The sequence below is a fragment of the Acinetobacter guerrae genome (genome assembly GCF_009372255.1).
GTDB lineage: Bacteria > Pseudomonadota > Gammaproteobacteria > Pseudomonadales > Moraxellaceae > Acinetobacter > Acinetobacter guerrae.
Map to the genome: position 1 here is coordinate 403,699 of NZ_LXGN01000001.1, position 57,671 is coordinate 461,369.

53 protein-coding genes and 2 tRNA genes (2 of these 55 only partly in view) are annotated in these 57,671 nt (G+C 38.8%); 29 read left to right on the forward strand and 26 right to left on the reverse strand.

What is annotated here, in order from left to right; translation table 11 throughout:
- Window positions 1-456, forward strand: partial view of a hypothetical protein gene (locus A7A69_RS01850; RefSeq protein ID WP_152876083.1) — the 3' portion only. It extends 912 nt beyond the left edge of the window; 456 of the gene's 1,368 nt are visible here — the last part of the coding sequence; its start codon lies beyond the left edge, outside the window; it ends in the stop codon at window positions 454-456.
- 101 nt (window positions 457-557) lie between these two features.
- Here A7A69_RS01850 and sohB read toward each other — a convergent pair whose 3' ends face one another.
- From sohB to A7A69_RS01885, 7 genes are all read right to left on the reverse strand, one after another.
- The gene (gene sohB, locus A7A69_RS01855) at window positions 558-1,520 is read right to left on the reverse strand and encodes a protease SohB (protein ID WP_120369622.1); all 963 of its coding nucleotides are present in this window, start codon (window positions 1,518-1,520) and stop codon (window positions 558-560) included.
- 146 nt (window positions 1,521-1,666) lie between these two features.
- Window positions 1,667-2,581, reverse strand: a complete 915-nt coding sequence (gene pstB, locus A7A69_RS01860) for a phosphate ABC transporter ATP-binding protein PstB (protein WP_373867813.1) — start codon at window positions 2,579-2,581, stop codon at window positions 1,667-1,669.
- An 11-nt stretch (window positions 2,582-2,592) separates the two neighbouring features.
- Complete coding sequence (gene pstA, locus A7A69_RS01865; RefSeq protein ID WP_152876084.1) at window positions 2,593-3,990, reverse strand: phosphate ABC transporter permease PstA; 1,398 nt, start codon at window positions 3,988-3,990, stop codon at window positions 2,593-2,595.
- The gene (pstC, locus tag A7A69_RS01870) at window positions 3,987-5,366 is read right to left on the reverse strand and encodes a phosphate ABC transporter permease subunit PstC (RefSeq protein ID WP_152876085.1); all 1,380 of its coding nucleotides are present in this window, start codon (window positions 5,364-5,366) and stop codon (window positions 3,987-3,989) included. Before pstC ends, pstA begins: the two co-directional genes overlap by 4 nt.
- A 114-nt stretch (window positions 5,367-5,480) precedes the next feature.
- The gene (locus A7A69_RS01875) at window positions 5,481-6,512 is read right to left on the reverse strand and encodes a substrate-binding domain-containing protein (RefSeq protein ID WP_120369618.1); all 1,032 of its coding nucleotides are present in this window, start codon (window positions 6,510-6,512) and stop codon (window positions 5,481-5,483) included.
- 290 nt (window positions 6,513-6,802) lie between these two features.
- Window positions 6,803-8,335, reverse strand: coding sequence for a pyridoxal phosphate-dependent decarboxylase family protein (locus A7A69_RS01880; RefSeq protein WP_152876086.1), 1,533 nt, complete (start codon window positions 8,333-8,335; stop codon window positions 6,803-6,805).
- 4 nt (window positions 8,336-8,339) lie between these two features.
- A complete protein-coding gene (locus A7A69_RS01885) occupies window positions 8,340-9,710 on the reverse strand; it encodes a diaminobutyrate--2-oxoglutarate transaminase (RefSeq protein WP_004988376.1) in 1,371 nt (456 codons plus the stop codon).
- Window positions 9,711-10,183: 473 nt separating this feature from the next.
- Here A7A69_RS01885 and A7A69_RS01890 point away from each other — a divergent pair, with 473 nt between their 5' ends.
- Window positions 10,184-10,888 carry an SIMPL domain-containing protein gene (locus tag A7A69_RS01890; protein WP_152876087.1) on the forward strand — a complete coding sequence of 235 codons (705 nt, stop codon included), beginning with the start codon at window positions 10,184-10,186 and terminating at the stop codon, window positions 10,886-10,888.
- Between the two features lie 62 nt (window positions 10,889-10,950).
- On the opposite strand, the gene A7A69_RS01895 is transcribed toward A7A69_RS01890, so the two are convergent.
- Window positions 10,951-12,045, reverse strand: coding sequence for a fatty acid desaturase family protein (locus A7A69_RS01895; RefSeq protein WP_152876088.1), 1,095 nt, complete (start codon window positions 12,043-12,045; stop codon window positions 10,951-10,953).
- Window positions 12,046-12,058: 13 nt separating this feature from the next.
- Window positions 12,059-13,120 carry a ferredoxin reductase gene (locus A7A69_RS01900; RefSeq protein WP_152876089.1) on the reverse strand — a complete coding sequence of 354 codons (1,062 nt, stop codon included), beginning with the start codon at window positions 13,118-13,120 and terminating at the stop codon, window positions 12,059-12,061.
- A gap of 138 nt (window positions 13,121-13,258) precedes the next feature.
- On the opposite strand from A7A69_RS01900, the gene fabR reads away from it, so the two are divergent.
- Complete coding sequence (gene fabR / locus A7A69_RS01905; RefSeq protein ID WP_120369612.1) at window positions 13,259-13,951, forward strand: HTH-type transcriptional repressor FabR; 693 nt, start codon at window positions 13,259-13,261, stop codon at window positions 13,949-13,951.
- A 167-nt stretch (window positions 13,952-14,118) separates the two neighbouring features.
- A complete protein-coding gene (gene dps / locus A7A69_RS01910; RefSeq protein ID WP_120369611.1) occupies window positions 14,119-14,625 on the forward strand; it encodes a DNA starvation/stationary phase protection protein Dps in 507 nt (168 codons plus the stop codon).
- A 79-nt stretch (window positions 14,626-14,704) separates the two neighbouring features.
- On the opposite strand, the gene rapA is transcribed toward dps, so the two are convergent.
- The 6 genes from rapA to A7A69_RS01940 form a co-directional block, all read right to left on the reverse strand.
- Window positions 14,705-17,542, reverse strand: coding sequence for an RNA polymerase-associated protein RapA (gene rapA / locus A7A69_RS01915; protein ID WP_187349145.1), 2,838 nt, complete (start codon window positions 17,540-17,542; stop codon window positions 14,705-14,707).
- 143 nt (window positions 17,543-17,685) lie between these two features.
- On the reverse strand, window positions 17,686-18,327 hold the full coding sequence (locus A7A69_RS01920) for an RluA family pseudouridine synthase (protein WP_152876091.1): 642 nt from the start codon (window positions 18,325-18,327) through the stop codon (window positions 17,686-17,688).
- A gap of 153 nt (window positions 18,328-18,480) precedes the next feature.
- Window positions 18,481-18,897, reverse strand: a complete 417-nt coding sequence (locus tag A7A69_RS01925) for a GlcG/HbpS family heme-binding protein (protein WP_120369608.1) — start codon at window positions 18,895-18,897, stop codon at window positions 18,481-18,483.
- 45 nt (window positions 18,898-18,942) lie between these two features.
- Window positions 18,943-20,241, reverse strand: coding sequence for a glutamate-1-semialdehyde 2,1-aminomutase (gene hemL, locus A7A69_RS01930; protein ID WP_152876092.1), 1,299 nt, complete (start codon window positions 20,239-20,241; stop codon window positions 18,943-18,945).
- Window positions 20,242-20,312: 71 nt separating this feature from the next.
- Window positions 20,313-20,948, reverse strand: a complete 636-nt coding sequence (gene thiE, locus A7A69_RS01935; protein ID WP_152876183.1) for a thiamine phosphate synthase — start codon at window positions 20,946-20,948, stop codon at window positions 20,313-20,315.
- Between the two features lie 86 nt (window positions 20,949-21,034).
- Window positions 21,035-22,735, reverse strand: a complete 1,701-nt coding sequence (locus tag A7A69_RS01940) for a M61 family metallopeptidase (protein ID WP_152876093.1) — start codon at window positions 22,733-22,735, stop codon at window positions 21,035-21,037.
- Between the two features lie 169 nt (window positions 22,736-22,904).
- Between A7A69_RS01940 and A7A69_RS01945 the strand changes: the two genes are divergently transcribed.
- From A7A69_RS01945 to A7A69_RS01955, 3 genes are all read left to right on the forward strand, one after another.
- On the forward strand, window positions 22,905-24,215 hold the full coding sequence (locus A7A69_RS01945; protein WP_187349146.1) for a D-alanyl-D-alanine carboxypeptidase PBP6B: 1,311 nt from the start codon (window positions 22,905-22,907) through the stop codon (window positions 24,213-24,215).
- A 243-nt stretch (window positions 24,216-24,458) separates the two neighbouring features.
- Window positions 24,459-24,941 carry an FKBP-type peptidyl-prolyl cis-trans isomerase gene (locus A7A69_RS01950; protein ID WP_120369603.1) on the forward strand — a complete coding sequence of 161 codons (483 nt, stop codon included), beginning with the start codon at window positions 24,459-24,461 and terminating at the stop codon, window positions 24,939-24,941.
- A gap of 505 nt (window positions 24,942-25,446) precedes the next feature.
- Window positions 25,447-25,890 carry a universal stress protein gene (locus A7A69_RS01955; RefSeq protein WP_120369602.1) on the forward strand — a complete coding sequence of 148 codons (444 nt, stop codon included), beginning with the start codon at window positions 25,447-25,449 and terminating at the stop codon, window positions 25,888-25,890.
- Between the two features lie 226 nt (window positions 25,891-26,116).
- Here A7A69_RS01955 and A7A69_RS01960 read toward each other — a convergent pair whose 3' ends face one another.
- Window positions 26,117-26,305 (reverse strand): hypothetical protein, encoded by a 189-nt coding sequence (locus A7A69_RS01960; RefSeq protein ID WP_152876094.1) that lies wholly within the window; start codon window positions 26,303-26,305, stop codon window positions 26,117-26,119.
- Window positions 26,306-26,630: 325 nt separating this feature from the next.
- Here A7A69_RS01960 and A7A69_RS01965 point away from each other — a divergent pair, with 325 nt between their 5' ends.
- The 5 genes from A7A69_RS01965 to A7A69_RS01985 all read left to right on the forward strand — a co-directional run bounded on the left by A7A69_RS01965 (window position 26,631) and on the right by A7A69_RS01985 (window position 32,099).
- Complete coding sequence (locus tag A7A69_RS01965) at window positions 26,631-27,068, forward strand: META domain-containing protein (protein WP_152876095.1); 438 nt, start codon at window positions 26,631-26,633, stop codon at window positions 27,066-27,068.
- A 370-nt stretch (window positions 27,069-27,438) separates the two neighbouring features.
- Complete coding sequence (locus A7A69_RS01970; protein ID WP_152876096.1) at window positions 27,439-27,933, forward strand: rhodanese-like domain-containing protein; 495 nt, start codon at window positions 27,439-27,441, stop codon at window positions 27,931-27,933.
- A gap of 74 nt (window positions 27,934-28,007) precedes the next feature.
- Window positions 28,008-28,946 (forward strand): serine O-acetyltransferase EpsC, encoded by a 939-nt coding sequence (gene epsC, locus A7A69_RS01975; RefSeq protein WP_187349147.1) that lies wholly within the window; start codon window positions 28,008-28,010, stop codon window positions 28,944-28,946.
- 278 nt (window positions 28,947-29,224) lie between these two features.
- Entirely contained in the window at window positions 29,225-30,157 is a 933-nt protein-coding gene (locus tag A7A69_RS01980; protein WP_120369597.1) for a family 2A encapsulin nanocompartment shell protein, read from the forward strand.
- On the forward strand, window positions 30,132-32,099 hold the full coding sequence (locus tag A7A69_RS01985) for a family 2A encapsulin nanocompartment cargo protein cysteine desulfurase (RefSeq protein WP_152876097.1): 1,968 nt from the start codon (window positions 30,132-30,134) through the stop codon (window positions 32,097-32,099). The genes A7A69_RS01980 and A7A69_RS01985 overlap by 26 nt, the downstream gene beginning before the upstream one ends.
- 348 nt (window positions 32,100-32,447) lie before the next feature.
- Here the strand turns inward: A7A69_RS01985 and A7A69_RS01990 are convergent.
- A tRNA-Arg gene (locus A7A69_RS01990) sits at window positions 32,448-32,523 on the reverse strand.
- A gap of 240 nt (window positions 32,524-32,763) precedes the next feature.
- Between A7A69_RS01990 and A7A69_RS01995 the strand changes: the two genes are divergently transcribed.
- The 8 genes from A7A69_RS01995 to A7A69_RS02030 all read left to right on the forward strand — a co-directional run bounded on the left by A7A69_RS01995 (window position 32,764) and on the right by A7A69_RS02030 (window position 40,068).
- Entirely contained in the window at window positions 32,764-33,702 is a 939-nt protein-coding gene (locus A7A69_RS01995) for an ABC transporter ATP-binding protein (protein WP_152876098.1), read from the forward strand.
- The gene (locus A7A69_RS02000; RefSeq protein WP_120369594.1) at window positions 33,699-34,472 is read left to right on the forward strand and encodes an ABC transporter permease; all 774 of its coding nucleotides are present in this window, start codon (window positions 33,699-33,701) and stop codon (window positions 34,470-34,472) included. Before A7A69_RS01995 ends, A7A69_RS02000 begins: the two co-directional genes overlap by 4 nt.
- Window positions 34,469-35,284: an NADPH-dependent 7-cyano-7-deazaguanine reductase QueF gene (queF, locus tag A7A69_RS02005; protein WP_120369593.1), complete on the forward strand. Its 816-nt coding sequence runs from the start codon at window positions 34,469-34,471 to the stop codon at window positions 35,282-35,284. The genes A7A69_RS02000 and queF overlap by 4 nt, the downstream gene beginning before the upstream one ends.
- A 22-nt stretch (window positions 35,285-35,306) precedes the next feature.
- Window positions 35,307-35,957: a hypothetical protein gene (locus A7A69_RS02010; protein WP_120369592.1), complete on the forward strand. Its 651-nt coding sequence runs from the start codon at window positions 35,307-35,309 to the stop codon at window positions 35,955-35,957.
- A 137-nt stretch (window positions 35,958-36,094) separates the two neighbouring features.
- Window positions 36,095-37,237: a rod shape-determining protein RodA gene (gene rodA / locus A7A69_RS02015; protein WP_151980512.1), complete on the forward strand. Its 1,143-nt coding sequence runs from the start codon at window positions 36,095-36,097 to the stop codon at window positions 37,235-37,237.
- A gap of 33 nt (window positions 37,238-37,270) precedes the next feature.
- Window positions 37,271-38,272 carry a lytic murein transglycosylase B gene (mltB, locus tag A7A69_RS02020; RefSeq protein WP_152876099.1) on the forward strand — a complete coding sequence of 334 codons (1,002 nt, stop codon included), beginning with the start codon at window positions 37,271-37,273 and terminating at the stop codon, window positions 38,270-38,272.
- 293 nt (window positions 38,273-38,565) lie between these two features.
- Complete coding sequence (locus tag A7A69_RS02025; RefSeq protein WP_120369589.1) at window positions 38,566-39,177, forward strand: septal ring lytic transglycosylase RlpA family protein; 612 nt, start codon at window positions 38,566-38,568, stop codon at window positions 39,175-39,177.
- A gap of 438 nt (window positions 39,178-39,615) precedes the next feature.
- Complete coding sequence (locus tag A7A69_RS02030; protein WP_152876100.1) at window positions 39,616-40,068, forward strand: Mpo1 family 2-hydroxy fatty acid dioxygenase; 453 nt, start codon at window positions 39,616-39,618, stop codon at window positions 40,066-40,068.
- 25 nt (window positions 40,069-40,093) lie between these two features.
- Here the strand turns inward: A7A69_RS02030 and A7A69_RS02035 are convergent, their stop codons facing one another.
- The 6 genes from A7A69_RS02035 to rpsB form a co-directional block, all read right to left on the reverse strand.
- Window positions 40,094-40,426, reverse strand: coding sequence for an AzlD domain-containing protein (locus A7A69_RS02035; RefSeq protein WP_152876101.1), 333 nt, complete (start codon window positions 40,424-40,426; stop codon window positions 40,094-40,096).
- Window positions 40,423-41,127 carry an AzlC family ABC transporter permease gene (locus A7A69_RS02040; RefSeq protein ID WP_152876102.1) on the reverse strand — a complete coding sequence of 235 codons (705 nt, stop codon included), beginning with the start codon at window positions 41,125-41,127 and terminating at the stop codon, window positions 40,423-40,425. Before A7A69_RS02040 ends, A7A69_RS02035 begins: the two co-directional genes overlap by 4 nt.
- 99 nt (window positions 41,128-41,226) lie before the next feature.
- Entirely contained in the window at window positions 41,227-42,054 is an 828-nt protein-coding gene (locus A7A69_RS02045; RefSeq protein WP_120369585.1) for an AraC family transcriptional regulator, read from the reverse strand.
- Between the two features lie 127 nt (window positions 42,055-42,181).
- Window positions 42,182-42,688, reverse strand: a complete 507-nt coding sequence (locus tag A7A69_RS02050; protein WP_152876103.1) for a DUF3465 domain-containing protein — start codon at window positions 42,686-42,688, stop codon at window positions 42,182-42,184.
- A 68-nt stretch (window positions 42,689-42,756) separates the two neighbouring features.
- The gene (tsf, locus tag A7A69_RS02055; protein ID WP_151982379.1) at window positions 42,757-43,632 is read right to left on the reverse strand and encodes a translation elongation factor Ts; all 876 of its coding nucleotides are present in this window, start codon (window positions 43,630-43,632) and stop codon (window positions 42,757-42,759) included.
- Between the two features lie 137 nt (window positions 43,633-43,769).
- Entirely contained in the window at window positions 43,770-44,525 is a 756-nt protein-coding gene (gene rpsB / locus A7A69_RS02060) for a 30S ribosomal protein S2 (RefSeq protein WP_120369582.1), read from the reverse strand.
- 207 nt (window positions 44,526-44,732) lie between these two features.
- On the opposite strand from rpsB, the gene map reads away from it, so the two are divergent.
- The 5 genes from map to A7A69_RS02080 all read left to right on the forward strand — a co-directional run bounded on the left by map (window position 44,733) and on the right by A7A69_RS02080 (window position 49,503).
- Entirely contained in the window at window positions 44,733-45,560 is an 828-nt protein-coding gene (gene map / locus A7A69_RS02065; protein ID WP_152876104.1) for a type I methionyl aminopeptidase, read from the forward strand.
- A 214-nt stretch (window positions 45,561-45,774) separates the two neighbouring features.
- Window positions 45,775-46,914, forward strand: a complete 1,140-nt coding sequence (locus A7A69_RS02070; RefSeq protein ID WP_120369579.1) for an OmpW/AlkL family protein — start codon at window positions 45,775-45,777, stop codon at window positions 46,912-46,914.
- Between the two features lie 135 nt (window positions 46,915-47,049).
- Entirely contained in the window at window positions 47,050-48,264 is a 1,215-nt protein-coding gene (locus A7A69_RS02075; RefSeq protein ID WP_152876105.1) for an MFS transporter, read from the forward strand.
- The gene (locus A7A69_RS16940) at window positions 48,257-48,388 is read left to right on the forward strand and encodes a hypothetical protein (RefSeq protein ID WP_277752915.1); all 132 of its coding nucleotides are present in this window, start codon (window positions 48,257-48,259) and stop codon (window positions 48,386-48,388) included. The genes A7A69_RS02075 and A7A69_RS16940 overlap by 8 nt, the downstream gene beginning before the upstream one ends.
- A 158-nt stretch (window positions 48,389-48,546) precedes the next feature.
- Complete coding sequence (locus A7A69_RS02080; RefSeq protein WP_152876106.1) at window positions 48,547-49,503, forward strand: TauD/TfdA dioxygenase family protein; 957 nt, start codon at window positions 48,547-48,549, stop codon at window positions 49,501-49,503.
- A gap of 149 nt (window positions 49,504-49,652) precedes the next feature.
- On the opposite strand, the gene sthA is transcribed toward A7A69_RS02080, so the two are convergent.
- Window positions 49,653-51,068, reverse strand: coding sequence for a Si-specific NAD(P)(+) transhydrogenase (sthA, locus tag A7A69_RS02085; RefSeq protein ID WP_120369576.1), 1,416 nt, complete (start codon window positions 51,066-51,068; stop codon window positions 49,653-49,655).
- A gap of 199 nt (window positions 51,069-51,267) precedes the next feature.
- On the opposite strand from sthA, the gene lipA reads away from it, so the two are divergent.
- The 3 genes from lipA to A7A69_RS02100 all read left to right on the forward strand — a co-directional run bounded on the left by lipA (window position 51,268) and on the right by A7A69_RS02100 (window position 54,662).
- Entirely contained in the window at window positions 51,268-52,281 is a 1,014-nt protein-coding gene (gene lipA / locus A7A69_RS02090; RefSeq protein ID WP_152876185.1) for a lipoyl synthase, read from the forward strand.
- Between the two features lie 282 nt (window positions 52,282-52,563).
- Window positions 52,564-54,567, forward strand: a complete 2,004-nt coding sequence (locus A7A69_RS02095; RefSeq protein ID WP_152876107.1) for a transglutaminase TgpA family protein — start codon at window positions 52,564-52,566, stop codon at window positions 54,565-54,567.
- Between the two features lie 18 nt (window positions 54,568-54,585).
- Window positions 54,586-54,662, forward strand: a tRNA-Val gene (locus tag A7A69_RS02100).
- Window positions 54,663-54,996: 334 nt separating this feature from the next.
- Here A7A69_RS02100 and A7A69_RS02105 read toward each other — a convergent pair.
- Window positions 54,997-56,052 carry an NAD(P)-dependent alcohol dehydrogenase gene (locus A7A69_RS02105; protein ID WP_152876108.1) on the reverse strand — a complete coding sequence of 352 codons (1,056 nt, stop codon included), beginning with the start codon at window positions 56,050-56,052 and terminating at the stop codon, window positions 54,997-54,999.
- Window positions 56,053-56,150: 98 nt separating this feature from the next.
- Window positions 56,151-57,002 (reverse strand): aldo/keto reductase, encoded by an 852-nt coding sequence (locus A7A69_RS02110; RefSeq protein ID WP_152876109.1) that lies wholly within the window; start codon window positions 57,000-57,002, stop codon window positions 56,151-56,153.
- Between the two features lie 383 nt (window positions 57,003-57,385).
- On the opposite strand from A7A69_RS02110, the gene A7A69_RS02115 reads away from it, so the two are divergent.
- On the forward strand, window positions 57,386-57,671 hold the beginning of the coding sequence (locus A7A69_RS02115) for an AraC family transcriptional regulator (protein ID WP_152876110.1). 602 nt of this gene lie beyond the right edge of the window; only the first 286 of its 888 coding nucleotides appear in the window; it begins with the start codon at window positions 57,386-57,388; its stop codon lies off the right edge, out of view.

Below are 57,671 nucleotides of genomic sequence, written 5' to 3' on the forward strand. Positions count from 1 at the left end.
TTGCCAAAAATTGCTTCAACTCAAAATAACGAAGCCGTTTTAGGCTCTGGCGATCTTCGTTATATGTCGATCTGTACCAATGAAATTACATCTACAGCGACCAATTATTGCTTATATGATGGCGATTTAAGTAAAAATCTTGATGCTGAAGGTAAATATAAAATTATTGTTTCTTTACCAGAAGATCGACCAAAAAATGCTACAGAAGAATGTGGCTATAAGTTCTTGGCATTATCGCCACGCGGCAGTGGCCTTAAGAGTCCTGAGGGTGAGGATTATGGTCATGAAGACTTTGGTTTGTTAATTATGAGAAACTTATTGCCGTACCCTGGTTTTAACCAAGCTGTTCAAAATACGGTTACTTGGGGTGATGAAAAATCTGTGATGGGTGATTATCTACCGACAATTCAATATTTAGATCAAAATGCTATCGATAATCTAGAATGTAAACGCTAATTTTATCGTAATAAGAAAAACCTATCCCCATTGATTGAGATAGGTTTTTCTTTGCATTTTGTAAATGTAATTTAATAACTAGTGACTCAAAACCAGAATCATTAAAGCTTTGGATCACGTACCTGAACTAAATTACTATTCGCTTTACTCAAACTTTCCATTACTTTATTCATAACGGTTGGAATTAAATGATCAGCTAGTTGTGCTGCTTGCAGTCCAAGCTTTTCGCCTAAAGTAGGACGTTTGCGAGTAGTAATTACATAGACATCATGTTGAGGTAATAAACCCAAAATGTATTCATCAGACGTTTGTAATTTATCAACCAGATTTAAATCCAAAGCATCTTGACCGTACCAATGCTCTCCTGTTGCTACTTTTTCAACATTCAACTGTGGACGATACTTTTCTACAAAATGCTTAAATAGCGCATGTGTTTGTTGTAATTCTTCCTCAAATTTGGCTTTTCCCTCTGGCGTGTTTTCACCAAACATGGTCACGGTACGTTTATATTCCCCTGCCGTGTAAAGCTCAAAATCTACATTATATTGCTTCAGTAATCGATTAAAATTTGGAACCTGAGCCACAACACCAATAGAGCCTAAAATTGCAAAAGGTGCTGAAACAATTTCACTGCCAATACATGCCATCATATAACCGCCGCTAGCCGCGACTTTATCTACAATAATCGTGACATGAAAACCTGCATCACGTAAGCGAACCAGTTGTGCAGCGGCTAGACCATAACCATGTACCATACCGCCTGGACTTTCTAGACGTAAAACAACACGGTCTTTTCCAGCTTTCGCAGTTGCCAAAATCAACGTAATTTCTTCACGAAGTTGCTCAACAGCAGATGCCTGAATATCACCTTTGAAATCTAACACATAGACTTTTTGGTTATTTTTTTTACGGATGCGAGCTTCCTTTGCTAACTGTTGCGTCAGTTGCAATAACTCAAATTTAGATGCCGTAGTTTGTGCAATTTTTTTGCGCTGCTCATTCACCCTCGCATTTAAATGACTAACACGAAGTTCAGCAGGTAATTTTGGTAAATGAAATAGCATAAGCTGTATTTTCTCTAAAGTTCCTATTTATGCTTAAAAGATGAGGGCTAAATATTAAAAATTCAATATGACTTTTGAAAACAAGGCGATATATAATTTATTTATGCAATAAAAAAGCGCCCGAAGGCGCTTTAACTTGCAAATACTTAACCAAAACGACCTGTAATATACGCTTCTGTAAGTTGATGATCAGGTTGAGTAAATACTTTTTCAGTCGAGTTCACTTCAATCAAATCACCTAAATGGAAGTATGCAGTACGGTCAGATACACGTGCTGCCTGTTGCATTGAGTGAGTTACAATTGCAATGGTGTACTGTGTAGATAACTCAGAAATCAGTTCCTCTACTTTTGCCGTTGCGATTGGGTCAAGTGCAGAACAGGGCTCATCCATCAAGATTACTTCTGGGCTGACTGCAATGGTACGTGCAATACATAAACGCTGCTGTTGACCGCCTGACAGTCCAGTACCCGGTTGATTTAAACGGTCTTTCACTTCTTCCCAAAGACCCGCTTTGCGCAAACTATTTTCAACAATCTCTTCTAAATCATACTTATCACGTGCCAAGCCATGTAACTTAGGGCCATAAGCGACATTGTCAAAAATAGATTTTGGAAATGGGTTTGGTTTTTGGAATACCATACCAACTTGAGCACGCAACAACACTACATCCAGATTAGGATCATAGATGTCATGATTGTCTAAAAGTACCTTCCCTGTCACACGGCAACTATCAATCGTATCATTCATACGGTTCAGGGTACGTAAGAACGTCGATTTACCACAACCAGATGGTCCAATAAAAGCAATAACTTCATTTTCATAAATGCTGATATCAATGCCTTTAATCGCTTCGCTATCACCATAATAAACATGCACATCATTGGCACTTAACTTTACTTTATGCTTTGTTTCTTTTTTAGGATTCGTTTGAGTATCAAACTGCGAAACAAATGATGTCTGACGTTTTTGCTCAGTGTCTGCACCTGTAAATTGCATTTGATCAGAAGTCACAGTTTTATCCTTTTCTAAGGCGTTTGTTGTATCAATAGTATTCATCATCTCACCCTCTATTACCAACGCACTTCGAATTTTTTACGTAACCAAATTGCGAGGCTGTTTAAACCAATCATCATTGCCAGTAGCACAATAATGGCTGCTGCGGTACGCCCTTCAAAGAAATTGCGTAGTTCATTGCCCTGCCACAAGAAAATTTGTACAGGTAGGGCTGTTGATTGATCCAGTGGACTGGTAGGAATACTTGCGACGAAAGCACTCATACCAATTAAAAGTAGTGGTGCAGTTTCACCTAATGCCTGAGCCACACCAATAATCGCACCTGTTAAAATACCCGGCAATGCCAGTGGCAACACATGATGAAATACCACCTGCACCCGTGAAGCGCCTAAACCAAGAGCAGCTTGACGAATCGATGGTGGAACAGCTTTCAGTGCAGCACGAGTCGTAATAATCACTGTTGGAAGCGTCATCAAACTGAGTACCAGACCACCAACTAATGGGGCAGATAAAGGTAAATGCATCCAGTTAATAAAGATCGCAGCACCCAATAAACCAAAGACAATCGATGGGACAGCAGCCAGATTATTAATATTGACTTCAATCACATCGGTAATCACGTTTTGTTTTGCGAACTCTTCCAGATATACAGCACTGGCAACACCAATTGGGATCGAGATAAAAATCACGATCATCATCATAAACAGCGACCCCATAAATGCACCTGCTAAACCACTGGTTGCGGGTGAACTACGAGAGTCTGGATTGGTGAAAATATTGGTATTAAATGAATGTGTAAGTACGCCATTTTTATCTAGTTGATCTGCCAACTGACGCACTTCTGGACTAAGTTGTTGTTGATCATCTGGCAAACTGCGGTCAATTTTACCTGTTAACCAGACATCGACATTGGCATCTGCAAGAAACTTAATATCTTCACGCTTACCAATCAATGATGGATCTTTAAATACCATATCACGTAAGCGATAAGCCTCAGAACTGGTATAAAGACTGCTTAAATCGTCACGCTTTGAAGCTAAAGATGGATCTTTGGCAATCAAACCATTTACGATTAATGCATCCCAATCTACCATACCCATTTTGGTTTGCCATTCAATATAGCGTTCCTGAAAATGGGCTGGTGTTTCCCCTGACGCTTGAACAGGTTTAGGGCCTGCATCAATGAGCGTCGGATCGAAATAAACTGGAACTGTCATACTGGTTTGCCAAAAAGCAGGTAAGCCTTTTGCCAAGATGCTACCAAATAATAATGCGACAAATAACAGACCAATGACGACCGCAGAAAACCCAAATATCCGAAACGTTGTTTCTTTACGATGACGTTTTGCCAAGGACTTTTGAATGGTATTTTTACGTTTTTCGCGTAATTCCGCGGCAACTCGTGGATCAAAACCATTTTGATCCAAAGGTGTAGAAGTATTTGATGTACTCATTCGTATTGCTCGCGATATTTACGCACAATATAAAGTGCAACAATGTTAAGACCTAAAGTAATTACAAACAGCGTCAAACCTAGAGCAAATGCAACCAATGCCTGAGGACTTGCGAAATCTGTATCACCTGTTAATTGGTTGACAATCGTGACTGTCACGGTAGAAACAGCTTCTAATGGATTGACATGAAGCAAAGGACTATTACCAGCAGCCAAGACCACAATCATGGTTTCGCCAATTGCGCGCGATGCAGCCAATAAGAATGCGCCAATAATGCCGGGCAATGCTGCTGGAATCACCACCTGACGAATCGTTTCAGATTTGGTCGCTCCAAGTCCAAGTGAACCATCGCGTAGTGCACGTGGCACCTGAGTAATGATGTCATCTGAAAGTGAAGATACAAATGGGATAATCATGATACCCATTACAAAACCTGCGGTCAGTGCACTGGTTGCATTAATATTAATGCCAACCAATTCACCCGCCATTTTGAAAAATGGACCAATAATCATCAAGGCAAATACACCATAAACAATGGTTGGAATCCCTGCCAGAATTTCAATGGCTGGTTTCGCCCAAGAACGAAGCATTGGTGAGGCGTATTCGGCCAGATAAATTGCGATCATCAAACCAATGGGCACTGAAACGAGGAGAGCGATTCCACTTACCATCAGTGTGCCCCAGAGCAATGGCAGCAAACCATAGCTTCCTTCTGCACTACCCGATGTACTAAAACCAGGATTCCATTCAGTTCCAAAGAAAAAGTCTAGTGGACTCACGAAAGAGAAGAATCTCAATGCTTCACTAAACATTGACATGACAATACCAAGCGTAGTCAGAATCGCAACGCCAGAGCATAGTGCAAGACTAATATTAATAATGCGTTCAACTTTATTACGAGCACGAAAATTTTGCGCGACACGTTTTTTCGCTAAAACTAAGCCCACAATTGCGACACAAAGCACAACTGCAAGTTTGGCATATGAGCCAATCATCTGGACTTTAGCAAGCTGTGCTGCCGCTGCAAGCTCATAAGCTGCTGGCTGATCCGTCACGCCAAAACCAGAAGCAATCGCTTTTACACGATTCATTAATACTTCAATACTGGCCTGATCCATTCCTGCCAAAGTTGCGGCTGGAACCTGATCTAGAATGACATGTTTTAAAATATTTGGCTCAACCAAATTCCAAACAATCAAAATTAAAAAAGCAGGGATACCACACCATAACGCGACCAAAGCACCATAATAGCCTGGTCGTGAATGTAATAATGCAGAGTTATTTCCCTTACCTGCTAGGCTGCGGCTTTTGCTCAACCCAATTTGATAAGCTATGGCGATGAGTGCCAATAGCACGCCAATCAATAGCAGATTCATGTAATCTCCACCGTTTTCTCAATTTTCATTCTTTGAAAAAACCCAGTTAAACATCTTGCTAGACAAAAAGCTGATGAAGGTATCACACCCACATCAGCTCTCATTTTCAATCTATTATTTAACAGATTTACCTGCTTTAAAGTCTGCCAGTACTTTTGCGCGTTCTGAATCAGACATTGAAATCAAGCCCGCTTTCTCAAGTTTAGAACCTTTACCTGAAGTCTTTTTATTCAGGAAGAATTCTACATATTGAGGTAAGCCTTTAATTGATTTTACGTGTTCGCCTTTCACATAAAAGAATAAAGGACGAGATACAGGATAGCTACCGTTCAAAATCGTTTTTTCAGAAGGTGCTACGTTGTTTACAGTTGCAACACGAAGCTTGTCACGGTTTTGGTCATAGAAACCTAAACCAAATACACCAACTGCACTCGGAGAGGTTTTTAAACGTGCCAAAGTTTCCGTATAATCACCCGCGATTTCGATTACGCGACCATCCTTACGAAAAGCTGAACAGGCTTTTTTCTGTTCTTCTTTGTCCATTTTTTTGAAGTAATCGTAAGCTTCACAACCTGCTTCTACCATTTTTTCTTGGAATACTTCACGAGTACCGTGGTTAGAAGCTGGAATAACTAAAGTAATTGGCTCATTCGGAAGTGACTTATCAATCTGGTTCCAACGCGTATATGGGTTTGCGACCAATTGACCATTTGATGGTAATTTCTCAGCAAGCGCAGCAAAAACAAATGCTGGTTTTAATTTATATGCTGCTTTTGTTGAGTTTGATGCGAATACAATACCGTCATAACCAATCTTGATTTCTTGTACTTGATTCACACCAGCTTTTTTACAAGCAGCTAATTCTGTATCTTTAACTTTACGTGAAGCGTTTGCAATATCAATCGTATTATCGCCAACACCCTGACAGAACTGTTTTAGACCACCAGATGTACCACCAGAACCAACCACTGGAGTTTTAAACTGTGGGAAAGTATTACCAAACTCTTCTGCAACAATACTTGCATATGGTAAAACAGTTGATGAACCAGCGATCTGAATCGTGTCACGGGCTGCATTCGCAGTCGTCGCTACAGCGGCCCCAGAAACTGCAAGTACAATGGCAAGTTGACGTGGATTTAAGCGCATGCTTTTCTCTCTTTATTTAGCGTAATGTGCGTACATCACTTTATGAATGAGTGTTTGTACTTTGGATAACAGCATTTTGATTTTAAAATGTGACAATTAGGTGACAAGTTAATGACGCTTTTATGATAATTCACCCCTAAACTTTGATTTTTATAAAATTCTTTTAATTTCAAGATGTAACTTCAATTTTCAATATGAGTTTTTTATTTTTATTTACGGTTTAAAATGTAATATTTCATTTTTTTGTCATAAAAAAGGCCACCGAAGTGACCTTTTCATGATCATAAGACTTAATCAATTGCAGGTGTATAAGTTCCTGCAACGATGTCATCTTTAATACGATCACTTTCAGCAAGCACCAGTGCCAATAAGCTTTTCACATTATCCAGTGTCGCAACTGGGCTAAGTGTCGTCATTTTTAAAGACTGAACTTGCCCTACTTTCGTCACACCAATATTGGCATCGCCGCGCGCAAATAATTCATCTGCAACGTTTTGATTCAGACTATCGATAAATTCAGCAGGATAATCTTGAGGCACAACACGGAACAATACTGAAGCAAATTGTGGATCAACCAATAATTCAAGCCCATCTGTTGCTTTAATATAGTCAGCCACTTCACGGGTTAATTTCACACCATGATCGATCATTGAACCATACAGTTCTTCACCCAATGCTTCCACAGTCATCCAAAGCTTTAAGGCATCAAAACGACGCGTCGTTTGTAATGATTTAGAAACCAGATTTGGTACACCATGTTCTTCATCGTAAGCAGAGTTCAAATATTCTGCTTCATAATGCATAAAGCGATAATTGGCTTCGTCTTTCAATAAGAAAGCACCACAGCTAATGCTTTGGAAATAATGCTTATGGAAGTCTAAAGTGATCGAATCGGAGAGTTCAATACCATCTAGCATATCACGGTGTGCATTAGATAAAATCAATGCACCACCCCAAGCAGCATCAATATGCATCCATGCACCATATTTATTGGTGATTTCACGGATTTTCTTGAGTGGATCAATCGCACCTGCATCGGTTGTACCCGCAGTTGCAACCACGCACGCAACGATTTTGCCTTCAGCTTGTAAATGCGCCATGGTTTTTTCAAGCGCATCCACATCCATTTGTGCATTTTCGTTTACAGGAACAGTCACAACAGACTGAAAGCCCATGCCCATCATCGCCATGTTCTTTTGCACAGAGAAATGTGCATTTTCAGAACAAATGACTTTGACATTTTTCATGGCTTCCGCAGGAATACCATCCTGCTGTACAGACCACGGTTGACCGTTTTCATTTTTCCAATTTTTGGAAATGCACCAGTCACGTGCCAACAGAACGCCCATCAAATTTGACTGCGTACCACCTGAGGTAAACACGCCTGCTTGACCAGACCCGTAACCAACCTTTTGACGTAACCAGTCAATCAATTGCACTTCCATTAATGAACCCGCAGGGCTTTGATCCCACGAATCCATCGATTGGTTAGTCGCATTGATCAGCACTTCCGCAATTTGGCTAGTCACCATCGTTGGACAATGCAAATGTGCAAGAGAATATGGATGGTGTACCTTTAAGCTTTTGTTGAGAAATAACTCAACCATACGACTTAAAGACTGGTGTAGCCCTATCCCTTCTTTTGAAGGATTAAAAGAAATCGCCGAGCGCAATTCCTTGATGCTACCACCCGTGTACATTTTGTCATTTTGCAACCATGCAGCAACGGCTTTCACCGCTTCATCCATTGCTGACTGATAGTCAGCAATAGAACCAGCATCATTGCAGAGTAACGCTTTACGATGTTCTGCAAAATCAACCATGCGATTAGCCTCGAACTGCTTTAAGTGCTTCACCCATTGCTTTTTTGAAACGCGCAAGCACTTCAACACATTCATCCTGAGAGATGATAAGTGGGCAAAGTAAACGAATCACTGTACCGTTACGACCACCTTTTTCAAGCAATAGTTTATTGTTGAAACAAGCCGTTTGAATTGCAGCAGCCAATTGTGCATCAGCAGGACGTGAACCAATACGATCTACTGGTTTACGTTCATCTACGATTTCAACACCAATCATCAGACCGCGACCACGCACGTTACCAATACATGGAAATTCCTGAGCCAATTTTTTCAATTCAGCTTGCAGATAATCACCACGCTCTTGTGCATTTTTGGCTAGGTTTTGTTCTTTAATGGTATTTAAGACCACTAAACCTGTACCCATTGCCAATTGGTTCCCACGGAAAGTACCCGTATGACCCGCAGGTTGCCATGCATCAAACTTACGTTTAATACCTAATACAGCAAGTGGTAAACCACCACCCACAGCTTTTGACATCACCACAACATCAGGTTCAATACCCGCATGTTCAAAAGCAAACATTTTGCCTGAACGTGCAAAACCAGCTTGAACTTCGTCAAGAATTAAAACGATATTGTGCTTTTCAGTCACTTCACGGATTTTTTGCAACCATTTCACTGGCGCAGTCACTACACCACCTTCACCTTGAATCGCTTCAAGAATCACAGCAGCAGGTTTAGTTACACCGCTTTCAACATCTTCAATTAAATTTTCAAAATAATAAGTTAAGGCATCAACACCCGCTTCACCGCCAAGTCCTAATGGACAACGGTATTCATGCGGATATGGCATAAACTGTACGCCCGGCATTAAATTATTCACAGCATTTTTAGCGCTTAGGTTACCTGTCATTGCAAGAGAACCATGCGTCATACCATGATAACCGCCAGAGAAACTAATCACTGAGCTACGCCCAGTATAAGTTTTGGCAAGTTTAATCGCTGCCTCGGTCGCATCTGCACCAGATGGACCACAGAACTGTAAGCAATATTCTTCCTGACCGCCAGGCAAGTAAGAGAGTAATGCTTCAGTAAATGCATCTTTCAAAGGAGTTGTTAAATCTAAAGTATGTAAAGGCAGACCGCTTGCTAAAGTGTCTTGAATACTTTGAATCACCGCAGGATGATTGTGGCCTAAAGCCAGTGTCCCCGCCCCCGCTAGACAGTCAAGGTATTGTGTACCTTCAACGTCTGTAACCCAACAGCCTTGCGCTTTTGCAATGGCTAACGGTAATTTACGCGGATAACTACGAACATTCGATTCCATCTGACTTTGGCGAGTCAAGTAGTATTCGTTAGTTGAATGGGTGGCAGGATTTACAGAATTAACGCTCATATCGAATTACCATCTCTGATATGGGTTGAAAGAAATAAGTCTGGTGACTTGCGGTCCTTTGACTCGGTGCTTGTAGGATCTAGTTAGGCAACATTTGCTTTCTTATCACTAGGAGGGCGATGATACCCTTTTTTGTATAAAAATAAAGACCTTTTGGTCTATAATTTCATGCAGATAGATCAAAAAAAATAAATGCCTAACTCCTTGAACAATTTATAATCATACTATGTGACAAGCGAAAGAAAATACGCTTTTTTTATTCAGTTTTTTGTTTTTGCTACATTTCTGCATTGGTTTAAAGCTAAAAATTACTAACCATCTGATTTTAAATGTTTTACCTGTCAATATATAGATTCTAATTGCATCTAAACTATTACAAACTCTCCACAAAAGATTTTTAAGTTCTACATCACTGATCATTAAGATAGATTGAGATAAAAAAGAAGTTTTTATTTTATTTTTAGGAAAATTTTATGCGTCATTTTATTTTAAGTAGTGTATTGCTCACCGCAACTTTCAGCCCCGTGGCTTTTGCAGCAGAAAATGAGTCACTTAACTATAATGTGGTAAATGTTCAAGCAGAAGCATCTCGTCAGGTGTCCAATGATGAAATGCATGCCACACTTTATATTGAAAAAAGTAATAAGCAACCAGCTGCTTTGGCGACACAGATCAATCAGCTTATGAACGAGGCGATGTCCGTATCTCGTAAATATCCACAAGTTAAAGTTGAAACAGGCGCGCAAAGCACTTATCCAGTTTATGACAATGACAGCAGTAAGTTTAAAGAATGGCGTGGACGCGCTGAAATCCGTGTAGAAAGTAAAGACTTTAAGGCTGCAAGCCAATTGATTAGTGAATTACAACAAAACTTCCAAACCCAATCGATTAATTTTACTGTTTCCGATGAACAACGTAAAAAAGTTGAAAACGAATTAATGGTTGAAGCATCCAAGAACTTCCAGCAACGTGCGCAAGTGATTACACAAGCTTGGAATAAAGGCAGTTATAATTTGGTTAATCTCAATTTAAATACCAATAATTATTTCCCACAACCCATTATGATGCGCGCCAGTATGGCAAAATTTGCTACGGCTGAAGCTGCCCCTGCACAGGATGTTGCAGCAGGTGAATCTAAAATTACAGTCAGTGCGAATGGTACGATTCAGTTTAAATAATTACCTAGTTACGAAAAAATAGAGAGTATTAGACTCTCTATTTTTTATTCATGATTTAAACACTATTTCTTAAACGGAAATGCATATTTCACAATACGACCAATGACTTGCCCATACTGCTTAACCAAACTAGCATTGTTATAGTTAATGCCATATTTTTTGCAAACTGCCTCAACTTTGGGTGCCATTTTTCGATAACGACGTGCAGGTACATCTGGAAATAAATGATGTTCAATTTGGTGACTCAAGTGTCCTGTCAAAATATGAAAAACTTCTGAACCTGTCAGGTTTGAGGAACCGCGAATTTGACGCATATACCAATGACCACGACTTTCATTTTGTAAAACTGTTTTTGGGAAAACCTCAACGTCTTTAGTAAAGTGTCCACAGAAAATAATACTAAATGTCCAGATATTGCGAATCCCATTTGCGACAAGATTACCTGTAAATACAGGCAAAGCCGCAGGCCCTGCAATCAATGGAAAAAAGACATAGTCCTTAAATAACAACTTGCCCATTTTTTTCTGTGCAGGTTTCCAATCCGCCATAAACTGTTTCCATGTTCTGCGCTTATAGATCAGTTTTCCAATTTCCAGATTTTGAATCGCAACCCCCCATTGGAATAGCAAACAAAATGGAATGCTATAAATAGGTTGCAACAAGAATCCTGGTTTCCAACGTTGTTCTGGGAATAATCGTAATAGACCATAACCAATATCATCATCCATACCTTTAATATTGGTATAGGTATGATGTTTAAAATTATGCGTTTGACGCCAGTTGTCGGCAGTTCCTACTGTATCCCATTCATAGGTTTGTCCATTGAATTTGGGATCATTCATCCAGTCGTATTGCCCATGCATGACATTGTGACCCATTTCCATATTTTCCAGAATTTTGGAAACACCTAATAGACCTGTCCCCAAAACCCATGCTGGTGGAAACCAACCTGCAAATAAACATGCTCGTCCCAAGAAGTTTGTATAACGAATGGCACTATAAACACGGCGAATATACGCAGCATCTTTTTCGCCAATATCATCCAACACTTCCTGTTTGATGTAATCTAGCTCTTTGGCAAATTGATCTAACTCAGCTTGGGTCAACTCTCTATTTTTAGGATTTTTAAAATATTCAACTTTGACAGGCATATTCATGGGAGTTCTCTCTTTAAAGGTCGATCACGAGATCAGACTTGGCTGAACTAACACAGATTTTGATGAGGTTTTTCGGTTCGCTATTTTCACTGGCATTCAGCAAATCTTTGGTGGTGCCTTGTGTTTTCTGGCAGACGCACTTATGACAAACCCCCATACGGCAACCGTAAGTGGGTTTTACATTGGCCTGTTCCAATCCAGCCAAAATGGACTGCCCTTTTGGAATAGCAACTGTTTTGTTAGAACGGCTTAAAGTGACATTGATAAAACCTGTGTCATCATCATTGATCTGAGTCAAACTAAATGCTTCACTCATAAAGACTTGAGCATGACCAAATAACTCTTTTGCGGTTTGCACAAAACCTGAAGGTCCACAAGCATAGACGGTCGTATTTTCCAGATTTTCGATTGCAGCCAAATGAGTCACATTTAAACGATCATCATGTTGTGTATCTTGCGTACTAAAAACTTGGTACTCAAATGGTGGATATTGAGATGCAATTTGTTCAAATTCAGAGACAAAAGCAGCTTCATCACGATGTTTGACCCAATATAAAAGTTTGACCTGCGCCTGAGTAAATTGTTGATTGCGCTTGAGTTGTTCAATCAGGCTATACATTGGGGTAATACCACTCCCCGCAGCCAGCAAAATAATATTCTGTTGATTGCTCAGTTGCATATCACCAAATGGCTGTCCAATTTCAACAATGTCACCCACTCGAATCTGTTCATGCAGCCAAGTACTGACTTTGCCATCTGCAATTTTTTTTACTGTTAAAACGAGATGGCCATCACGTTCAGTTAAGCTATAACTGCGTTCATATAAACGACCCTCGATTTTTACTTTAACAGGGTGGTGCTGCCCTGCCTGTCCTAATTTCACATGACGATTGGTGTGCAAAGTTAAACTGATTGTGTCTTTTGCAATTTGTTTTTTTTCTATAATTTGTGCCAAAGCGCGTGATGTTGACCACACTGGATTAATTTTTTGTAGCCAAAAATCAGCTGCATGCGGATCGAACACTGATTGTGTCAATGTACGAAAGAGTGATGGGCTCTTTTGGACTGCTTGCATAGTAATGCCACTCTAAGTTGCTTTCTAATTATTATACACATGTATATAAATTTGTATATACACTTGTACTTTTGTTTACATTTCACAACTGCCTAGACTGTGGTTATAATGACTGATACTTACAATGTATTGAAAAATATGACTGCTTCCTCTCTTTCTTCAACGCTTGCTTCTCATTCTGATTTGTCTGAATTTAATCGGAAAACACCAAGCCGTACTGTAGGTCGTAAAGCAACGATTACTAAAGAGGAATTATTTGAGGCAGCCTTAAACCTGATTGGACCAGAAAAAAGTATTGCATCTTTAAGTTTACGTGAAGTTGCACGCGAAGCTGGCATTGCTCCTAATAGTTTTTATCGGCATTTTAAAGACATTGATGAACTTGCAATTGCACTGATTGATCGTTCAGGGATTGTATTGCGTCAAATTATTCGCGAATCTCGATTACAAGCGTCTAAACAAAACAGCATTATTCGCAGTTCAGTCGAAGTATTTATTCAGCAACTCGATACCGATGAAGGCAATTTAAGCTTATTACTGCGTGAAGGTTTTACAGGTTCCAAATCGTATAAAGAAGCCGTAGAACGCCAACTCATTTTCTTTCAACAAGAATTGCAAGAAGATTTAATTCGTTTAGAACGCTTAAACCGAAGCAAACTTTTTCATCCCGATTTAGTAGCCAAAGCCATTACTCAACTTGTCTTTAATATGGGGGCAAAAGTTATTGATTTGCCAAATGAAGAACGTGAAGAAGTGGCTGAACAAACCATGATTATGATTCGTATGATCTTAGAAGGCGCACGCCATCTGGATGAATCCAAAATACGCTAATTCTTTGACTTTACATATAAAAGACATTTAAAAGAAAAACAAAAAACTTCTCATACAAAACTTGAAAAATAAAAACAATTCTCAATTACATATTGTGATAGCTTAAAAACACAACATTAAGTCAGACCAGTTTTAATTGGTTTATATCATCTCAATACGGGGTTATCATGAGTAAAGCGACTTCAAAAGTATTAAAAGTATATACACGAAATAATTTAGATGCATCTGTGAAAGAAGCAACAGTTCAAATCTTAAATCAGATTTTGGCAAATCTGATTGATTTATCACTTCTTACTAAACAAGCACATTGGAACATGCGCGGCAGTAATTTTATTGCAGTACATGAAATGTTAGATACCTTCAGAACTTCATTGATCACTCATTTAGATAATGTTGCTGAGCGTGCTGTTCAAATTGGTGGTACTGCGTTAGGTACTACTCAAGCGGTAAGCAACACTTCACATTTAAAAGCTTATCCAGTTGAAATTCATGATGTGCAGGATCATTTAAAAGAACTCGCAGATCGTTACGCGATCGTGGCAAATCATCTACGTGATACGATTGAAAAAATTGAAGATCCTATCTCGGAAGATATTATTCATGCGGCTTTAGAAGATCTGGATCAATATTTATGGTTCCTTGAAGCCAATATCGATCAGGATAAAACGGCTTAATTGCAGTTTTGAGTGAATAAATTCTTATCAAACAAAAAGGAGGAATATAATTCCTCCTTTTTTTAATAAAATAAAAGATTTATGGTTTAACCACAACCATCACCTGAATCGCTTCAGGGCTGACAGACAAACCATCTAGTAAAGTTAAACCTTCTTTTTGCAATTTTTGCAGACGCTCAATTTCATCTGGACGAATACTTGGATTGAACTGTTTTAAATAACTTAAACGTTCAATTTCATATTGCCACTTTTGACCATAATGCTGTTTAGCTTGTTCAATCAATGTCGGTAAAGATGTTTTAGCGATATCAAGTGCCTGAGTATAACGTTGCTCAATGACTTCGCGACGTGCCTTAACTACTTGACGGCAACTGTTACCATCCAAATGATGTAAATATGGTTTTAAAATAGATGGATCGATCTTTTCTGATAAATCCTGACCATTTTCACTCAGCAATACACGAATCAATTGCTTAGGCAAGCTTGATGGTAAATTCAATGCTTTAGGTGCAATGACATCCACCTTAAACCAGATTTCCAATAATACCGAACCTTGTTTAAGTGCATTAGATTTTAATACCGCGACATTGGTGCTACCAAAAGCTTGGGTATTAATCATTTCCATCACGCTTTCAACAAAAGGATGTTCCAATGTCAGGTATTGTGCATCTTCACGAATTTGCGCCTGATCACGATAAAAAGTCGCAGTCATGCCCTCTTCATCTAACGTTAAACCTTGCACCTGCATTTGATCGGTTGGTTTGATAATGACCGTACCATTACTTTGTTCATCAAAGTCGATATTGGTCGATGACATAAATCGCTTCATAAACATCGGTAGCGTGGTATTGTCATCATAATCTTCAAGCGCTTCTACAATCTGTTGTGCAACTACAGGGCGACAAGAGTTGTATTCAAGTAAACGATCACGACCCGCTTGTAATTCGGCTTCCAATGCCTGACGCTGAACATTCACTTCTTCGAGTAAATCTTCAAAACGCTGTCCAAGATCAGCCAGTAAGCATTCTTTTAGATCGACAATAAAGTTTTCCTGTAACGTTTGCGCAGTTGGCGAAATGCTACCAAAAATGTTCAATGCTTCGTTGTACCAACGGAACATACGTTCTTGTGCAGTTCCAATTAAATAAGGCACATGAATCTGAATACGATTTTCCTGACCAATTCGATCGAGACGTCCAATACGTTGCTCTAACACATCGGGATTTGCGGGTAGATCGAATAAAATCAAATCACTGGCGAACTGGAAATTGCGACCTTCAGAACCAATTTCAGAACACAATAAAATTTGTGCCCCATAACTATCTTCCGCAAAGTATGCGGCAGCCTGATCACGCTCCAACAAACTCATACCTTCGTGGAACATCGCTGTACGAATACCCGCGTGTAAACGCAATGCATTTTCCAGTGCTTCTACCACTGGCCCACTACGCGCAATCAGTAATACTTTTTTGTGTTTTAAATCTTTACGCAAAATTTCCATGAGCCACGCGACACGTGGATCTGTTTCCATCCACGAACCATCAAGCTGACCTTCTTCGGGCCACATTTGCTCACGCAGTTTACCATCCATTGACCAATCGGCTGGCGCAGCTAAAGCTGCGGGCTGACAATCACGCCCTGGGAAACCCTGAATCGCTTCACGGGTATTACGGAACAAGATACGACCAGTTCCATGACGATCCAATAATTCTTGAATGGCTTGATAACGTTGTTCAGGTTGATCATCAATACGATGACCCAATAAACCCTCTAAAGCATCAATATGTTCATCGGTTAATGCTTCATCTGACATGAGTACTTCAGCAACTTTCGCAGTTTGCTGATATTGTTGTTCTTCGTCCAAAAAACGATCCAGACTACTAAAGCGTTGCGGATCGAGTAAACGTAAACGGGCAAAATGACTTTCTACACCAAGTTGTTCTGGAGTTGCAGTGAGTAGCAGCACACCCGCAGTTTGCTGAGCAAATTCTTCAACCAGATCGTAACGGTCATTACCACCTTCTTCTTCGCTCCACATCAAATGATGTGCTTCATCGACCACAAGCAAGTCAAAACCTGCTTCAAGCGCCTGCTCACGCAAATCTTCATGGTCAATCATCAAGTCAACGCTAGCAATAATACATTGTTCAGTCGAAAATGGATTTAGGTCTGGATCATGTTCTTTCATCGACGCAGTCCGCGTCAAATCAAATAAAGAAAAATGCAGATTGAAACGGCGACGCATTTCAATCATCCATTGATACTGTAAAGAATCAGGAACTAAAATCAGAATGCGTTCTGAACGACCCGTTTTAAGTTGCTGATGAATGATCAAGCCTGCTTCGATGGTTTTACCCAGACCGACCTCATCTGCAAGCAGCACACGCGGTGCAAAACGTTGGCCGACTTCATGAGCGATATAAAGCTGATGCGGAATTAAGCCAACACGCGCACCAATTAAACCACGCAAAGGACTGGTTTGCATTTGTGCCTGCATGATCAACGCTTCTATGCGTAAATCGTACCATTCCTTATAATCGACTTGACTCGCAAGCAAGCGATCTACAGGTTTAGATAACTGAATTTGAGCGCCAATACGGGTTTCATTCAGTGCTTTGCGCTCTTGTTCACCACTTTCTAGGGTACGTACGACATTGTAACGCAACACCCCATGACGATCTTCGATGGATTCAACCAGCCACTTGCTGCCTTCTTGATCCTGCACTTCATCATTGATATTAAAAATAATACGCGATAAAGGTGCATTGTTGCGTGCATAGACACGAGTTTCATCACTTTTTGGGAATAAAATGCTGATTGAACGTTCATCAACATCAATTAAAACACCCAAGCCGAGTTCAGTTTCCGTATCTGATAACCAACGTTGACCAATAGCAAACTGCTGCAATTTTTCCACCTTTATCTCAAATTTGCACCACACATTTTACGCTGTTCATTTGATTAAATGTCAGTCATTTTGTGTAGTCTTTAAGCACATATTTTGACACAAAGCTCATTAAAAAAAATGAGCTTTTCACGATTGTTAAAAAAGTTTTGACACTAAAACGGAACAGGACAATGAAATGTCAGTAGCTCTCCCGTTTTAGGATGATGAAAACTCAAGCTCATCGCATGTAAGCACAAGCGAGGCATAAGTTGCTGATATTTTTCATCTGCATATAAAGTATCACCAACAATCGGATGACCTAAATATTGCATATGTACACGCAATTGATGCGAACGACCTGTCACAGGTGTCAGTTGTACTCGCGTTACAACTTGCCCTTGCCATTCGAGGTTTTCAATTACTTTCCAGTGCGTTAATGCAGGTTTATGATGTGCTGGATCCACAATATGTAAAGGTGGTCGAGCAGGATCGTAAATTACTGGAATATCAACCGAACCTTCACCTGTCAAATTGCCCGCGACCACTGCCTGATAGATTTTATCAGTTTCACGCGCCTGAAACTGCTTTGAAATATGAGTTTGAGCGGCTTTAGATAAAGCAAATACCAAAATGCCAGAAGTATCACGATCCAAACGATGAATCAGTAAGGTACGTGGCTCCTCGGCGACTAATCGCGTTAAGACACTATCATGTAAATCGCCTTTTCCTGGAACACTAAGTATGCCTGCTGGTTTATGAACGACTATAAAATCGTCATCACGATGAATCAGGTGATCGCTTAGAAAATTACTCAAAATCTATTCCGGAAGTGATTTTTAAATCAGCGGGCAATAATAAAAATCTTAAGGCAGAAATACAATGCAAAAACAGCATTTTTCCTAAAGTTTTTATTCGAGCTTAGTGTCAGCATTGAGTTTTCATACAATAAAGACAGTTATATTCAGTATTTATGAAATTTGCTGAAAGAAATCATTGATTGCTGTCTGTGCGATTTCAGCATCTTCAAAAGATTTAGCACCAGAAACACCAATTGCCCCGATCAATTGCCCTTCATAAATAATCGGCTCCCCCCCTTCAAGCATACCCGTTACACTTTCAAGCGTTAAAAAGCCCATTTGACCATTACGAATAATGTCTTCATAAAATTTGGATGGACGGCGACTCATGGCTGAACATTTCGCTTTTTCCAAACTTAAATTCGCAGTTAATGGTGTTGCGCCATCCATGCGTTTCATGATCAACAAAGCACCTGCTTCATCAACAATCGAAATGCTCATATTAAAACTGCGCTCAATCGATAACTCAACAGCACGATTCATTAAAATTTCAGCATCAGCCAGTGTAAGATAGTGTTTGGTTTTCATGGTTATGCTCCATTAAAAAAGCCCGTCAAACGGGCTTTAGTGTCTTTATTTCATCGATTGAAATGTGTCTTTTGCAGCTTGAATCGTAAATTCTATATCTTCATCACTATGCGCAGCCGAAATAAATCCTGCTTCAAAAGCTGAAGGTGCAAAATTTACTCCACGATCTAACATACCATGAAAAAACTTTTTGAAAGCTTCGGTGTCACACGCAAGCATAGAATCGAAACTGGTAATGTCTTCTTGATTGGTAAAATACAAACCAAACATTGCACCCGCCTGTTGGGTCTTAAATGGAATCCCTGCTTCGTCCGCAGCTGCCTGAAAACCTGCAAGCAGTTTTTCAAGTTTCATATTCAGGTTCGTATAGAAATCTGGCTGGCGTAAATGTTTGAACATTTCAATACCTGCGCGCATCGCCAAAGGATTTCCTGACAAAGTTCCTGCCTGATACACGCCACCTAAGGGTGCGATGCACTCCATAATTTCACGTTTACCGCCAAATGCACCGACAGGAAGACCTGCACCAATAATTTTACCTAAAGTGGTCAAATCTGGTTTGACGTTATAATGCGCCTGCGCGCCGCCTAAAGCCACACGAAAACCTGTCATCACTTCATCAATAATAAATACAGCGCCGTATTCGTCACAGACATCACGAATCGCTTGAAGAAAACCATCTATTGGTTTTACCAGATTCATATTACCTGCCACTGGTTCTACAATCACACCAGCAATTTCATGTCCAAATTTGGCAAAACATTCTTTTAATGCAGCAATATCGTTATATGGAAGAGTTAACGTATGTTTAGCAAAATCGGCAGGCACACCTTTAGAGGTTGGCTCACCCTCACCTTTAGTGAGTAGCCCTGAACCCGCTTTAACCAGTAATGAGTCCGAATGTCCGTGATAACAGCCTTCAAACTTGACAATTTTATCTCGTCCCGTATAGCCACGTGCCAAACGGATTGCGGTCATAGTCGCTTCTGTCCCTGAATTGGTCATACGTACCAATTCAATAGAAGGCATGATTTCACAAATAATATCGGCCAAAGTGGTTTCATGCACAGTTGGCGCACCAAAGCTTAGACCATCTTCAGCTGCTTTTTGAACGGCCTGAATAATATCTGGATGCGCATGACCCAAAATCATTGGTCCCCAAGAACCAACATAATCGACATAACGCTGATCATCTTCATCCCAAAGATAAGCACCTTTGGCTTTTTTAATAAATACCGGAGTTCCACCAACACCATTAAAGGCGCGAACAGGAGAATTGACACCGCCAGGAATATGTTTACTGGCTTGCTCAAATAATTGCACTTGTTTTGGAGATAAACTCATGAATACTCTCGATATTTGTAAGTCTGTATAAAAAAATCAGAATGCAGAAAACAGTTCCTTAAATCAGGGCGTTATCTAAGCTCTTTAGATAAAGTGTCTGCAAATAAAGCAGCCCACGCATGAACACGCGCAGGAATGTCTTGAACCGAACGACCTAATATATCACTAATCACCGCACACAGGTCAGCACCGCTTTCAATCACTTCTCTGGAATTTTCAACGGTTAACCCGCCAATCGCACAGATGGGAACATTGATGTTTGAACGCGCCTGTTTTAATGTTTCAAGCCCAATATTGCCCGCTTCTGGCTTAGTGTCAGTCGCGTAGATTGCACCAAAAGCCACATAAGTTGCGCCATCAATAATCGCTTGTTCAGCCAGCTCTACAGAGTTGGCACAAGTTCGACCAATAATTGCGTTTGGGGCTAATCTGGCTTTGGCATCGGTAATCTCACCATCTGATTGACCTAAATGCACACCCAATTTAAATTGAGCCGCTAAAATCAAATCATCATTAATAATAAAAGGCACCTGATATTTTTCACAGAGCCATTTAATTGCATCGACTTCAGCAGGTTGATTCAGTGGAGGAGTTTTTTTACGACGATATTGTAAAATCGCCACTTGACCCGTTGCTAAAGCAGCGTTCAGTTTTTCTAATAACTGTTCAATTGGATCGTCATTGGTAATTAAATATAAACCGCGCATTGAATATAAATCTCTTTTATTCATTTTGAGGCCAAAGTAGCAAGGCTGTATAAGAACTAAATCTAATATCTGATACAGCCTATAATTTACTTAAGCCACGAATCCAGCTTAGACTGGTCTTCAATCTTAAATTCAATTGTCTGTAATGGAATTTCTCCACCCGTTACAGTGAACTGAATGAACTCATCACGTCGGAATGCAAATACGGTGAACTGACCTTTTTGTTTTGCATATTGAGCCAATAATTTTTCAGACGCCTTGAGTCCATCAATGGCAATAATCACATCATTGGCAGACAAACCTGATTTTGCACCCTCACCTGCACGATTAGCTTGCTGAACGAATACGCCTTCTGGTTTATCGATTAGCTTTAACCCAAATGGCAAAGCCTTATCATGTTTAAATTGATAGCTTAAACCAAAAGATGGTAATAACTCATTGAGCGGTAACTCATCTGTAGTATTGATCAAGAAACTTAAACGCTCTGTCCAGTCTTGCCCTGTTAATTCCTTGCAAAGATCAAAAATGGTTCGCTCATTGACCTGAATGCCCTTTTGCGTATTTTCATATAAGCGACGCAATAATGCATCTAGACTAGAGTCATAAGTGCGTAATCCAAGATCCAGACATAAAGCCACTAAAGCACCTTTATTGTAATAACTGGTTCCTGCATTATTTGAGTTTTCATCCTGACGATAAAACTTAATCCATGCATCAAAACTCGACTCAGATACAGATTGAATAAATCGTCCTGGATTTTGCAGATAACGATCCATCTGTGCTTTCAATAATTTGAGATAAGAGGTTTGTGAAATCACGCCACTGCGTAGCAAAATCAGGTCATCGTAATACGAAGTAAAACCTTCAAAAATCCACAGTAAAGAGGTATAAGATTCTTGATGTAAATTGTATTGAGCAAAATTTTCAGGACGTATAAATTTCACCAACCATGAATGAAAATACTCATGACTACATAGACCCAAGAAACGCTGATAATCTTCAGATGGTTCTTCAGGTTCATTGGTTTTTGGTAAATCATGACGAGGTGTAATTAAACTGGTGCTATTACAGTGTTCTAATCCACCATAACTATTGCCCGTTGCCATCGTCATAAAAGTATAATTTTTAAATGGCGCAGAACCAAAAATTGCAATTTCGGTTTCACAAATTTTAGTTAAATCAGACTTTAAACGTTCAACATTGGTCTGATGCTGACCAGACACCACAAATTCATGCGCAATTGCATTTGCCTCAAAACTAAATCGGGTTTGCTCTGCCAACTCAAACGGACTATCAATCAGTTGATCATAATTTTCTGCTTTTAAGGTAAAACGCCCTTTCACTAAACTTTTTGATGTTAAACCTGTTGCAAGCTGGAAGTGCTTCAGTTCTTCTGGCAAGAACAATTCGACTTCACAAGCTGATTGTTCCTGATCTTTTAATCCAAGACAGACACATGCAGGATTGACGTATAAACGGGTCTGGTCGACGTAAGCACCACGTACAGATAAATCATAAGCATAAACATCATACTCAACTGTAATCAGTTCATGATCTGTATTGAATAATTGCCATCTATTTTTCTGATCTTTTCGGATAGACAATAATCGACCAGCTTCATCGTAGGCTTTGACCGATTCAATATGTTTTGCAAATTCACGAATCAAATAGCTTCCAGGAATCCACGTCGGTAGCCAGAGTTCCTGATTTGGATTGGCTAAAAAACGCATGGTGACATGGATCAGGTGTTGGCGATAATCATCAAATTCAATTTGGTAATGCAACATATTCTCAGGATATCAACGCAGTCAATTTCAATTAGCTTAACATTTTTTACGACCGCATGAGTAGTTGTCGCATTTGTCTACAAAAGTCACTAGCCACCAAGAAAAAAAAGGCATAGCATGCAACTATTTTTAGCATTTCACACCACAGGATGGTCATGCAGGTGAACACGTGAGATTTTTCCTTTCACTTTTTACGCTTTTTAGTTTGTTTTGTACCACGCTTGCCAATGCACAACTCCTGAATATTGCACCTGAAAGTGTCGAAGCGCAGGCTTGGAGTATCGTTGATGCACAATCAGGCCAAACCATTGCTGAATATAATAGCAATGCACAACGCGCTCCTGCCTCTTTAACCAAGATGATGGTGGCTTATATTGCCCTTAAAGAAATTAAGGCAGGCAAACTACGTAAAGATGAAATTTTGACTGCAACTCCTGTGGTTAAAATGGTTCAGTGGGATGAATCCCAAATGTATTTAAAGGAAGGTGAACAAATTTCTGTTGACCAACTTTTGGCAGGTTTGATTGTGATGTCTGCCAATGATGCTGCCGTTACCTTAGCCGAACGGATTTCAGGAAACGTTCCTGCTTTTTTAAAGCGCATGAATCAGGAAGCCCAAGCATTAGGCATGCAGAATACACACTTCTCCAACCCTGCTGGTGTGACCATGCCAGATCATTATTCAACTTCACATGATCTAGGCTTACTTGCTAAAGCATTGGTTAATGAAGTTCCAGACTATTTAAACTATTCAAAGCTTCCTAGTTTTAGTTATAACCATCGTTTTCATCATGCGACAAATCTAGTACTCAAAAATGATCCAACTGTGGATGGTTTAAAAACAGGATTCACCAAAGCCGCTGGCTACAATCTCGCACTTACAGCCAAACGTCCAACCATGAATCCAGATTTGCCTGAACGTCGGTTAATTGTGGTGGTATTAGGTACTAAAAGTGCCATGAAACGTGCTGAAGTCGCGCATAAGCTCTTAAATTTGGCTTATACCTATACACGTGATGAAGAAGTGATTAAAGATAAACAATTGATTGCAGAATTACCTGTCATTAAATCAACTCTCAAAATGTTTAAGGTTGAAACTCAACAACCTACTATTGTCACGACGTCTTTGTATGACTTGGCTCAACCTATTGATCTCAATCAATTTGATATGCAAACTCAACGTTTACATGTCACCTATGACAATGGGATCATGACCTCGATTGAACCCCTTGAAACCACAAAAACTCATGTCAATGTTGAATTGAATGAAAAGCAGCTTACAGCTCCATTAATGAAAGCTGTTAACCTTGCAACTGTTCAGGTTTATCAAAATAACCAGTTGATTCAGAGCATTCAGATTAATGACAATGTTCATATACAAGAAGCCAATATTTTTGAACGTTTCTTTATGTGGTTCAAAAGTCTTTTCTCACTTTTTGGTCATGATGATCGAAGTGTTAAGCTCTACCCACTGAACTAATTAAAGCTTATTGATTGATTAAAAAGTAGCTTCTTGGGAGGCTACTTTTTCTTTTTTTGAACTAGATGACGACATTTAGAGCATAAAAACTCAATTTCGCATTGAAATTGAGAAAAATGCCCGTATTTATGAAAAAATGAATGTCTAAATGTGAAAACTTGTGGTTTTTTACGATTTTTAATCTACAAAACGAATTTTTCACTTTATGATATGTACTTAAATTGATTGAATGGATCAAATAACATGACTGCTATTGCAAATAACCACGTGGTTTCATTCCACTACACGCTGACTAATGCAGAGGGTGAAACTCTTGACCAATCACAAGGTGAACCACTTGCCTATTTGCACGGTGCAGGTAATATCATCCCTGGTTTAGAAAATGCATTGACTGGTAAAACTGTAGGTGAAAAATTTACGGTAAATGTTCCTGCTGCTGAAGGTTATGGCGAATATAACCCTGATCTTGTACAAGAAGTACCAGCACAAATGTTCCAAGGTGTTGAAAACATTCAACCAGGTATGCAATTTCAAGCTCAAACTGATGACGGCGTTCAAATCGTTACTGTAAAAGCTGTTGAAGGCGATAATGTTGTTGTTGATGCAAACTTCCCACTTGCTGGTCAAGATTTAACATTTGAAGTAGAAATCGTTGAAATTCGTGATGCTTCTCAAGAAGAACTCGATCACGGTCACGTACATGGTGCGGGTGGTCATCACCACTAATCGGTAAGTTTTCCGATTCTTATAAAGCAAAGTTTCGACTTTGCTTTATTTTTATAAAAATAAAATCATCTTCTAAATTCATCTACCTCATCATTTTGAAAACATCTTTTAAAAGCGCTTTGTTCGTTCTATTCATGATCTATATTTTTCATCATAAAAATATATAGAATTTACAACAACACGATCTGCAGATCGTGCCGATGCATTGACTGTAAATTTAATGATCAATATTTAGTCCATAAACATCAAAAACATTATTTGCGATTTGTAACTCTCCTTGTAGTGGTTTTCATTTATTTTTATGATGGAGATCAAGGCTTATTGAAATTTAGTCTGTGCAATGAAAAATGAGAGCGATTGGCTTAATCGTAATTTATTCATCATTAAAATTGAATATCTGATTAACGCTCAATAAGCCTATAAGCGGGATATTCAACTTCTACTTATCATAGAAATTGCATTTTAGATTTATAAGAACGATTGATTTATATAGGAATAATACATCATGAAATATCAACACATTTTAGTTCCAGTTGATGGCTCCGACATCTCTCTTGCTGCACTTAAACAAGCAGTTTCTATTGCAAAAGCATTTGATAGCAAAATCACAGCTATTAGTTTATTGGCTGTAGACCCGTTCAGTGGTGTCGATTTTTATTATGTTTCACCCATTATGAAAGACTATTTTGTCGAAGCTAGCGCACAAGCAGAAGAAACTTTAGCCAAAGCTAAAACAATAGGTACTGAATTAGGCGTAAATGTTGAAACTCAAGTCATCAAAGGTGAAGTTTCATCGGAAGGAATTTTACAAGCAGCAGAAGACTTAAAAGTTGACTTGATTGTAATGGGTTCACATGGTCGCAAAGGTTTTCAAAAATTTTTCTTAGGAAGCTTTGCCCAAGATGTATTGGGAAATACCGAACTTCCTGTTTTAATTGTTAAAAAATAGTTAAGAAATCAATCACTAAAAAGCCCGTTTATACGGGCTTTTCTAGAACTTAAACAATTTGAGTAGATATCCTCAAGTATTGTTTGTTGTTAGCTAATCACAAATCAAGGTTACCATATCTGATGTATCTTGGCCGAGACTTAACTCTTATAGACCAAGCAGTATATGAATACCTTATTTTTAGATTACTCCTTAATAGCAATACGGTCAAGTTTTGCTCACTTATTTATTTACTGTTTCTGATTTGACAGATCGTCAGATTAAACTCTTTATATGCCAACCATGCAGCACTCATACTTAATACTGCAATGACCACAAACATCATATCCATTTCCACAATTCCCAAAATTAAAAAAAGTACAGAAAAAACAATTAACAGCGCGAAACACAAAATACCAAGATGATACTGACGCATAGGAGATACCATAAATTTAATCGGCAATCATACTTTACAGAACATGATAAAAGAAAACAATTATCACTTTCATTTATAGAAATACCATACAGTTTTTACGTAAACGTCAGAACGTTAATGTGTTGTTTGTAAACAAAAGAAATTAACTGATGTGCTTTTGCATCAATTCTTATTAATTATTCTAAAATTGTATTTAATCGGTAAAATAATGAATTAAAAGCATATTTTTATCTTAGAATGCTTGAGTTGATTTGATCCATGTTAACTATCAAAAATAAACATTCATCTATTCTATTAAGTGAATAAAACCGAATCGGAGAAGAATATGTTAAAAAAAATCATCATTACGACTGGTATTGTTTCTGCCCTAACTATGACTGGCTGTGCCACAATGACCAATCCATCTACCGACCGAAATCTCGCCATGCTACAAAATAAACTGTGGCTAGTGACTGAAATCAATGGCGTAGAATACAAAGTTAATCCAGCTCAGACGACTAATGTTGCTGCCCTAATGTTTGATAATAGTGCCTTGAGTGGTTCTGATGGTTGTAATCGTCTAATGGGCGGATACACTGTCAAAGGTACCCAGATTGCTTTCACTCAGTTAGCAAAAACTCAAATGGCTTGTTTATCTGCAACAGATGTTCCAGAAAAATTCTCTAATGCTTTAGAGCAAACTACAAGCTATAAAGTTTCTGAGAAAAAATTAGAACTTTTAAATAAAGATGGCAAAGTTGTGGTTGAATTGAAAAATAAATAAGCGAAGCAAGTCCCCTAATTTTGATTAGGGGACTTTTTTTATTTTGATCTGGGTAGTGTAATTTTTATCAGTATCTTCAATAAGCATAAAATTCAATGACGATTAAAATATATTTTTTCCTCTTATAATCTTAGTTTTTAAATTATTTTTATATATTATTTTTTCTACGTACTCTTTCATTGCTTAAAATTCCTATTTTAAATTTAAACAATTCAATTGTTATTTGCTTTTAATAGCAACTCTATTTCAATTTTCTTTTTTCATATTAAATATATAGAAATCCAATTTATTTATTTTTAAGAATAAACAATCAAGCGTAGCATTCAAATGTATCCATTGATCTGGATAGTTTTATATTAAGGATCCAAACATGAATGCCAAACTTAACAATTTATCCACTCGCGAAGCTTTAAAAGATCATTCAATAGAAGAAATTTTTCAAAAGGCTCAGCAATATGCCCATGAACATCAACTTGATTTTACAGGGAGCGTTAGTCCAGACGAAGCATGGTATTTAGTTCAGCAAGGACAGGCTGTACTTGTGGATGTTCGTACCAATGAAGAACGTAAATTTGTGGGTTATGTTCCAGAAAGTGTACATGTTGCATGGGCAACAGGAACATCATTTAACCGTAATCCGCGCTTCATAAAAGAATTAGAAAATAAAGTGGCTAAAGATCAAAATATTTTATTGCTTTGCCGTAGTGGGAAACGTTCGGCTTTAGCTGCCGAAGCTGCGTTTAAAGCTGGTTTTGAGCATATTTATAATGTACTTGAGGGCTTTGAAGGTGATTTGGACGAGCAACAACAACGTAATCAAAACAACGGCTGGCGTATCCATAAATTGCCATGGCTTCAAGATTAAAACCAGATTAAAAATAGTTTTCTAAACTCCAACTTCTGATTTATTTACTTCCCTTTTTATAAGGAATTCACCACGTGAGTCAATGGAAAATACAGCCTGTTGTTGAAGGCTTACAACAAGCACGACATGAGTGGAGAGAGCGTCAACATCGAATCAAAGAATTTGGTGGGCGTGAACTTCCTTCTAAACAAGCGCTCAAATCTATTCTTGAAGATTTGTGTGGCATCTTATTTCCAATGCGACTGGGGCCAAGTGATTTACGTCAAGAAACAGAAGATTATTATATTGCCTATACGCTTGATCGGGTTTTGAATGAACTATTTTCACAAGTTAAATTGGCACTGAACTACCAAGCAAAAAGTCGGGTAAAACCCATTCCTGTTTCCAGTAATGAACATTTGCTATACGAACAACAGCTGACATTAGCAAAAACGATTGTACAAGATTTTGCCAATACCTTACCTGCTATACGTCGTTTATTAGATGCTGATGTATGTGCCGCGTATGAAGGTGATCCGGCAGCGCATAGTGTCGATGAAGTATTGCTATGCTATCCCGGCATTTTGGCAATTATTCATCATCGTGTAGCACATCAATTATATGAAAGTGTTCCGTTACTCTCACGGATCATTTCTGAACTGGCTCATTCAGCAACAGGCATTGATATCCATCCAGGTGCACAAATTGGCAAGGGCTTTTTTATTGACCATGGCACAGGTGTGGTGATTGGTGAAACTTGTGTGATTGGTGAACATGTCAAAATATACCAAGCAGTCACCTTGGGAGCTAAAAGGTTTGAAATTAATCAGGATGGTGCACTCAAAAAAGACTACGCGCGCCACCCTATCGTTGAAGACGATGTTGTTATATATGCAGGTGCAACAATTTTAGGGCGAATTACGATTGGTAAAGGTTCTATTATTGGAGGGAATGTCTGGTTAACGCATAGCATTCCAGCTGCTAGCCAAATATTACAGTCACCTTCTGAAGCTCAAAAGAAAAATACCACCTAACTTATATCAAAATGAATATATTAAAACCAACATTCGCTAAAACTATATATGGAGTTATTTAGTATTTTAAATAATAGAGTCTTATTTCATTTTATAATTATTTTGAATAAATATAGATTTATGAAGAATAAGCAAAATAATAAATAGTATTAGCTTTATTTATTATTTTTAAAAATTTAGATACTCCCCTAGTCTATTTATCAAAATTAAATAAACAAAGATTAATCAGAGTTTTATAAGCAACTAAACAACGCCTCAATAAACAGGAAAATATATCTATGGCAAAGAACACTGATAAAGTTCAACTTGCACTTGGCGATCATGCAGCAAGACAACTTGCAAATGCAACCAAGACTGTTCCACAACTTTCGACCATCACGCCACGCTGGCTGACACACTTGCTGCAATGGCTTCCTGTTGAAGCGGGCATTTACCGTGTCAACCGTGTTAGTAATACCGATGACATTCAGGTGGCTTGTACACAACGTGATGAAGCAACTTTGCCACAAACTTTTGTCGATTACGATGCTCAGCCACGCGAATATTTTCTAAATGGTGTTTCTACCGTGTTAGATATTCATACACGTGTAGCCGACCTTTACAGCAGTCCACATGATCAAATTAAAGAACAATTACGTTTAACGATTGAAACCATTAAAGAACGTCAGGAAAGTGAGCTAATCAATAACCCTGAATATGGTTTACTCGCAAGTGTAGCCGATGAACAACGTCTTTCAACACTTAATGGCCCACCAACACCTGATGATTTTGATGATTTACTGCGTAAAGTCTGGAAAGAACCAGGATTTTTTCTCGCACATCCTGATGCAATTGCTGCATTTGGTCGTGAATGTACGCGTCGTGGTGTTCCACCTCCAACGGTGAGTCTATTTGGTTCTCAATTCATTACTTGGCGTGGAGTTCCATTAATTCCATCTAATAAAATTCCTGTGGAAGATGGTAAGACTAAAATTTTGCTATTACGTGTCGGTGAAAAACGCCAAGGTGTAGTCGGTTTATTTCAACCTGGCTTGGCGGGTGAACAATCGCCAGGACTTTCGGTACGCTTTATGGGCATTAACCGCAACGCGATAGCCTCTTATCTTATCTCGTTATATTGCTCATTAGCCGTGTTAACTGAAGATGCTTTAGCTGTACTCGACGATGTGGAGGTGGACAAATATCATGACTACCCAGTTAACTACAAGTAATCTATCATCTACGGGCAATGTTCACGGTAGTCCAACGGGTTCAGAAGCGGTTGGCGTTAGCCCACCGCCGAATTTTCCAGACGAAGCAACACTTTCACGAATTGCCTCTGAATTTTTTGCAGCACTACCTAGCTCAGGTAGTCACCATCCCTCTGGTTTGAATCTGGACTTACCTAATGTTGGTACGCCGCCACATCAGCCACAACCTGCCGAACCCTTGTCAGCTTTAAGTGGTCGTGTGCCGAATATTGCTTATGAAAAAAGTTTAAATCCTGAATATCCTGAGCATATTCCTAATTATCCAGATTATCCCGAACGTCGTGCAATTGCCTCCGCACCCGTGATTGGCGGGGCAAATTTGCCCCGTCCACCGTTTGAGCCTCATTTCCCTCAAGCGATTCATAGTGCACCAAATGTACCGTTGGCTGAATCTGCTCGTCCTTTATCAAGTGATACCTCACCCTTTTACTTTTTAAACGATTTTGCAGCACCACAAACTTCCAGTTCTGAATTTGACGCTGCAAGTTTCGCTACAGCGCAATCATTTCAGTTGCCGCAAGGTGATGCACTAACACACTTGTTGCGTGATGAATCTAAGCCAGTACCTACCCAAAGCCATGCATCATCAGGGTTTTACTTTTTAGATCTACCACAAAACAATCCCAATTACTCAAACTATCAAGCATCACAACCGCAATTTGTTGCCAATGCATCGCAACCTTTGGATGTACATTCAATTCGACGTGACTTTCCTATTTTGCAAGAACGTGTCAATGGTCGTCCTTTAATATGGTTTGATAATGCTGCGACCACGCAAAAACCGCAAAGTGTAATTGATCGAATTGCTTATTTTTATCAGCACGAAAATTCAAATATTCATCGTGCTGCACATGAACTGGCAGCCCGAGCAACAGATGCTTACGAACATGCGCGCAATGTAGTGGCACGTTTTATTGGTGCGTCATCATCTAAAGAAATTGTTTTTGTTCGTGGTACAACCGAAGGCATTAACTTAATTGCCAAAACGTGGGGCGAGCAAAATATTGGTGAAGGCGATGAAATTATTGTGTCTCATCTGGAACATCACGCCAATATTGTGCCGTGGTTTCAACTGACCAAGAAAGTTGGGGCAAAATTACGGGTGATTCCTGTTGATGATACAGGGCAAATCATTTTGTCAGAATTACCCAAATTGATAAATGATCGCACCAAATTGATTTCGATTACTCAGGTATCTAATGCTTTGGGAACTGTGACACCTATTCCAGAAGTGATTAAAATTGCCCACGCCAAAGGTGTCCGAGTGTTGGTCGATGGCGCTCAATCTGTTTCACATATGCCAACCGATGTTCAAGCGATAGATGCTGACTTCTTTGTATTTTCTGGTCATAAAGTCTTTGGCCCAACAGGTATTGGCGCGGTTTATGCCAAACCTGAAATTTTGGAGACAATGCCAGTATGGGAAGGCGGCGGTAATATGATTCAAGATGTAACTTTTGAACAGATCATTTACCAACCTGCCCCAAATAAGTTTGAGGCAGGCACTGGTAATATCGCCGATGCAGTGGGATTAGGTGCAGCACTGGAATATGTTGAGCGTCTTGGGATTCACAATATTGCTCGTTATGAACATGATTTGCTCGAATATGGGCAACATGCCTTGAGCAGTGTCAAGGGTTTAAGAGCGATTGGCACCGCGAAAAACAAAGCCAGTGTAATGTCTTTCGTGCTAGAGGGATATTCAACTGAACAAGTGGGTAAAGCGCTGAATCAACATGGAATTGCAGTTCGTTCAGGTCATCATTGCGCTCAACCGATTTTACGCCGTTTTGGTGTGGAACAGACGGTACGCCCTTCTTTAGCATTTTATAATACGACTGAGGAAATTGATTTATTGGTGTCAGTATTGCATCAATTGAGTAGAGAAAAACATCGACATTAAGAATTTCACCCGTCGCTATAATCACTTGTCATTTATTTAAATTTTATTGATCACTGGGCTAAAACATTAGTCCAGTTTTCTTTACTTTTCCAATTAAAAAGAAAGCCTACAACTGAAGCTTAATGTTTTGAGAGATTTCTTTTATCTTGATATACAGACGTTATTTTTGAGTCAGTCAAACTCACAACAGAATTAACCATAGCTTTACTGTATGTTTTCAATTCCATTCAGACATAGCATTAAAATGAGGAAACTCTAAAAACTATATTGGACGTAATTGTATAAAAAAGAATAAATACAATATTTTTTATGTTTTAGAATTTAATAAGGCGAGATAGAACAGAGAAATGGTGCGCTCAGCGGGACTCGAACCCACGCCACAGGCTTCGGAAACCTGTACTCTATCCAGTTGAGCTATGAGCGCATGCGAGGCACATCATAGGCAAAAAAACTCATGGGGTAAAGTAGATAAACACGTCAAATTGCATTTATGCTTAATTAAACATCACTTTAAAATAAATCTAAGCACAAAAACCTATCTTTTGCACAAAGCCTGCCTATTCATATCGTTGCAAATTTAGTTCGATTAAATCCTATTAATACACTTGGCTTATGTTTTCAGATCGATCAAAATACCGCTATTATTTCGTATTGTGAGATTTTCATGGCTGATGCATTGAAGTTACACGATTTGTCCAAAACTTATCGTAATGGATTTCAGGCACTTAAAGGAATCGATTTAACCGTTCCCGAAGGCGAGTTCTATGCACTTTTAGGACCAAATGGTGCAGGAAAATCGACCACGATCAGTATTATCAGTTCACTCACCAAAAAAACCTCAGGTACGGTAGAGATTTTTGGTCATAATCTGGATACTCATCCCTCTCATGCCAAACAATGCCTCGGTGTCGTTCCCCAAGAATTTAACTTTGGTCAATTTGAGAAAACCTTTGATATTCTGGTGACTCAAGCAGGTTACTATGGTATCCCGCAAAAACTGGCCGAACAACGGGCAGAACTTTATCTAGAAAAACTAGGACTTTGGGAAAAGCGTAATATTCAGTCACGTATGCTTTCAGGCGGAATGAAACGCCGTTTGATGATTGCCCGTGCCATGATGCATGAACCCAAATTATTGATTCTGGATGAACCTACTGCGGGGGTTGATATTGAACTTCGACGTTCCATGTGGGATTTTCTGGTCGAAATGAATAGCAATGGTACCTCCATCATTTTGACTACACATTATCTTGAAGAAGCAGAGATGCTATGCCGTCGGATCGCTATTATTGACCGTGGTACAATTAAAGAAGATACCTCGATGAAGAACTTCCTGAATCAACTCAGCGAAGAATCTTTTATTTTTGATCTCGCTTATCCAATTGAACCTTTAGATAACATTAATATTATTGGTGTTCGATTTAACCAGATTGATCCCATGACTTTAGAAGTCACCATGGATAAAGCTCATTCGCTCAATGATCTTTTCCAGCTTTTAGAGGCTCAAGGAATCACTGTTCGTAGTATGCGTAACAAATCTAATCGCCTTGAAGAACTATTTGTCAAAATGGTCGAAAAAAATCTTCAAGGAGCAGCATCATGAATTTCACCCAATTACAAACTGCACTTTGGACATTAGTTCGTAAAGAAATTCGTCGTTTCATGCGGATTTGGCCTCAAACCTTATTACCGCCTGCGATTACCATGAGTTTGTACTTCATTATTTTTGGTAATCTCGTCGGTTCACGTGTGGGACAAATGGCTGGCTTCAGCTATATGCAATTTATCGTCCCTGGGTTGATTATGATGGCAATTATTACTAATAGTTATGCCAACGTCTCCTCCAGTTTTTTTAGTGCTAAATTTCAAAAAAGCATTGAAGAATTGATCATGAGTCCAGTGCCATTGCATCTTATTTTATGGGGCTATGTGATTGGCGGCGTCTGTCGGGGTGTGCTCGTTGGAATTATTGTCACCATCATGAGCCTATTTTTTACAGACCTTTATATCCATAATTGGTTCGTGACGATATATACCGTTTTAGTGACTTCTTTTTTATTTTCACTAGGTGGTTTTATTAATGCAGTTTATGCCAAATCATTTGATGATATTTCAATTATTCCGACCTTTGTGTTGACACCACTGACTTATTTAGGCGGTGTGTTTTATGCAATTAGTGCTTTGGGAGAATTTTGGCAACATTTATCCCTTATTAATCCAATTGTTTATATGGTCAATGCCTTCCGTTATGGAATTTTAGGGCAAAGTGATGTCAATGTGACGCTTTCCCTTGTCATCGTAACAATTTGCTGTGCCGTTTTATACGCGGTCGCCTACTATTTATTAGCTCGTGGTTCAGGAATGCGTGAATGAGTGTTGAACAATCTTTATTAGGTAAAGAAACTGAATATCCAACTGAATATCAGCCAAGTGTTTTATTTCCGATCGCTCGCGCGCTTTCGCGTGAGAACTATTCAGATTTAGCAGGTATTCAACAAGGTAAAGACTGGTGGCATGTTTTTGAAGTGTCTTGGTTAAACTCAATGGGCATTCCTCAGGTGTCCATTGGGCGTATTACCTTACCTGCGACATCACCAAATCTAATCGAATCAAAATCACTTAAGCTTTATTTTAACAGCCTAAATTTTCATCAGTTCAATTCAAAACAGGATCTTATTGACCTTGTAGAACAAGATTTAAGTCAAGCTGCCAATGCAAAAGTTACATTCGAATTGTTTGATGTAGATGCGTTAGAAATTACCAAACCTCAAGGAATCTGTATCGATGATTTAATTCCTGAGCATCTGGAAAATCATCCAAATGCTGGACTTTTAAGTCGAGATACTGAACAACAAGATCATGTGGATGTCACACTATATTCACATTTATTGCGTAGTAATTGTCCTGTCACAGGACAACCTGACTGGGGTACGGTATTTATACGTTATCAAGGAGTTAAGCCTTGTTATCGTAGTATTCTTGCGTATATTATCTCGTACCGTCAGCATAATGGCTTTCATGAGCAATGCGTAGAACAGATGTTTGCCGATATCTGGACTCGCCTTCAACCCGAAAAGCTGATGGTTTACGCAACATATACACGTCGTGGAGGACTGGATATCAATCCATGCCGTGTATCGGATTTGTCATGGATGCCAAACCCTATCCGATTGGCTCGACAATAAAATGAATAACTGAGGAACTACTATGCCATTTTTTGGTTTTATCCCGTCTGAATCATTGCTTAACAATATTCAAACTGGTATTCAGAAAAAAAACTCAAGTGAACCACTCTACCCTTTACGTGATGAAGTGGCTTTACAGATTAATGACGAAATTCTGGATGCTATTTTGCTTGAGCTCGTCCGTCGTTTCCCTCAAAGCGACAAACGTGAAACAGCCGAAAAACTGGCAGGTTATGTCAAATCTACAGTTGCAGTGTTGCTTAAACAACTATTAAGCAAAGCACCCAATGATATCGTTAAACAATCTATTGAATTTTCTGAACGCAGCCTGCACAAAGATCCTGAAGGCCGTTATCGTGTCGGAGAAGATCTGGATGCCACACTGGTGACAAATCTAAAAAATAGTTTTGCTGAAATCAAAGCAGGCAATGATGTCGATCGTCGTGTATTGTCTGAACAATATAAACAATTTGCAGATGCAACCATTCGACATTTCATGATTGATTTTAACAAAACTCTTGATTTGGGTATGATCAAACGTAAAGGTGCTGATATTGGCGCAGCTGCGGTGACCAAGGCAGTACATATTGCCATCGACAAGTTAATTCCTCATTTACATAAAGAGGAAATTAATGCTTTGGCAGAGTATCACGATACATTATTTTTCAATTGATGCTTTGTCATCATATAAGCTTCATCGAAAACTCGACAAAAGTCGGGTTTTTTTATTGCAAAATATTGATATACATTGCCTAAAACAGTAGTTATGTTAGCATGCGCCAAGCATTGATTGACCCTGTATAAAATCGCATGTCTCCAAGTTCTCAATACAAATTTTTACGTCAAGCTCCCCGTGATGGTCTAAGCACAGCGATGCAACCTTCACGCTTTCAAAAATTACATATTGACCCTTGGTTATGTACTTTTTTAATTCTTAATGCCTGTTTAGGGTTGACTGTTTTATATAGCGCCTCAGCACAAGATGTTGGTTTAGTAACAAAACAAGCCATGAGTTTCGGTATCGGGTTTGCCGTAATGATCACATTGGCTCAGATTCCACCCAAAGTCTACCAAGCATTTTCTCCTTATTTTTACGCTTTTGGCGTACTCTCCCTAGTCTCAGTCATGGTATTTGGTGAAATCCGTATGGGCGCCAAACGCTGGATTGATATTCCAGGTTTTGGAAGTGTACAGCCCAGTGAATTTATGAAAATTGGCATGCCAATGATGATCGCCTGGTTTTTATCACGCAAGCCACTTCCACCAAGCTTTATCAATGTCATCATTTCTTTGGTTTTAATCGGCATTCCTTTCTTACTAATTGCGGAACAACCCGATTTAGGTACTTCTGTATTGATTTTAGCGAGTGGCGTCTTTGTTCTTTTTCTCAGTGGATTATCATGGAAAATGATCGGGGCTGCATTTATAGGAGCAGGTATTGTTATTCCAATTGCGTGGGAATTTTTATTACATGATTACCAACGCCAAAGGGTGCTCACCTTACTCAATCCCGAAGCAGATGCACTAGGCACAGGCTGGAACATTATCCAATCCAAGACAGCGATTGGCTCTGGTGGCTTTTCAGGAAAAGGTTTCCTAGAAGGTACTCAATCACATCTACATTTTTTACCAGAAGGTCATACTGACTTTATTATTGCGGCATTTTCAGAAGAATTTGGCTTAATTGGGGTCACTATTTTAATCCTACTTTATTTTGCCATTATTTTTAGAACATTTCAGATCGGTATGAACTGCTTTCATAACTATGGACGCCTAGTTGCAGGTGCATTAGGTTTGTCCTTTTTTGTTTATGTATTTGTAAATGCAGGCATGGTCAGTGGTATTTTACCTGTAGTCGGTGTGCCTTTACCTTTTATGAGCTATGGCGGAACGGCAATTATTACCTTAATGGCAACTTTTGGACTGGTTATGTCCATTCACACTCATCGTTGATGGGTACATTTATAATTAGGAAAACTTTAAATCATGTTGAAACTGGTATTGCAAAAACCACTGAAACAACTTTGTCTTTTTAGCGGTCTCATTGCCGCAGCGACTTGCATTCAAGCCAACGAATTTATCAATGATTCAAATTACGCAGCATTTAAACAAAAAACCATGTCCAAATATGGTTTAAGTGCTGAACAAATTGATAGTGCAATGAATGGCGCGCGCAACTTACCTAATATTTTAACCATTATGACCCGCCCTGGTGAAAGCAAACCGTGGTATGACTATAAAGCAATGTTTCTAAGCGAAGGAACTATCCAGCGCGGAGTACGTTTTAAAAACCAATATGCAGATGTCCTCAATCGCGCTGAACAACAATTTGGTGTACCGCAATCTGTTATTTTGGGTATTTTAGGCGTCGAGACAGGCTATGGTGCCAATAAAGGCTCATTTATTACTCGTGATGCATTAGCGACGCTTGCGTTTGGTTACCCACGTCGTGCGGATTACTTTAGCGACGAACTAAGTTCGCTCATTGCATGGACATATAAAGAAGGCTATCCAACAAATAGTATTGTAGGTTCCTATGCTGGCGCTATTGGCTATCCACAATTTATGCCGAGTAATATTACCAAGTACGGTGTCGATTACGATGGTAGTGGACACATCGATTTAAGAAACTCAGCAGAAGATGCCATCGCGTCTATTGCAAATTATCTGGCTCAAAATGGCTGGCAACGTAACCGACCAATCGGATTTGCTGCTCGATATACGGGATCGAATCCCGACAGTGTGATCGCGAAGGATCTCACCCAACCTGTTCCTTATGGCACTTTAAAAAGTCAGGGGATTACACCGCTTAATCCGATTATTAAAATCGATAATCTCGATCTAGTAAACGTCATACAACTTCAAGAAAATTATGGGCCTATGTATTATATTACCTACCCTAATTTTCAAGTCATTACCACCTATAATAGAAGTAGAATGTATGCGACTGCGGTATGGTTATTGGGGACAGAAGTTGCAAGTCGTTAACACTAAATTTTAAATAAAACACAAAAGTCAATAAAAAAATATGAGCAATTGCTCACAAAAACAGCTTTTTAAATAATTTGTTACAATATTGATTATTTATTAATCTATTTTTGTGAGTTTTTGTCCTTTTTGTAACTTTTTCCTCACAAAGACTAGACACTATGATCAGGGCCTGAATATTATCCTCCACCATAAAGCAATTGCAAAAGTGAATAATTTAGACACTTTTCGCTTTAATTTTTAGGAATCCGCCTGAATTAAAAAGCGTTTTCGTGTCTGTAGGAGTTTAAGTAATGCAGTTTTCGCTAAAATACGTCTTAGCGCTCACAGTCGGACTGGCAGTTACGCAGTCACAGGCTGAAATGATGCCAGCAAGCTCACTTTCAAATGATACTGAAAGTTCTAGTCTTGCAGCACGTGTGCTAAACAAACAGTCTCAAAGTTTTAATTCACATTTTTCAAATTTGAATAGTCTTTCAATCACCGAAAGTTCTGGTGACAAAATCCGTCGTCAAACTATTGCTGCAAAAATTGAAGTTCCTGAAGATGAGCCTTCAGTGATTGAAAAATTAAATACTGTTGCATCAAACACTGTTCGTAAATTTACACAAACAGGTGTTGCATCTTGGTATGGTCGTCAGTTTCATGGCCGTAAAACAGCCAGTGGCGATACATTCGATATGAATGAGTTAACTGCTGCTCATCGTAGCTTGCCGTTGAACTGTTATATTCGAGTGACCAATAAAGACAACGGTAAAAGTGTCGTGGTTAAAGTTAACGATCGCGGTCCTTTCCACGGTAATCGTGTTCTTGATTTGTCTTATGGCGCAGCAAAACGTATTGGTATCACCAATGCGGGTACTGCGAAAGTAAGCATTGAGCGTGTTGATGGTCCAAATTCTTAATCTTTAGAACTCCTATTCACTGCTTTATTAGGGCTACGTCATGTAGCTCTTTTTTATTTTTCTATAGCGTTTTTTCACTCTAAAAAATTTGATTTTAGTCTCTCCACAATCCTAAATTCTGGTTTTTTTTAGACGTATTTTTTTGATATTAGCTTCAATTCTGCTATTTCTTCACCATTTGCGATTAGAGCGATTTAGTTTCAAAAAAGCTACCCTAGTATTATTTTTGTCAAAAACCATGCTTATATGCGTTTTAAAGCAGTAAAAACGCTAAATATTTTTAGTTATTTTACATAAATTAAAATTTACCTAAAATTTGCAGTTTTTTACTACTCCACATCGCAAGATGACTGGTTCATTCAATTTGGGTTTTGACGCACTTAAAATTCTGGTCTATAGTCAAAATCAGGACGGTTTTTAACATGCATGGAGTGCATTATGAAAACAATAAAAGAATGGTTTGATGAATATAGCGATAGTCATCAAAATAAAACCAATAAAGCTATTCATTGGGTTTGTGTTCCCACCATACTTTTTTCGATTATTGGCATTATTGCTCATTTTAGTGCCTTGCTGACTGCACTATTACTGATTCTCACACTTGTTTTCTATGCTCGACTCGATTTGGTACTTGCTGTTGCAATGACGGCACTCATTGCAATCATGGCATGGTTAATTTATATACTACCCGTAGGCGTTGGTTTTTATATTGGTGTATTTATAGTTGCTTGGATTGGACAATTTTATGGTCACAAAGTCGAAGGTAAAAAACCCTCATTCTTTAAAGACCTCCAATTTTTATTAATTGGCCCAGTGTGGTGTATGGATGCCTATCTGGCAAAAGTATTTCCAAGCTGGAAAAGCCGTCAGTTACAGTTATCTACTCCATAAATTTAACCCAAAGCTTTAGGCTATTTTAGCCTAAAGCCCACAAACTATTTAACACAAAGTTTATACTGTAAAAGAATAACAAGCTGATCACGACGTTATAGATAATTTTGACATGAAAATATGCCAAAATGACACATAGTATCGCCGCATAAAGATATGCATTTGTGGGAAGAAACCTGATTTGATCTCCATCAAAAAATACAATAGGGAGACAAATCGCAGTTAACAAACATGGTGCAGAATATTTCAACATCCGCTCAATAAAAGCAGGTAATCGAATATTGACATTTGGCGATAAAAAAACGTAACGATTAAAAAATACAATCGCCGCTAAGGCACAGATCATCAGCCACGTCATGCATCGCCCTCCTGAGCAAAACGCTCCAAATAAACAGCAGTCACCATCCCAAGTAGGCCAGAAATTAATATTGCACCCTCAACATGATAAAACCGTAAAATAAAGCCGCTTATACAAGTCACCAATACAGCCAAAACAACCCGAAAGTTTTTAATTAAAGGAACAACCATTGCAATAAAAATTGCAACAATTGAAAAATCTAGATGATAGTTCATTAAATTTGGAACCATATGTGCCAATAAAATTCCAACAACACTAAACACCACCCAAAATAGATAAAAGCACAATCCCGCACCTAGCATATAATCTGGATGACGTTTTTCAGGGGATAAACTGACTGCAAATAGTTCATCGGTTAGTAAAAAACCAAGAGGAAGTCGCTGTCTAATGGGTAACACCGAAATATTATTTCTAAAGGTCAAAGCATAAATAAAATGCTGTGAAGTTAGAAAAAATATCGTAATTAAAATTGTCAGTGTAGATGCACCTTCCATAACTAAACTTAAACTGACTAACTGCGCTGCACCAGCAAACACCAACGAAGACATCGCAAAAGCTTTAGCAAAAGATAAACCCGCATTGACAGCCATTGAACCCGCTAAAATTCCCCACGGGATTACAGCAATCGACAAAGGCATAATTGCCATAACACCCTGAAAAAAAGGGCGCTTTCTAAAAGATGAAGAATCGGAAAAAGACATCAAGCGCTCATCCAAATTGATATTCCAATGTGAATAAACAGAAATTATTCACTATTTTTAAATCTTTGCCTTGCACAAAATTGCTGTATTTATGGCAGTCTAGGACTTAGCCAGATTGGAAATATATTGTGCAGGCGTTACCCCCATTGCTTTTTTAAAATGTCGATTAAAATGACTCTGATCAGAAAAGCCACACATTAAAGCAACTGTAGCAATCGAATGCTCATTTTTAAGCATCTGGCGGGCTTTATGCAAACGTACCTGTACCAGCCAACCATGTGGCGGAAGTCCTACATATTTTTTAAATTGACGCAAAAAATGCCATGCGCTCAAACCTGCCAGATTTGCTAACTCAGTTAAACTATAATTATTTTCAGGAGAGCTTGCCAATAACTCTTTAATCATTAAAACTTTTTTCTGAGCTTCTGGTAATTGAACCAAGTCACACTGAGATTGCCCGTGACGTGACATGAGATAAGTTAATGTGGATAAATACATACTTTCTTTAAGTAAAAAATTATCTTTTTGCTCAAGCAAATCGAACAATAAGCATAATTGCTGTGCAAGCCCTTCATCACGCACAACCGCTTTGGGAAACCATGGCGCTCCATGTCGATTTACAAAGCTCCCCTTTCCTAATTCAGACAACATTTCTGGTGTTGGATAAATCGCACGATAACGCCAACCCGATTCTACAGCAGAGGAACCCGTATGAATTTCATCGGCATTGACTAAAATAATATCGCCTTTAGGTGCAATATGAAGCTCACCCGTCCTAAAAAAAGACTGTGCGCCATCTTCAATCACACCAATACAATAGCCTTCATGCACATGTTTTGAAAATTGCGTCTGGTGATACTGTGCTTTTAATAACTCTAAGCCACCCAATTCACGTAAATGTAAATAGTTGGCTTGCTCTTGGTACATATCCTGCCTCATCCATATCTACATGAAACCTTATCATGTAAATGATGGCTGTCTAGAATAAAATTGCTGTTCATCAAATGAATATCGAGTAGCTAAAATATTTAGGCTCAACGTCGTCTTATTATTTTTATTGATAAATTTGACCATTATGTTTTAACCAACCATTTTCATGAAAACCTTTAGGATCACGATGTGTCCAATGTATTACGCCACCTTTCGGGCTATATTCATATTCGCCATTAAACTCGACCGTATCGCCTTTTTTTAAATGCTCAATGCGAGGTGCTAAATCAATATTATGAGCGACTAAAACAGTTAAGCCATTTCCCAGAGCCAGAATAAACTTTTGATGACGAGAGCCGTCATTATCATCAGGCAGCACCACTTTAACTTTTCCGCTCGTCTGTACCTGAATATTACTTTGATGTTGCGCATATGCATTTGTAATCGCTTGCAAACCATTTTGTGCTTGAGTTAAATCCGTATGACTTTCACCTAGTGCAATCTGATTTTGCATTTCATGACCAACACGGTCAGTTTTTAACTGTGAATTTGGATTTTGAGTTGAATACGTATAATAACCTGCCACAAATGCAATTAAAGCGATCATGAAATAACCTAGTTTTTTATTCATTTTTATTTCCAGCATTTTGAGATAGACATAAAAAAAGCCCCGAACGGGGCTTTTCTTCGCAAAATAAATTATTTTGCAGCGGCTTGAGCAGCAGCAACTTCTTCAGCGAAGCTCATTTCTGCTTTTTTCTCAATCCCTTCACCCACTTCGAAACGTACAAACTCAACAACATTTGTACCAGTTGCTTTTAATACATCAGCAACTTTCTTGTCATTGTCGATGACGTACATTTGACGGTCAAGTGCAACTTCGTTCAGGAATTTTTCAACTGAACCAGATACCATTTTTTCAACGATATTTGCAGGCTTACCAGATTCAATTGCTTTTGCTTCAGCAATTTCTTTCTCTTTTGCGATAAGATCAGCAGAAACTGCTTCAGCATTAACAGCAACTGGATTGAACGCAGCAACGTGCATTGCAATACCTTTACCAGTTTCAGCATCACCCGCATAAGATACAACAACACCAATACGAAGACCGTGTTTGTAAACAGCAAGTGCTTGACCATCAACGATTTTCGCACGGCGTACTTGAATGTTTTCACCAATTTTTTGAACAAGCGCAATACGAGCTTCTTCAACAGTTTGGCCATCAGCTAATTTTAATTCTGCAATTTTAGCTGGATCAATTTCACCTGAAGCCAAAACCGCTTGAGCAACGGCATTAGAGAAATTTGCGAAGTTTTCGTCTTTTGCAACGAAGTCGGTTTGGCAGTTTACTTCAAGCAATACTGCTTTGTTACCGTCTTGAACGATTGTGATCGCGCCATCAGCCGCAATGTTACCTGCTTTTTTAGCAGCTTTTGCTTGACCAGATTTACGAAGGTTGTCGATCGCAAGCTCAATATCACCGTTCGCTTCTGTTAATGCTTTTTTGCATTCCATCATCGCCAAACCAGTACGGTCACGTAATTCTTTTACCATGCTTGCAGTAATTGCAGTCATGTTGTTCTCCTAAATCGGTAGAAAATAAATCTGTTCAACAAAAACGGCCCAAAGTAAAACCCGGGCCGTTTGCTTTTCGACGCTTTAATTTGCCACCATTACATGTCGCAAAAATGACAAGCCTGCGTCAAAACGCATTAAGCCTCAGGAGCCGATTCTTTAGCAGCTTCTTCGCCTTTTGCTTGTGCATTCGCTTGAGTTTGAGCGTATTCTTTACCAGCAAGAATTGCATTTGCCATAGCAGAAGCATACAAAGTAACTGCACGGATCGCATCGTCGTTACCAGGAATGATGTAATCAACATTGTCTGGGTTTGAGTTTGTATCAACGATACCGATAACAGGAATACCTAAGTTTTTAGCTTCTTTAATCGCAATTGCTTCGTGGTCAACGTCAATTACAAATAATGCGTCAGGTAAACCACCCATGTTCTTAACACCGCCTAAAGAACGCTCAAGTTTATCCATCTCACGAGTACGCTCTAACGCTTCACGCTTAGTCAGCTTAGCGAAAGTACCGTCTTGAGATTGAGTTTGAAGGTCTTTTAAACGATTGATAGATTGGCGAAGTGTTTTCCAGTTCGTCAACATACCACCTAACCAACGGTGATCTACATATGGTTGACCAGCGCGTTGAGCTTGTTCACGGATGATGTTTGAAGCAGCACGTTTTGTACCAACGAACAAAACTTTGTTCTTTTTGCTTGCTAACTGGTTAGCGAAGTTCAAAGCATCATTTAACGCAGGAACAGTGTGCTCAAGGTTGATGATGTGAATTTTGTTACGCGCGCCAAAAATGTATTGACGCATTTTTGGGTTCCAGAAACGAGTTTGGTGACCAAAGTGCGCGCCTGCTTGTAGAAGGTCACGCATGCTTACGTTGTAATCTGCCATTTTTCTTTACCTTAAGTTGGGTTAGGCCTCCATATGTCCAGCATTCTCCACCTTATAAAAGGCACCCAGAGTAACGTGACGACATATGTGCGGATTTTTCCATTACATCAAATTTGTTCGTAAAGGATATTCACGAAAAGCATTTGATAAAATGGGCGGCTATTTATACCATAGACACCTACAAATTACCAAAAGTTTTTAGAGATCATGAATAGTACTTATACAGCCCCTCGCCGATTAATTAAAACTCCTGATGAACTTGAAAAAATGCGCATTGCAGGCAAACTGGCGGCTGAAGTGTTGGACATGATTAAGCCGCATATTGTGCCAGGTGTAACCACGCTTGAACTGGACACCATTTGTCATGATTATATCATCCATGTTCAACAGGCAATTCCAGCATGTTTGGGTTATGGGGCAGCACCAGGGCGCCCTGCCTTTCAGCATGTCATTTGCACCTCGGTCAACCATGTGGTTTGTCACGGTATTCCCTCCGAAAACAAAGTGTTAAAACATGGCGATATTTTAAATATTGATGTAACTGTAATTAAAGATGGTTATCACGGCGATACCAATATGATGTATGTCGTGGGTGGTGAAACCACTATTTTGGCAAATCGCCTATGTAAAGTCGCTCAAGAAGCCATGTATCGCGGTATGGAAACTGTAAAAGCAGGCTCTTATATTGGTGATATTGGCTATGCCATCCAAAAATATGTGGAATCAGAACGTTTTAGCGTCGTACGTGAATATTGTGGACATGGCATTGGAACTGTGTTTCATGATGAACCACAAGTCTTGCACTATGGTCAAAAAGGTACAGGGATGCAACTTGAAGCAGGTATGACCTTTACCATTGAGCCTATGGTCAATGCTGGTGTATGGCAAACGAAACTTTTAGGCGATAAATGGACAGTTGTCACTAAAGATCATAAATTATCTGCACAATACGAACATACGATTTTGGTGACTGAAACTGGTCTTGAAGTGCTGACTGCACGTCCAGAAGAAGACTTATCACGTTTTCAAAAATAGTTAAATCCTCATCTTTTCTTCATAAAGGCTACATTTTTGTGGCCTTTTTTGTGTATTTTTACAGTATTTATTATCCATATTTTCAAAAAACATACCTAGTATTTCATTTTCATTACATTTATTAATTTTTTTTGAACATTGTAAAAAATAAAAAAACGTTATGGTGGGCGCATAAAAATTATCTACAAACGTAAATTGGACATGGAGTCCCCTCATGAAAAAGTCTTTGCTAGGAATAGCGACGAGTCTTATTGTACTGCCCACTTTATCTTATGCCGATTCACCTTATTTTAGTTTTAAGGATGGCGATGGCTTTAAGCGTTTTTCTGCCTCAATTGGTTGGTTACATGCTATGCCGCAAGGAAAAGCCAACAATGTGAATGTTAATACCAGTGCCAAAAGTGGAACCTATGCTGTAGGTGATGTGCAACTTGATACTGTAACTGGCGCAATCGCAGATACTGAAGCTGGTAATAAAGCCAAAGATAAATTACTGGGTGTCGCAAAACTTGGAGAAACACTTGGTCTTATCAAAAATGGTACTTTAACCGCAGATATGAGCGGTAAGGCACAAATTAATAGCCTTGAGAGTTGGGACAATCCAAATACTGGTTTGGAAGCAGATGATGTTGATACTGTTGGTATGATGTTTAATTACAACTTTACCGATAATGTATCACTTGAAATCAAAGCTGGCATTCCACCCAAAGTTGATATAAAAGGCAAAGGACAAATCAGCGCGCCAGTTGTTGGAGTTGCAACACCTGAAGGTAAACTGGATGGTCCGCCAATTCTTGGTGATCTTGCCAATGTTCTGATTAATGGAATTGGTGATATTCCACTCGATACTAAAATTCCAATTACGGATTTAACTCAAGGAAGTAAAGCTGCATCAGCAAGAGCATGGCTACCTGCTGCTGAAATTCATTATCAATTTGGAAAATCAGGCGTGAATAAATTTCGTCCTTATGTCGGTGTTGGTGTGATGTATGCTTATTTTAACGATGTAAAACTCAACTCGGGAATTGAATCAGATTTAATTAAAGCAGGACATATGGTACAAAATGTATTAGATGGCAAAGCTGGTGCAGCATTGGATGGTAAAACCTCTTCGGCTGATCCTCGAGTAAAAGTGAAAGCAACCGATACCTTTGCCCCGATTGCTACAGTTGGAGCAACTTATGACTTTAATGAAAACTGGTTTGCTGTCGGTTCTGTGTCTTATTCGAAAATGAATAATGAAGCTAAAATCACAGTAACAGACAATAATACAGGTAAAGAATTAGTGAATGCCAAAACCAAGATTGATATCGACCCTGTGATTACTTATCTGGGTGTCGGTTATCGTTTTTAATCAATCTTCCCTTATTCAAAGCAGCTTCGGCTGCTTTTTTTATCAGTCCACTTTTCAAATAACGCACTCCTCATATCGATTTTTTTCGATCCATGATCTACAATAACGCCAACCCTTTATTTTTATTAGATAAGTATGTCTAACGCTAGCAATGCATTTTCTAAAACTATGATTTATATGCTCATCGGAAGTGCATGTATTTTGGCGCTCTCGCTAGGAACAAAACATGCTTTTGGTTTGTATTTAGTTCCCATGAGTCATGAATTTGGCTGGAGTCATCAAGTCTTTAGCCTTGCGATTGCTATGCAAAATTTAATTTGGGGTGCAGTTCAGCCTTTTACAGGTGCACTGGCAGATAAATACGGTAGCAAAAAAGTAGTCGCTTGTGGCGGGGTTCTTTATACGCTGGGCTTATTATTGATGGCTTTTAGTTCGACTGGATTATTACTTAATCTCAGCTTAGGACTGATTTTAGGAATGGCGCTCTCCGCAACCTCTTTTTCTGTTCTTCTTTCTGCCGTTGGACGAGCGGCCGCTCCAGAAAAACGCAGTATGGCGATGGGAATCGCAAGTGCCGCAGGTTCTTTCGGTCAATTCATTATGCTTCCAACCACCCTATTGTTATTACAACATTTTGGCTGGTCGGCAACTTTAATTATTAGCGCCATTCTAATTGCATTGATTATACCGCTCGCATTGACACTTAATGCCCCTGCTTATCGAGCACCTAGCTTAAATGCTGTTCAACCGAATAAAACATTTAAAGAAATTTTAACGCTTGCCAGAAACCATAAACCTTTTTGGTGGTTAGCGTTGGGATTTTTAGTCTGTGGCTTTCAAGTCGTATTTTTAGGTGTACATTTACCGGGTTATTTGATTGATCATGGTTTCGATGCAACAACAGGAACTATCTTTTTGGCTTTGGTTGGGCTTTTTAATATTTTTGGGACTTATGGCGCTGGCTGGCTCGGCGATCGTTATTCAAAACCTAAATTATTAATGCTTCTGTATGGCTTACGCGGCATCGCTATTATCTCTTTTCTGTTAATCCCACTTTCCAATATCACCGTTTATGCTTTTGGTATTGTAATGGGCCTACTCTGGTTATCCACCGTACCTTTAACCAACGGTATTGTTGCCAATATGTTTGGTGTTCAATACTTGTCGATGCTCAGTGGTATTGTATTTTTCACTCATCAGGTCGGTTCATTTTTTGGTGGCTATCTGGGCGGACTCAATCACGATATGACAGGAAACTACAATGCAATCTGGATGATTTCAATTGCATTGAGTATAGTAGGCGTATGCGTACACTTCTTTGTCACTGAGGAGAGTGTGATCGATGATTAGTCTAAATTCACTTAAATATCTGGTTGCTTTCTTTGTACTGACTGCTCTGGTGATGGCAATTTATATATGGTCAAAAACACCTGAACTTTTTCGTTATTTCAATCAGGCATTTTGTCCTCATTAAAATCGGATATTTGTTTATCATAAACATTTAAAAATATATAAAACAAATGGATAGATCAAAAAAACAATCCATCATAAGCTTTTCATTTTTTCTCATTTTAATATGTTGCGCGTCTTTTCTATGCTTGGATGATTCCCAAATGATTAGAGCGATATTAGATGAGCAGCTTAACGCAACTCTCGCAAGCCATTCATGATGCACCACGTTGGCATCAGCCAGAATATTTTCAGCATACACATGAAATTCAAATTGTGGCTCAGAAAGACCAAGCGCTTGGCGCAGTAGTGACAGGGCTTGATGCAAGCAAGGCTCAATCTGGTGAGACTATTTTTAAACTTAAACGTGCATTGGCAGAACATTTGATTCTTATTTTTAAGGATCAAAGCCTAGATGATTTACAATTTTTGGCTTTTGCAAGCTATTTCGGTTCAATTTTCCGCCCGAGTAAAGATAACCCAGTGCTAGGCTATGACTTAGAAACAGGTGTTCCACCCGATGTTGTTCCAGTTTCCAATGCAGTTGGTCAGGGTGATTATACTGGTCACGGCGAACTTGCCCCACATGCCGATCATCAGTGGACACCACTTCCCTCGTTTGGCTCTTTACTTTATGCGATTGAACTACCTCAAGATGGTGGAAAAACTTCATGGTTCAATACCATTGCTGCTTATGATGCTTTGGATAAAGTAACCCAAGCTCATATCGATCAATTACAACTGATTACTTATAATCCTTTTGTTCGTGCGCAAAGCAATAAAGGCTCAGGCAATTATAGCAATAGTCCTTTGTATCGTTTCAAGGATCAACCCATTTTAGGACATGCCTATCCTCACCCATTGGTACGCACCCATCCAGAGACTGGACGTAAAGCACTATGGCTGAATAGCAAAAGTGAAGTTGAATTGGTCAATTATGATGATCAGGCAGGTGCAAAATTAATTGCAGAATTACGTCAACATCTGGAAAAACCTGAGTTTCGCTATCAACATCAATGGGAAACTGGCGATATTGTCTTTTGGGACAATCAAGTAACTTTGCATGCCAGAGAACCCTTTCCATCCGATCAAAGACGTTTGTTAAAAAGAATTAGCTTGGCAGGCAGTCGCCCCTTTTAATAAAAAATCTAAATTGTCATAAAACGATCAAATTTGTCTGCTTTAATAAAAAGAAAAACAAAACAAAAAGAATCAGAGGTCATCGCAAAAAAGCCCGTCAAGTGACGGGCTTAATTTTATTCATACTAATATTTTCTAAATATTCGATCTTAGAACAGACGATTTAAACCATTTAACGCAGCCACACGATATGCTTCTGCCATCGTTGGATAGTTAAATGTAGTTTCCATAAAATACTTCATCGAATTATTTGGACTTTGCATGACGGCCTGCCCAATGTGAATAATTTCAGAAGCATTATTGCCAAAACAGTGAATACCCAAAATTTCCAAAGTATCGCGATGGAATAAAATTTTAAGCTCACCTACCGTATCACCCGTGATTTGCGCACGTGCCAAATGACGGAACGATGATTGACCGACTTCATAAGGAATTTTTTCTTCAGTCAACTGTTGCTCAGTTTTACCAAAACATGAAATTTCTGGAATGGTGTAAATCCCTGTCGGAATATCGGTTACAGGTTTTACGTTTTCCTCGCCACTCATATTGGCACCCGCACAACGACCTTGGTCATACGCCGCAGAAGCTAGCGAAGGCCAACCTACAACATCACCCGCTGCATAAATATTTTCAGCTTCGGTCTGATATTTTTCATTTACTGCAAGCTGACCGCGACTGTTCGGGGTCACACCCACGTTTTCAAGCCCCAAACCATCTGTGTTGCCAGAACGACCATTACACCAGAGAATTGCATCGGCTTTGATTTTCTTGCCACTTTGTAGATGCAGAACAACATAATCATCGTGTGTTTCCAAATGATCAATTTGTTCATTATGACGAATTAATACCCCTTGTTCGCGCAAGTGATAAGACAATGCATCTGCAATTTCATCATCCAAATAACTGAGTAGTTTGTGCTGTGTATTAATTAAATCGACTTTGTGATTTAAACCAATAAAAATAGAAGCGTATTCACAGCCAATCACCCCTGCACCATAAATAATAATTTTATGAATAGTGAAATCCAGATCGAGAATTTTATCCGAATCAAAAACACGTGGATGCTTAAAATCTAAGCCCTGTGGCTGATACGGACGACTCCCTGTTGCAATGACTAATTGTTCAAATACAATCGTTTCCTTGACCCCTTCAGGGTTAAAAACGATGACCGTGTTACTATCTTGAATGTACGCACGACCGTGAAACACATCGATATTATTGCGATCGTAGAATCGTGTATGTGTTGCAACTTGTTGTTGTATCACTCGGTGCGCATTACTTAACACCTGTTTCATGGTGAATTTTTTCCATTCACCGACTTTTTGAAACATTGGATCACGTTGATAACGGATGATACTTGAAACAGTTTGACGAAGTGCCTTACTTGGAATCGTTCCAACGTGAGTACAGTTGCCGCCAAGTTGCTCACGAATATCCACAATTGCAACGCGCTTACCCGCTTTTGCAAGCTTCATTGCCGCGCCTTCACCCGCAGGTCCTGAACCGAGAACTACCGCATCATATCTAACGAAATTCCCACTAATGACCTCTTTCTTACGTGGCATTTAAAGCTCCTGTCCAATCCAACAATGCTGCTATTTTATAACAAAGTACAGCTAATATGCTGGTGAATAATGTATTTCTCAAGCCAATATCTTTGAATGACGACATTTTTTAAATGAATAGTGAATTTGCCCAATTTACAGCTAAGTCCGTTATAATAGTCAAATGAAATCCTCTCGAATAACAGTGGAACAGTTGACTATGTCTGAAAACCGTAAACCAGAACAGGGCGTAAAGCTGCGTGGCGCAGAAAAAGTTGCTCGAATTCCTGTAAAAGTTATTCCTACGGTTGAAGTCCCGCGTAAGCCTGACTGGATCCGCGTAAAAATGACCGCGCCTGAAGAAGTGCAACGTATTAAAACCACGCTTCGTGCGCAAAAACTACATACGGTCTGCGAAGAAGCCGCCTGCCCAAACTTACCAGAATGTTTTGGTGGCGGTACAGCAACTTTTATGATTATGGGCGATATCTGTACTCGTCGTTGTCCATTTTGTGATGTTGCACATGGTCGTCCAAATGCATTAGATGCTGATGAACCGCGCCATATGGCAGAAACAATTTCGAACTTAAAATTGAAATATGCGGTCATTACCTCTGTTGACCGTGATGATCTACGCGATGGTGGCGCACAACATTTTGTAGATTGCATTAAAGAAGCACGTGCTTTAAGTCCAAATACATTATTAGAAATTTTAGTCCCTGATTTTCGTGGACGTATGGACATTGCGCTACGCATTATGACCGAATGCCCACCAGATGTGTTTAACCATAATATTGAAACTGTACCGCGTCTTTATAAAGCCATGCGTCCTGGTTCAGATTATCAGCATTCTTTAAACCTGCTTAAAATGTTTAAGGAATATTGTCCTGACATTCCAACTAAATGTGGCTTGATGGTGGGTATTGGTGAAACTGAAGAAGAAGTGATTTCTTTATTGAATGATCTACGCGAACATGATGTTGACTATGTCACCATTGGTCAATATTTACAGCCTTCTAAACAACATGCGCCAATTGACCGTTTTGTGAGTCCTGAAGAATTTGAACGCTATGCAGAGCATGGTCGCAAACTCGGCTTTAGAAATATCTGGTCTGCACCAATGGTACGTTCAAGTTACTTTGCAGATCGTCAATATCATGGTGAACCTGTACCAGCAGTTCGTCGTAAAGTGGATCCTGCTAAAAAAATTACAGTTCAGACAATCGAAGCGTAATAAATCGATCTCTCTATTAAAACCTCTCTCCACTGAGAGGTTTTTTTATTTCTGATCTTTTCCAATACTCAAAAATAAAATCGTTCTCTAAAAGGTCAAAACTATTGATCTGTCATCATCTTTTAAGCAAATAACCAATATATTTTTTATATTTAACTCTCATGCTTTACAGTAGTTTACTGCTCTTGCTGTTTAAATATTTCTCTGAAATGCTATAGTGAAATTACGGCAAAAGAGTCAATTAAAAATGTGGTTTAACTCTATATCTCAAGCTCTAACGTCATGACATCTATTCTTTATTTTTGTCTGATTCCATTACTTGTCCTCATTTTTATCGCGCAATTACCATATATGCCCTTCACTTTGCTCAGTGTATGGGGCATCATGCTCATCGTCATCATTTGGCGTTATTCAAAAGGTAAAATTACGCCAATCTCTAAAAGCTTATTAGTGGTATTTGTCTTAAGCTGTCTTGCTGCCATTTATATAAAGTTTAAAAGTTTTTGGGGTGTAGAAGCGGGTGTTGGATTGCTCAGCACTTGCTTATTTGCAAAGTGTTTGGAAAGTAAAAATATTAGAGATTTATTAATTTCTTTTAACTTTGGATTGTTTGTTAGCGCGAGTTTATTTTTACATAGTCAGTCTTTTGTAATGACATGTGCAGTACTTTTTTGCTTAATTTTTTGTTTTATAGGCTTATATCGGATTCAGACCACAAAATTTTTATCGCAACACAATAAAAAAGTATCAATAAAAAGTGATTTAAAACATGTGACAAAATTTTTAACCATCGCAATTCCTTTTTGTATTGTGCTCTTTATTTTCTTCCCACGCCTCCCCCCACTTTGGCGAGTTCCTATAGCATCTGGTCAAGCTGTAACAGGAATGAGTGATCGTATGTCGCCAGGTGATATCGCTCAATTATCACAATCTTCTGCTTTAGCTTTCCGAGTGATTGGTGATGTCAAGCAACTTCCACAACGACAAAATATGTATTGGCGAGCGATGGTGCTCGATGACTACGACGGCGCAATTTGGACGAGTAATCTTATTAATCAAAAGCCTGTTCATTATGATATCGAACACTTAAAAGCAGTAAATTATCAATATTTGTCAGCTGATCCTCAACAGACATGGATCATGTCACTGGAACATTCCATTCCTACTGAATCAAACTATCAAATTTATGCAGATGGTAGTGTGAAAGCAAAACGAATGGTTCAACGCAATCAGCCTATTTCTTTAAGCTGGGTTGGCTCAGCATATGCAGAGCATCCACATGATCAGCAACAAATAAAACAAGCTCAACGAATCGATTTTCGACTTCAACCCAAAACTCAAATATTGGCAAAACAGCTATGGCAACAAAGTGATGGAAAGCCTGAACGATATATCAAAAATATTTTGCAGTGGTATCAACAACAAGATTTTGTGTATACCTTATCTCCTGGCATTTTGAATGGAAATCGTACAGATCAATTTTTATTTGAAACTAAGAAAGGCTTTTGTGAACATTATGCCTCCAGTTTTGTGCTTCTGATGCGTTACGTAGACATTCCTGCTCGTGTTGTCATTGGCTACCAAGGTGGTCAACTTGCGCCTGATGCTCAAAGTTGGGAAGTTCGACAGCTTGATGCTCATGCATGGGCAGAAGTTTACGTGCATGGTAACTGGAAAAGGATCGATCCAACTGCTGCAATTGCTCCCCGACGGGTCAATGAAGGCATGCAACAGTATTTACAACAAGATAATTATATTTGGGGTGAGCAAGCAGGTACTTTCTGGACACAACAGAATTTTAATTTGATTAGAAATATACGAGTTTGGGGAGATTATTTAGGGTATCAATGGCAAAGCAAAGTCGTTGGCTATGATGTTGATCGGCAGAAGAATTTTTTATCAAAATTAGGCCTTTCTTCTACCTATACTTATGTACTGATCATGGCAGTAGCAATCATTTTTCTGATCATGCTATATGCTTTTTGGCTTTGGATTCAAAATAGACAAAAGATTTCTTCGATAGAACGCAAAATTACGAACTTCCAGAAAAAATTACCACTGGCTTTAAAAAAGCAAAGCAGTGAAACATTTAAAAGCTGGATGTTTAGATTAGCGAAACATGTTCAACAACGAGAATCTTTTGATGAAATTATAAAAATATATGAAAAAATGATGTTTTCTGAACAATCTACACATGAAGACCATATAAAATTCAATCAATTGCTTAAAGACTGCTCATCTAAAATAAAGCATGCAGAAAAAACTTGTCATCCTACTGAAAACTGAATATGATTGCTCACACTTAGGCGTATAGCTCAGTTGGTTAGAGCGCTACGTTGACATCGTAGAGGTCTCCAGTTCGAGTCTGGATATGCCTACCAAGATATACTGATTTATCAGTACATTAAAGCCCACTTATAAAGTGGGCTTTTTTTATTGGTGGTATTTGGGAAAATAATAAATCATACTTCAATGAGTTTAAACTTGATAAATAAAACCATATCAATATCAATTTTTTGTCCATATGCCTTGAACTTGTTCTATGTCCGCATAGCGCCACATATCATCAACATATTCAGTAATCATTTCTATCAAATCATCTTCAAATGTAAAGTACTCAGATTTAACCATTTGCATAGTTTTATTTAGAGATTATGCGCTCAGTTACATCCATTTTGACTAAGCACATAAGCAACTTAACTGGACGTCAAATACTTAAATTTCCTTTCTCAAAGACTGCATATCAATTACAAAGCGGTACTTAACATCACTTTTCAGCATTCTTTCATAAGCGTCATTGATATTTTGCATATCAATCATCTCAACTTCAGACACAATATTGTGTACTCCACAAAAATCGAGCAATTCTTGGGTTTCTTTAATTCCACCAATTACGGAACCTGCAATAGATCGACGTCCCATAATCATTGGAACTGAATTTGCACTGATTTCTCCTAAATATCCCACCAATACAATTGTTCCACTTAAAGCTAAAGTTGGAATATAAGGTTTCAAATCATGATTATAAGGTACAGTATCGATAATTAAATCGAATTGATTTCCCACTGATTTCATTTGTAATTCATCAGTAGATAAAACCACATGATGTGCACCTAGCAGTTTTGCATCCTGTTCTTTTTTGGCTGAACGGGTAAATAATGTCACTTCTGCCCCTAAAGCATTTGCAAGTTTAATTGCCATATGCCCTAAACCACCCAAGCCAACCACGGCGACTTTACTGCCTTTGCCTATATTCCAGTGCCGAAGTGGCGACCAAGTAGTAATTCCTGCACAAAGTATCGGTGGAATCGCTTTTGTATCTAAGTTTTCAGGAACTTTAACAACAAAGTCTTCGCTACAAATGATCGTTTTGGAATAACCACCATAAGTTGTTCTCTGGTCATGCCGATCTACACTGCCATATGTTTGAGTATTGCCCTCTTCACAATACTGTTCCAAACCCGCATGACAAGCGGAACAAGCGCGGCACGAGTCCACCATACATCCGATACCAACCAAATCACCAATTTGGTATTTTTTGACTTTGTTTCCAATTTCGGTCACGCGTCCAACGATCTCATGTCCTGGCACAACAGGATATCGAGTAAAACCCCAGTCATTACGAGCCATATGTAAATCTGAATGACAAACGCCGCAATATTCAACTTGAATAACGACATCATCTTCGCGGGCATTACGACGTTCAAATTTATATGGCACTAGAGCACTGGTCTCATTGTGCGCAGCATAACCTAACACCTGTATCGTCATAGTTTTCTCCAAAAATCAGCTTGTGTTGATCCATATGATTACATTTGATGTTTTATTCCAAGCCATGAATAAATATGGGTTGGAATGTTCCATCCGAATTAAGTGTTGAAACGAAGCTTGGCAATTCGTTCAATACGCTCTGGGTCACGGTGATCTACGATTAAATGTGTTGCGGTATCCAAGCTCTGAATCTGTTGCATTTCCAGTTCTGTCAACTCGAAATTAAACACATCAAAATTTTCTTTAATACGTTCGGTGTTTACCGATTTGGGAATCACAACAATGTCCCGCTGGATTAACCATCGTAAAATCACTTGTGCGACACTTTTAGCATGTACTTTTGCAATGGTTTTTAAAATTTCATTTTGGAAAATTTCATTTTTCCCTTCTGCAAAGGGTGCCCAAGATTCATGTTGAACACCGTGCATTTTCAAAAATGATTGTGTAGCAACTTGCTGCGTAAAAGGATGCGTTTCAATTTGATTAACTGCAGGAACAATGCGATTAAATGCAATTAAATCAGCAATCCGATCCACTGAAAAATTACTCACACCGATTGCTCTTATTTTTCCCGCCTCATAGCATTCTTGTAATGCATGCCAAGAACCATATACATCAGAATAGGGCTGATGAATTAAATACAAATCGAGATAATCTAAATCTAAACGCTCTAGTGATCTTTCAAAGGCTTTTTTGGCAGAGGTATAACCTGCATCTTGTACCCAAAGTTTGCTAGTAATAAACAAATCCTTACGTGCAATGCCACTGTGTTTAATCGCACGGCCTACTGCTTGTTCATTTTCATAAGCTGCGGCGGTATCTATATGGCGATAACCTGTTAGTAATGCGTCATACACGGCATCCTCACACTGTTGCATATCGGTCATTTGAAATACGCCGAAGCCTAATATTGGCATTTTCACGCCATTATTTAGTGTTGTATAAAGCATACTTCACTCCACATTAAGAATTTATCAATAAAAGAATGATTACCGTTTTAGTCTTGCTCCACCTTTTTATACTGTTGCTCAGATACTCGCTCGAACTAATCTAGGTTATGTCATTTTGATTTATGCCTATAAGGACGAAATAAAATTATCAAGACCCTACAATTCATGCCCATCTTATTTAGGCTCAAATTGTTACTCAATTGCATGTTAGGTCGAGATTGCTAATCGCCTCTCTTCTGATAATTAGTATAGAAACCCAAGCTATACTTTGCTGTACTATTTCTCTTGCATATTTGCCTAATCCTCCAAATCTTTGGTCTTTGCTCTATTCAAATTTTTGAAAACTTCTACAATAAAATAAGTAAGGTTTTGAGATGATCTGAATGACAATCACAACGAAAAATAAGCATGAGCAGTTGATTCAATTGGTCGATCAATACACTGTTGCGAAAAATCGTTTTGAAACACCAATTTCAGGATTAATTTTGAATCGTTGGGAAGCCCCAACCCAAGCCCACAGTAATATATTAGATGCAAGTTTATGTCTGATTGCACAAGGTAAAAAGCAAGTGATTTTGGGCGAAGAAAGCTATATTTATGATGCAGAACATTTTTTATTTACTGCGATTGATTTACCCGTAATTTCTCAGATTATTACTGCTACGCCAG

Bases quoted from the DNA above. Each gene is read 5' to 3' on its own strand.
- sohB (WP_120369622.1), bottom strand. From the start codon at position 1,520: ATGCTATTTCATTTACCAAAATTACCTGCTGAACTTCGTGTTAGTCAT.
- pstB (WP_373867813.1), bottom strand. From the start codon at position 2,581: ATGATGAATACTATTGATACAACAAACGCCTTAGAAAAGGATAAAACT.
- pstA (WP_152876084.1), bottom strand. From the start codon at position 3,990: ATGAGTACATCAAATACTTCTACACCTTTGGATCAAAATGGTTTTGAT.
- pstC (WP_152876085.1), bottom strand. From the start codon at position 5,366: ATGAATCTGCTATTGATTGGCGTGCTATTGGCACTCATCGCCATAGCT.
- A7A69_RS01875 (WP_120369618.1), bottom strand. From the start codon at position 6,512: ATGCGCTTAAATCCACGTCAACTTGCCATTGTACTTGCAGTTTCTGGG.
- A7A69_RS01880 (WP_152876086.1), bottom strand. From the start codon at position 8,335: ATGGTTGATTTTGCAGAACATCGTAAAGCGTTACTCTGCAATGATGCT.
- A7A69_RS01885 (WP_004988376.1), bottom strand. From the start codon at position 9,710: ATGAGCGTTAATTCTGTAAATCCTGCCACCCATTCAACTAACGAATAC.
- A7A69_RS01890 (WP_152876087.1), top strand. From the start codon at position 10,184: ATGCGTCATTTTATTTTAAGTAGTGTATTGCTCACCGCAACTTTCAGC.
- A7A69_RS01895 (WP_152876088.1), bottom strand. From the start codon at position 12,045: ATGAATATGCCTGTCAAAGTTGAATATTTTAAAAATCCTAAAAATAGA.
- A7A69_RS01900 (WP_152876089.1), bottom strand. From the start codon at position 13,120: ATGCAAGCAGTCCAAAAGAGCCCATCACTCTTTCGTACATTGACACAA.
- fabR (WP_120369612.1), top strand. From the start codon at position 13,259: ATGACTGCTTCCTCTCTTTCTTCAACGCTTGCTTCTCATTCTGATTTG.
- dps (WP_120369611.1), top strand. From the start codon at position 14,119: ATGAGTAAAGCGACTTCAAAAGTATTAAAAGTATATACACGAAATAAT.
- A7A69_RS01925 (WP_120369608.1), bottom strand. From the start codon at position 18,897: ATGAAAACCAAACACTATCTTACACTGGCTGATGCTGAAATTTTAATG.
- hemL (WP_152876092.1), bottom strand. From the start codon at position 20,241: ATGAGTTTATCTCCAAAACAAGTGCAATTATTTGAGCAAGCCAGTAAA.
- thiE (WP_152876183.1), bottom strand. From the start codon at position 20,948: ATGCGCGGTTTATATTTAATTACCAATGACGATCCAATTGAACAGTTA.
- A7A69_RS01940 (WP_152876093.1), bottom strand. From the start codon at position 22,735: ATGTTGCATTACCAAATTGAATTTGATGATTATCGCCAACACCTGATC.
- A7A69_RS01950 (WP_120369603.1), top strand. From the start codon at position 24,459: ATGACTGCTATTGCAAATAACCACGTGGTTTCATTCCACTACACGCTG.
- A7A69_RS01955 (WP_120369602.1), top strand. From the start codon at position 25,447: ATGAAATATCAACACATTTTAGTTCCAGTTGATGGCTCCGACATCTCT.
- A7A69_RS01960 (WP_152876094.1), bottom strand. From the start codon at position 26,305: ATGCGTCAGTATCATCTTGGTATTTTGTGTTTCGCGCTGTTAATTGTT.
- A7A69_RS01965 (WP_152876095.1), top strand. From the start codon at position 26,631: ATGTTAAAAAAAATCATCATTACGACTGGTATTGTTTCTGCCCTAACT.
- A7A69_RS01970 (WP_152876096.1), top strand. From the start codon at position 27,439: ATGAATGCCAAACTTAACAATTTATCCACTCGCGAAGCTTTAAAAGAT.
- A7A69_RS01980 (WP_120369597.1), top strand. From the start codon at position 29,225: ATGGCAAAGAACACTGATAAAGTTCAACTTGCACTTGGCGATCATGCA.
- A7A69_RS01985 (WP_152876097.1), top strand. From the start codon at position 30,132: ATGACTACCCAGTTAACTACAAGTAATCTATCATCTACGGGCAATGTT.
- A7A69_RS01995 (WP_152876098.1), top strand. From the start codon at position 32,764: ATGGCTGATGCATTGAAGTTACACGATTTGTCCAAAACTTATCGTAAT.
- A7A69_RS02000 (WP_120369594.1), top strand. From the start codon at position 33,699: ATGAATTTCACCCAATTACAAACTGCACTTTGGACATTAGTTCGTAAA.
- queF (WP_120369593.1), top strand. From the start codon at position 34,469: ATGAGTGTTGAACAATCTTTATTAGGTAAAGAAACTGAATATCCAACT.
- A7A69_RS02010 (WP_120369592.1), top strand. From the start codon at position 35,307: ATGCCATTTTTTGGTTTTATCCCGTCTGAATCATTGCTTAACAATATT.
- rodA (WP_151980512.1), top strand. From the start codon at position 36,095: ATGTCTCCAAGTTCTCAATACAAATTTTTACGTCAAGCTCCCCGTGAT.
- mltB (WP_152876099.1), top strand. From the start codon at position 37,271: ATGTTGAAACTGGTATTGCAAAAACCACTGAAACAACTTTGTCTTTTT.
- A7A69_RS02025 (WP_120369589.1), top strand. From the start codon at position 38,566: ATGCAGTTTTCGCTAAAATACGTCTTAGCGCTCACAGTCGGACTGGCA.
- A7A69_RS02030 (WP_152876100.1), top strand. From the start codon at position 39,616: ATGAAAACAATAAAAGAATGGTTTGATGAATATAGCGATAGTCATCAA.
- A7A69_RS02035 (WP_152876101.1), bottom strand. From the start codon at position 40,426: ATGACGTGGCTGATGATCTGTGCCTTAGCGGCGATTGTATTTTTTAAT.
- A7A69_RS02040 (WP_152876102.1), bottom strand. From the start codon at position 41,127: ATGTCTTTTTCCGATTCTTCATCTTTTAGAAAGCGCCCTTTTTTTCAG.
- A7A69_RS02045 (WP_120369585.1), bottom strand. From the start codon at position 42,054: ATGTACCAAGAGCAAGCCAACTATTTACATTTACGTGAATTGGGTGGC.
- A7A69_RS02050 (WP_152876103.1), bottom strand. From the start codon at position 42,688: ATGAATAAAAAACTAGGTTATTTCATGATCGCTTTAATTGCATTTGTG.
- tsf (WP_151982379.1), bottom strand. From the start codon at position 43,632: ATGACTGCAATTACTGCAAGCATGGTAAAAGAATTACGTGACCGTACT.
- rpsB (WP_120369582.1), bottom strand. From the start codon at position 44,525: ATGGCAGATTACAACGTAAGCATGCGTGACCTTCTACAAGCAGGCGCG.
- map (WP_152876104.1), top strand. From the start codon at position 44,733: ATGAATAGTACTTATACAGCCCCTCGCCGATTAATTAAAACTCCTGAT.
- A7A69_RS02070 (WP_120369579.1), top strand. From the start codon at position 45,775: ATGAAAAAGTCTTTGCTAGGAATAGCGACGAGTCTTATTGTACTGCCC.
- A7A69_RS02075 (WP_152876105.1), top strand. From the start codon at position 47,050: ATGTCTAACGCTAGCAATGCATTTTCTAAAACTATGATTTATATGCTC.
- A7A69_RS16940 (WP_277752915.1), top strand. From the start codon at position 48,257: ATGATTAGTCTAAATTCACTTAAATATCTGGTTGCTTTCTTTGTACTG.
- A7A69_RS02080 (WP_152876106.1), top strand. From the start codon at position 48,547: ATGAGCAGCTTAACGCAACTCTCGCAAGCCATTCATGATGCACCACGT.
- sthA (WP_120369576.1), bottom strand. From the start codon at position 51,068: ATGCCACGTAAGAAAGAGGTCATTAGTGGGAATTTCGTTAGATATGAT.
- lipA (WP_152876185.1), top strand. From the start codon at position 51,268: ATGTCTGAAAACCGTAAACCAGAACAGGGCGTAAAGCTGCGTGGCGCA.
- A7A69_RS02095 (WP_152876107.1), top strand. From the start codon at position 52,564: ATGACATCTATTCTTTATTTTTGTCTGATTCCATTACTTGTCCTCATT.
- A7A69_RS02105 (WP_152876108.1), bottom strand. From the start codon at position 56,052: ATGACGATACAGGTGTTAGGTTATGCTGCGCACAATGAGACCAGTGCT.
- A7A69_RS02110 (WP_152876109.1), bottom strand. From the start codon at position 57,002: ATGCTTTATACAACACTAAATAATGGCGTGAAAATGCCAATATTAGGC.